The sequence below is a fragment of the Streptomyces sp. NPDC048291 genome, assembly GCF_043201715.1.
In the GTDB taxonomy this organism is placed as follows: Bacteria; Actinomycetota; Actinomycetes; order Streptomycetales; family Streptomycetaceae; genus Streptomyces.
Map to the genome: position 1 here is coordinate 169635 of NZ_JBICZC010000016.1, position 56946 is coordinate 226580.

Here is a 56946-nt window from a genome sequence, read left to right on the forward strand (position 1 = left end):
CATTACCGCGCCGCTGCGGGACCGGGCCGCCGCATTACCGCGCCGCTGCGGGACCGGGCCGCCGCATTACCGCGCCGCTGCGGGACCGGGCCGCCGTATTACCGCTCGGTGGCGTCACGGGTCACCGTGGCGCCCGGTGCGGGGGAGGTTGCCGTGCGTACCGTGCGGCAGGTGTGGGAGGTTCGGAGGGCGTCGGCGATCTTGGTGGCCGTCTCCGGGTCTCGGGCGAGGAAGGCCGTGGTGGGGCCGGAGCCGGAGACGAGGGCGGTGAGTGCTCCGGCTTCGCGCCCCGCGGCCAGGGTGTCGGCGAGCTCCGGGAAGAGGGAGAGGGCCGCGGGCTGGAGGTCGTTGGAGACGGCGGCGGCGAGCGCGTCCGGATCGCCCTTCGCCAGGGCCTGGAGCAGTTCCGCCGAGGCCACCGGTTCCGGGATGTCCCGCCCCTGCGCCAGCCGGTCGAACTCGCGGAAGACGGCCGGCGTCGACAGCCCCCGCTCGGCCATCGCGAACACCCAGTGGAAGGTGCCGCCGGTCTCCAGCACGGTCAGCTGCTCGCCCCGCCCGACGCCGAGGGCGGCCCCGCCGACCAGACTGAACGGCACGTCGCTGCCCAGCTCGGCGCAGATCGCGAGGAGTTCGGCGCGGGAGGCGCCCGCGCGCCAGAGCTCGTTGCAGGCGAGCAGCGCGCCCGCCCCGTCCGCGCTCCCCCCGGCCATGCCGCCGGCGACGGGGATGTCCTTGGCGATGTGGATGTGCACGGCGGGTTCGATGCCCCGGCGCCCGGCGAGCGCGAGCGCGGCGCGCGCCGCGAGGTTCGTGCGGTCCAGGGGGACCTCGGCGGCGTCCGGGCCCTCGCAGGTGACGGTCAGCTCGTCGGCGGGCGTGACCGTGACCTCGTCGTAGAGGCCGACGGCGAGGAAGACGTTGGCCAGGTCGTGGAAGCCGTCGGGGCGGGCGGCGCCCACCGCGAGCTGGACGTTGACCTTGGCCGGGACGCGTACCGTGACGCTCACTTACCGGACTCCTTGTGCTCGGCGTGCTCGGCGTGCTCGGCGTGCTCGGCGTGCTCGGCGATCCTGGCGAACTCCTCCACCGTCAGCGCCTCGCCGCGGGCCTGCGGGGAGACCCCGGCCGCGACCAGCGCCGCCTCGGCGGCCGCCGCGGACCCGGCCCAGCCGGCGAGCGCCGCCCGCAGGGTCTTGCGGCGCTGCGCGAACGCCGCGTCGACGACCGCGAAGACCTCGCGCTTCGACGCCGTCGTCTTCAGCGGTTCCGCACGCCGGACGAGGGAGACGAGCCCGCTGTCGACGTTGGGCGCGGGCCAGAAGACGTTGCGCCCGATGGCGCCGGCGCGCTTGACCTCGGCGTACCAGTTGGCCTTGACGGACGGCACGCCGTACACCTTGTTGCCGGGTCCGGCGGCGAGCCGGTCGGCGACCTCGGACTGCACCATCACCAGCGTCCGCTCGATGCTCGGGAAGGTGTCGAGCATGTGGAGGAGGACGGGGACGGCGACGTTGTAGGGGAGGTTCGCGACGAGGGCGGTCGGAGGCGGTCCCGGCAGCTCGGTGACGTGCATCGCGTCGGAGTGGACCAGCGCGAACCGGTCCGCGCGCGCCGGCATGCGCGCCGCGATCGTCGCGGGCAGGGCGCCGGCCAGCACGTCGTCGATCTCGACGGCGGTGACCCGGTCCGCGACCTCCAGGAGCGCGAGGGTGAGGGACCCGAGCCCCGGGCCGACCTCCACGACGACGTCGTCCGGGCGGACCTCGGCGGTGCGGACGATACGGCGGACCGTGTTGGCGTCGATCACGAAGTTCTGGCCGCGCTGCTTGGTCGGACGGACACCGAGCGCTGCCGCCAGCTCACGGATGTCGGCGGGGCCGAGGAGGGCGTCGGGGGTGGGGCTGCTCACGGGACAAGGGTACGGGCCGCCGGGGACGCCGCCGGCCGGTCACCTGTACGACCGCCTCCCGCCGGCCACCCGCGCGGCCGCTTCCCCCGGTCACTCGTCCTCTGTCACTCGTCCTCTGTCACTCGTCCTCTGTCACTCGTCCCCGGTCACTTGTGCAGCCGCGCCCCGCAGTGCGGCCAGGGCGTGGAGCCGCGGCTCACGTAGAGCTTCTTCGCGCGGAACGTCTGCTCCTCCGCCGAGGCGTCCTGCGGGCGCCCGCTGCCGCCGAGGCCGTGCCAGGTGTGGGCGTCGAACTGGTACAGCCCGCCGTACGTCCCGGAGGGGTCCACCGCGTGCGCCCGGCCGCCGGACTCGCAGACGGCGAGACCGTGCCAGTTCAGGCCGTCGGCGCCGGTCACGGAGTCGGGGTGCGGTTTGGTCCCCACCTTGACCAGCTGGGTGCGCGCCTCCCGGACCACCTCGGCCGTCTCGCGGTGCGGCTTCTGCCGGACTCCGTTGACGGAGCGCAAGTAATATGTCACACGGCGCAGCCCCGGCCGCCCGGCCCGCTCCACCACCTCGGTCCCCTTGAACAGCGTCGGGTCCGCCGTCCGCCGCACCTGGAACGGGATGGTCTCCTCGCGCACCTCCTTGCTGCCGGTGACGCGCAGCACGGTCACCGTCTGCCCGTCGCGCGGGAAGCCGGACCGGGACACGGAGGTGGTGTCCTGGCCGTGCAGGGTGATCCCGGCCTCCTCGACGGCCTCGCCGACGGTCGCGGCGTTGGTGCGGATGGTCCGGGTCCGGCCGTCCGCCAGGATGGTGACCGTGCGTTCGGTGCGTACGTCGAGCGCGAGCCCGGCGCGTCCGATGTTCTGGGAGCGCGAGGCCGACAGGTACGCGCCCTCGGCGCGTACCCCGAGCTGTCTGAGCGCCCCGTCCACCGTGCGCGCCGTCGTCCACACCTCGTGCCGTTCGCCGTCCAGCGTGAGTCGTACCGGGCGGCCGTAGCGGACCGCGACCTCGTCGCCGCTGGCCAGGACCGAACCGGGGGCGGGCGCGACCACGTCGTGCGCCCCGACCGGCACGCCCTCCTCGGCCAGCAGGCCGGTGACGTCGTCGGCGAACGTGTGCAGGGTGCGCGGCCTGCCGTCCACGGTCAGCTCGATGGCCTTGTCCTTGGCGAGGAACGCGGTGGTACCGCCCGCGAGGAACGCGACGACGAGCGCCTGCGGCAGCAGACGGCGCACGGCGGACTCGGGGCGCCGGGTGTACCGCGCCTTGCGCCGGCGCGCGGCGCGCCGCCCTGCCACGGCGCGCGCATCCGCCTCCTGCGCCTCCTCCTCCGCCCCGCCGTCGCCCTGCCGCGGCAGCTCCTGCCCGGCGACCTGCGACTGCGCGGCACGAGCGGCCTGCGCGGCCTGCGCCGTCTGTGCCGCGACCTCGTACGCCGGCTGGTAGGTGTCACCCCCGTACGCCGTGCCGTAGCCCAGCGTCTCGGCGTCGTGCGCGCCGTGCACGCCGGGCGCGCCGTAGGGGTCGTACGCCCCAGACGTCTCGTACTGCGATGTGCTCACGCCGACACGCTCCAGAGGGCCAGAGGGGTCCGGATCGGGCCCCCAGAACCTAGCGGAGCACTCGTCACTCTCCAAAGCGGCACGACTACGCACGGTCGCGAGCAGACCAAAGGTGCGCCCCCGTGAACGTTATGCGCCAGTTACGATCGATGCACCCTCAGTAGTCGAAGGCGCGGGCGGTGTTCGCGCCCAGGGCCGTCGCCAGCGCGTCCTCGTCGATGCCGCGCACGGCGGCCAGCGCGCGCACCGTGACCGGAATGAGATACGGGGCGTTGGGCCGTCCGCGGTACGGCGCCGGGGTCAGGAAGGGCGCGTCGGTCTCCACGAGGAGCAGTTCCAGGGGGGCCACCGCCACCGCGTCCCGCAGGTTCTGGGCGTTCTTGAAGGTGACGTTGCCTGCGAAGGACATGAAGTAGCCCTCGCGGGCGCACTCCTCGGCCATCACCGCGTCCCCGGAGTAGCAGTGGAACACGGTCCGCTCGGGGGCGCCCTCCTCCTTGAGGACGCGCAGGACGTCGGCGTGGGCGTCGCGGTCGTGGATGACGAGGGCCTTGCCGTGCCGCTTGGCGATCTCGATGTGGGCGCGGAAGGAGCGCTCCTGGGCGGCCTTGCCCTCGGGTCCGGTGCGGAAGTAGTCAAGGCCGGTCTCGCCGACGCCTCTCACCTGGGGCAGCCCGGCCAGCCGGTCGATCTCGGCGAGCGCCTCGTCGAGCGCGGCGTCCCCGCCTCCCGCCCGCGCCCCCTGCCGGGACCAGCCTCCCCCAGCCCCAGGGGGCTGGGAGGTGCCCCCAGGGTCGCCGTGGACGATCCGCGGGGCCTCGTTGGGGTGCAGGGCGACGGTCGCGTGCACGCTCGCGTGCGCTGCGGCGGTGTCGGCCGCCCATCGCGAGCCCTTGAGGTCGCAGCCGACCTGGACGACGGTCGTCACACCCACCGACGCGGCCTTCGCGAGGCCCTCCTCGACCGTGCCGGACTGCATGTCGAGGTGGGTGTGGGAGTCGGCGACGGGCACCCGGAGGGGTTCCGGGAGCGGCGGCGCCGCGTTCTTGTCGGCCGTACGGGAGGCCGTACCGGGGGCGTTCGAAGGCATGCCCCGATCCTACGAAAGGGGCATGCCCGCCGGACCGGCGGCCGGGTCAGCTCGCCTTGCGCTGGAAGGGGTGCAGGAGGTCCGACAGGTGCCAGTGGTGCGGCTGCCCGATCTCCGCGGGCGCCTCCGTCGCCTCGGCCGGCCCGCTCTCCGCAGCGGCCTGCCCGGCGGGACGGTCCTGCGCCGGTGACCGGTGCGACCGCTGCGCGGCGTTGCGCACCGACGAGACCTGGCCCGCACGCATGATCCGCAGGACCTGGCCGTCGCAGTTCTGGCACGAGGGCCGGCTCAGCGGCGACGGGACGACCCGGCCGTTCGCCACGTACTTGACGAACTCGTGGTTGTCGGCATCGGTGTGGTGCTCTATCTCGTACGACTGCTCCCAGCCGTGCCCGCATCGCATGCAGGCGAAGGAATACGACTCGTGGACGACGGCTGTGGCCGCACCGCGGAGGCCGGTGGTCTGCCCTGCGATCTCACTCATGCCAGCTCCTCTTGTCCGCTTGGACAAGCACGCACCCCCGGCGCGGGGATTCCCCCCGGAATCCCATGGGGGTGAGGGACGGGTGCGTCCCTGCTGACCAGTGGACGCCTTCACCGGCGCGAATGCGACAGGCCTGCCGAGTGTTGGAGGCGATTTGGATTCGGCTTGCCAAATCCGCCTCGCCGAAGAGGGCTGGGCTTTGCGTTTCCCTCCCCTGCTTTACCGTCCCGTGGGACGCGCGCTCAGAGGAGTGAGACCCCGCTCAGAGGACACATCACCGCAGGTCAGGGGCGCACGCTCAGCCGAGGAGCGGCTCGCTCAGAGATCAAGGTGCGCCCCCTGGGGACGCCGCCGCGGCAGCGCCCCTTCAGAGGCGCGGGGAACTGCGCGACCAGCCGTCCAGGACCCGCGGACCGCTGCACAGGAGCAACCACCGCGGCGCCCCCGGAAAACTCGGCGCCTACTCGGCGGAGCGTTTCGCGGCCACCACGGCGTCGAACACCACCCGCTTCGGAATCCCCGCCTGCACCGCCACCGCCGCGATCGCCTCCTTGCGGCGCTCCCCCGCCTCCTCCCGCACCCGCACCCGCCGCACCAGCTCCGCCGCGTCGAGTTCCTCCGGCCCGCGCTCCGGCGCGCCCGCCACGACGACGGTGATCTCGCCGCGCACCCCCTCGGCGGCCCACACCGCCAGCTCGGCCAGCGGGCCGCGCCGCACCTCCTCGTACGTCTTGGTCAGCTCGCGGCAGACCGCGGCCCGCCGCTCGGCGCCGAAGACCTCGGCCATCGCGGCGAGGGTGTCGTCGAGGCGGTGCGGGGCCTCGAAGTAGACGAGGGTGCGGCGCTCCTCGGCGGCCTCCTGGAGCCGCGAGCGGCGCTCGCCCGCCTTGCGCGGCAGGAATCCCTCGAAGCAGAACCGGTCGACGGGCAGCCCGGACAGCGCGAGCGCGGTGAGCACGGCGGACGGCCCCGGTACGGCCGTGACCCGGATCTCCTTCTCCACGGCCGCCGCGACCAGCCGGTAGCCGGGGTCGGAGACGGACGGCATCCCCGCGTCGGTCACGAGCAGCACGCGCGCGCCGCCGACGAGTTCCTCGACCAGTTCGGGCGTGCGGGCGGCCTCGTTGCCCTCGAAGTACGACACCACGCGTCCCTTGGGCGTCACGCCCAGCGCCTGGGTGAGCCAGCGCAGCCGCCGCGTGTCCTCGGCCGCGATCACGTCGGCGCCGGTCAGCTCCGCGGCGAGCCGGGGCGGCGCGTCCGCGACGTCGCCGATGGGGGTGCCTGCGAGGACAAGGGTTCCAGTCACGCCTCCATCCTCGCAGCCGCCACCGACAGCGCCGTCCCCCGCCGACGCCCGGGGCGGTGAACGCAAAGGAACCCACCGCGAAGCCGCATTGCACGGGACTCACACAGAACGGTTCCCTACGATGGCGCGGTGACCAGTACCGCGTCCTCCACGGACACCCGGCAGGGCCAGGCAGCGCTCGACGAGCGGCCGACGTGGCAGCAGCGGCTGCGCCGGTTCGGCTACACGGCGAGCCCGGCGCACACCACCGGTGACAGAGGCACCGCGGGCTCGGGTGCGCGGGCCGGCGTCGTCGACCGCCTGGTGCCGCCGTACACCGAGCCGAACCCCCGGCTGTGGCTGGCCCTGGGGGTGCCTCCGGTGCTCGCCGGGCGGATCACGCGCTGGTCGGGCTGGGGCGGTCCGCTCCTGGTGACGCTGATGGCGGGCGTGCTGCGGTTCTGGAACCTGGGCAGCCCGAAGGCGGTGATATTCGACGAGACGTACTACGCGAAGGACGCGTGGGCGCTCGTCCACCGCGGTTTCGAGGTCAACTGGGACAAGAACGCCAACGACCTGATCCTGCAGAAGGCCGGTCACGTCGGCATCCCGGTGGACGCGGCGTATGTCGTGCACCCGCCGGTCGGCAAGTACGTGATCGGGCTCGGGGAGCTGATCTTCGGCTTCAACCCGTTCGGCTGGCGGTTCATGACCGCGCTGCTGGGCACACTGAGCGTGCTGCTGCTGTGCCGGATCGGGCGCCGGATGTTCCGGTCGACGTTCCTGGGCTGCCTGGCGGGCGCGCTGATGGCGGTGGACGGTCTGCACTTCGTGATGAGCCGCACCTCGCTGCTCGACGGGGTGCTGATGTTCTTCGTGCTGGCGGCGTTCGGCTGCCTGGTCGTCGACCGGGACCGGTCGCGGGCGAAGCTGGCCGCCGCGCTGCCGCCGGACGCGGACGGCCGGGTCCGCCCGGACGCGGCCGTGGCCGACGGTTTCCGCTTCGGGTGGCGGCCCTGGCGCTGGGCCGCGGGCGTGCTGCTGGGCCTCGCGATCGGCACCAAGTGGAACGGTCTCTACATCCTGGCCGCGTTCTGCGTGATGGCGCTGCTGTGGGACGTCGGCGCCCGCAGGGTGGCCGGTGCCCGGCACCCGTACAAGGCGGTCCTGGCGCACGACACGGGGATCACGTTCCTCGCGACGGTCCCGGTGGCGGTCGCCGTCTACCTGACGTCCTGGATCGGCTGGATCCTGTCCCCCACCGACGGCACCGGCGGCTACTTCCGCAACTGGGCGGCCACCGACGGCAAGGGCGGGAACTGGACGTTCCTGCCGGACTGGCTGCGCGGCCTGTGGCACTACGAGCACGAGGTGTACCTGTTCCACGTCGGCCTGTCGTCGCCGCACACGTACATGTCGAACCCGTGGTCCTGGCTGGTGCTGGGCCGCCCGGTGTCGTACTACTACGAGTCGCCGTCCCCGGGCGTGGACGGCTGCCCGTCGGACGCCGGCGAGAAGTGCGCCCGTGAGGTGCTCGCGATCGGCACCCCGCTGCTGTGGTGGGCGGCCTGCTTCGCGATCGCCTACATCCTGTGGCGGTGGGCGTTCCGCCGCGACTGGCGGGCCGGTGCCATCGCGTGCGGCATCGCGGCCGGCTACCTGCCCTGGTTCATGTACCAGGAGCGCACGATCTTCCTCTTCTACGCCGTCGTCTTCGTGCCGTTCCTCTGTCTCGCGGTGGCGATGATGATCGGCGCGATCATCGGCCCCCCGGGCTCCAGCGACACCCGCCGCCTGCTCGGCGCATCGAGCGCGGGCGTCCTGGTCCTCCTGATCGCCTGGAACTTCATCTACTTCTGGCCCCTGTACACGGGCACCGCGATCCCCATCGACTCCTGGCGTTCACGGATGTGGCTGGACACCTGGGTCTAGCTGGGCAGACACACCACGAGGGCGCGGCAGACTGCCGCGCCCTCGTGGTCGTTGTTGGTCGTTGGCGGTCGTTGCTGGCCACCCTCGGACGGCCCGGAGACGGCCCACAGCGGATTGGTAGTCCACCCATGTCGACGCGAGCATTCTCAGCCTGACCAGTGGAAACAAGTCTTCCTCACTCAAGAGCAACACTTGCGTCCACGCCTCGTCCACGACAAGCGACGAGGGCCTCTGGCAGAACTCATCACAGCGCAGGAACGTGAAGGTAACGGGATCGGGCGACTCCGGTCGCAAGACCGGACAACTTGGCTACGATCGGTTCACCGATCAAGGAGGAGGGGGGATCGGCCATCTTGACCTGCTTGCCTGATCTTGACCCGACGACGGGCCTGCTGCCGCCCGGCCGTTACGCAGTGTCCCTGGACGAGTTGTACACAGCGCTTGTGGAATCCACAGGCTCCGATGTTCGACGTGAAATCTGGGAAGAATGGACTCGGCATCAGGCAGCAATCGAGGCATTCACAGGAGAGATCAGCCGTATGTGGGTCGGAGGAAGCTTCGTCAGCAGAAAGCCTGATCCCAGCGACGTAGACGTGACGTACCTGGTGAGTGCGCGGGCCTACGACCGCCTCGATCGGGAGACTCTGGCTGACCTGGCCGACCTGACGCTTCGGGGATGGTGCGTAGAACAGGGGATGCGCGTCGATGCTCACCTTGTGCGGCTCCCCGAAAGACTTCCCGTCTCACAGATGTTGCCCAGCCTCCTCAGCCAAGAGGAGAGAGAGTCGTTCAGGGACCTAGGCCTCTACGATGAGGTATGGCAATGCATCAAGCCAGAGTCTGCCCAGTCCGTTCCTGATGTGCTGCGTCGAGGGTACGTGGAGGTGCTGCTGTGACGCCAACACCGAACGCACCCATGCCCGATCCATCAGACAAGGAAGCACTCCGTCAGTGGATGAGGCATATCCGAAACAGCCGAGTGCATGGCTCGCGCGAGGAACCGAGCACCCCAGCCGAATTCGCCGCAATTCAACGAGGCCGGCTACTCAAGTCTGTAGACGTAACGACCGAGCGTGGACGGCGACGCCTTGAGGTTGCATTGACTGGGGCGGCAACCGCTGAACACATCGTTCCTGTGTCTACCCTTGGCGCATTCCTGACCAACCTTCAAGAGTCGGTTTCCGCCGTCGCTCAAGCCCTCACGGGACGACCCACAAGCTCCGCATCGATCCCGCGCGATATTCGTGAAGCTACAGCCTTGAGCGCCGCCGCAACATTCCCTTCATCTTTCGGTGTAGCAATGTACGGACCGACCACTGAAACCGGTCAAGAAAATCTATTTGGCGATTTGATCGGCGACCTACGAACTACCCTTGATGAAGCCGTAGACAAGGTGCTTGACATCGCCGACCTTTCGGAGGGTGCAGGATCAACCGACGAACTATTGGCTGAGCAACTTGCCCCCCTGGGGCAACGGTCGCTGAAACATCTCGGCCTGCTCACTGCGGGTCTTTACGATGCCGGGGTCGGAGTTCGCGTCGACTGGTACGGACAAAGCAGCCGAGCTCGACGCAGCAATTGGACCCCTTCCGGCGTTCAAAGAGTTCGCATCTTGTGTGAGCAGAGCGATTTCACCAACGTCGAAACCATGACCGTGACGGGATGGCTTGGGACGGCGAGTTCATTCCAAGGGAAGGTTGAAATTCGGACCGACGGTGGCGAGCTGATCAAAGCGAGCACTGACGACGAAATGACTGCTCACCTGGACAGGTATTTCAACAAACGCGTAACAGCCGAAGTAGAGGTTACTACCGTCCTATTTGCTGGCGGTCGTGAGCGTAAAATCTATTCCATCCTCAACCTACAGACAGTCTCCGGGTAGCAAGTCCAAACAGTAGGGCAAGCTCTGGGCGTCACATCAAGCGCAGACAGAGGTAATGACCTGCGACTCGGCGCGCTGGCTCACGATGGAAGAACAACGGAGGATGCTCAGAGGATGGGACCGAAGACGACCAAGGTCTACGAGACGCTCCGCGATCGGCTCGCCTCAGGCCGGTACGCCCCCGGCGACAAGTTCCCTTCTGAACGAACACTGACGGAGGAACTGAGCATCGGCCGGACGGCGCTTCGGCAAGTCCTTGCGCGTCTCGTGGCAGAGGGCGCACTGGAAGTTCACGGTAGGAGTTCGTACCGAGTACCGGGCACAGTGAGCGTCAAGACTCCGAACAACGTGGAGCCGTGGCAGATCCACGGCGAACGTGACATCTACGACAACCAATGGGTCAAACTCCAAGTCTGGGACGTAGAACCGCCCGGCGTGGAACGATTTGAGCATCATGTAGTGAAGCTGCATCGCGTCGCGGTTACGGCGGTTATCGACAATCAAGACCGCGTGCTCATGATGTGGCGGTATCGGTTCGTTCCTCAGCGATTCGGTTGGGAACTTCCTGGCGGGATTGTTGATGAGGGCGAGGAAGCCTCAGATACCGCGCTTCGAGAAGTCATGGAAGAGACGGGGTGGCGTCCGAATTCCGTTGAGCACGTGGTCACCTACCAACCAATGGTTGGCATGGTTGACTCCCCTCATGAAATCTTCGTCGCCTATGGCGCCGAAAAAGTCGGTTCCCCAACAGACCTCGAAGAATCGGGGCACATTGAATGGGTGCCGTTGGCCGACATTCCGGGGCTCATGGCACGCGGTGAGCTAATGGGGTCTGGCACCCTTGTCGCCCTGCTGCATATCCTTGCCACCCGGCGCAAGTAGCGGGTTACAGCCGCTCAGTGAGCAGGTCGATGCGACGGCGCTGCCGCACGGAACCCGTGCGGCTCGCCAGTAGCCGCGCCTGCCTGAGGTGAGTCTGCGCATCGTCGTACTCAGCTCGCGCTAAATGCGCCTGCGCCAAATCCGCGTGCGTTCCGGCCCTCGCCCGCACAAAGGTGGGGTCCATCACCCTCAAGGCGCCGTAGAGGCTGGTTACGGCGCTATCGTCTCCGAGTAAGGCGAGGACGTTCCCCTGCCACCGAGCAAGATGTGAACTATTAAGGAAGATGCTCAGCATGTCGGGGTCTCGGTCTTCGAGTCCTCCAGGAATGCACTCCGCAGCCTTTTCCAAGGCACGATGACAGTCATCAACCATTCCGGCGTGCGCGCACAATTCCGCCTCGGTTGCATGAAGCCACGCCCAGAGTCGGGGTGATCCGTCCCTTCCAAGGGTCCGTTGTGCGTCGCGAACCAATTCGACGCCCAGCGCGGGCCGTCCAGCCTCGCAAAGCACGTACGCCTGCTCACCCATGGCGTGCGCGAGATACATCGGAGCCTCAGCATCGCGCGCGGCCCGTTTCGCAAGTTCGTAATGCCGCCACGCCCGCTCCACCGCTCCGGAGTCGACGGCCTGCCACGCGGCAAGGGTCGACGCCCCCGCGAGTGCAAGCGCCACCGGTCGGCGCGCAGAGGGCAGTACGGCGAAGTTCAGCGCCTCTTCGAGGGCGCCAAGGTGACCGGTCATCTGGTCCACAAGGCCGGCTGCCCCCATTTGGCGATCCATGGTGCGGAGCAACTCCGTCTGCGCATTGAAAGCGCTGACCATGGATTCGCTAACGCTACTGGCTGAATCGATCCTGCCAAGTAGGTCGTCGTACCCGTCAGTGGTCGGCACCGCCTGAGCGGTCACGACCCCTCTCAACTCCGCATCAGTGGCGCCGAGAAGCTTCCGCAGGATGCCCGCGTACCGGTCTGAGATCGTGCGCTTGCCGTTCTCCCACTCAGACACGTACACCCGCAAACTCGCGGTTGAGGCGACGTCGGTGAGGTTCTGTCGGGCGTGCTGCTCGATCTCGCGAACCAGCCGCTCTTGCGACCAGCCGCGCGCAGTCCGCGCGCTCCGAAGTCCTGAACTCACAGGCCACCGCCCGGCGTTAGTTCCGATCATTGGCCCCTCCATGGTGCCTCACATCACCGCAGGTCAACAGGGGTTAACAGGACTGAAGTTAAGCCCTGTTGACTACCGGCACCCATGCCTCAGCGGGTCTTCTAGAGATGCGCCAAGGCGGGCAATCGCCGCTCGATTCAGCGAACACCCTTGACCCTGGTGCGCACCAGATGCTTCTCTACTGGTGCGCACCAGATAGTGATTGGTCGTCGTGACGGTGCACGACAACTCCACAGCGTGATCCAGAGCAGTACGACAGCCGTGACCACTCCGGCTGGGGCGACTGGAGACCAGTCGGTCATCTCCCGTCAGGGACACGTGCCGACTCAAAAGAACGGATCTGCCCAAGGGCACGGACGCCGCGCGAAGAGACCGAGATGCGATTCCTCGGGAGAGCGGGACTGAGGCACAGATCCATATCGCGCAATACGGGCCGTCACCTCCCGCAAAAGGTATCCGGCGCGGCTCAGGCCCGCGCATCTCTGACCTTCGCCGCATCTGTGCGGCGGCCGGTTGCCTCCGCTGCGCGTCTCGTACGTGCAGCGCTGAGGGGAGCCGGATCACCCGACTTCAACGGCGTGCGGCCCCGGTGTTCGAGCACCGGGGCCGCTGTTCGGGCCGTTCCTCTCTGGAAGGAACCAGACCCTATGAACCCCATCGTGACTGTTCAGGACGCTGTTACCGCGTTCGCCGACTGGATCGAACCGACGGACGCGGAACTGGACGCGATTGAGCAGGAGATCCCGCTGATCCTGGCGGACGTCGACCTGCTGGACGCGCAGATCATCACCCTGGACCGCACCCCCACCGACCTGGACACCCGCCGCATCCGGCGGGCCCGCCGCCGGGCGCTCGCCGCCCGACTGGCCCTGGTCAACCGCACGGCCGGCGCGCTGCTGCCCGGCGGTGTTGCGTGAGCACCCCGACCGCACAGACCCTGACCGCCGCGCACGCGGAGGTGAAGGCGGAGATCGCGCGAACCGACAGCAAGACCGCGCTGTTGCTGGCGTTCGTCGGTGCGGTGCTGGCTGGCGCCTGGACGATCGGCAGTGCCCTCCCGCTCAACGTCCCGGCCGGAGTGGTCGGGGTGCTGGGGATGGTGTTGCTGGTCGGTGCGGCGAGTGTGCTGCTGACGTCGGTGCGCCCGAACCTGAACGGCGGTCACGGGTTCCCCCTGTGGGCGACCCTGACCCCCGAGGAGATCACCGCGAGCCTGTCGACGGACCTCGCCGCCGACATCGCCGGACTCTCCCGCCTCGCCGTCGTCAAGTTCACCTGCCTGCGTCGCGCGGTCGACCTTACCCGCGCCGGCGGCGCCCTCCTGATCCTCGCCGTGGCGATCGCGATCGGGGGTGCGGTGTGAAGGCCAAGACCGTACTGCCGGCTGTCGCGATGACGGCCGTGTCCATGGTGCTCACCCTGGCCGTGGTCGTGATGTGGCTGGGTACGGCGATGCCGTGGCTGGTCGCCCTGGTCGTCGGTCTGGGTATCGACGGCGGATGGCTGGCCACGCTCGCCTATGAGCGCCGGTTGGCCGCGCAGGGCGACCACAGCACCCCGGTGACCGCCGTCGGCTGGTCCTTCGGCGCGATCGCCTCCGGCGTCCTAGTCACCCACGCCGTGACGGCCGAAGCGTCCACGGGGGCGTGGCTGGCCGTGGCGTGGCTGCCGCTCGCCGCCAAGGCTCTGTGGCTGGTGCACGGGCTGTGGGAGCGGACCGCTCTCACGTCGGCGGCGCTGGACATGATCCGGGGCATTCAGCAGGAAGCCCGCGATGACGCGGCAGTTGCCCGTGCCCGACTGCGGGCCGAAGCGTCCACCGAGGAGACGCGGCTGACGGCCGTGACGGAGGCTGGCGCCCGCGTCGCACGCGTCCAGGCCAAGACCGCCGAAACCCTTGCCGGGGCGTGGTCGACGCTGGAGACGGCCCGTAAGGGCGAGAGCACCGGACGGGCCCTGACCAGCGTGACGAGTCGCGTCACACCCGACGTCACACCCTCATGGGAACTGCCCGTCTGGGGCCCCAGCGAGCCGGTTGCGGCGCTGGAGCCGGCCCCCGCGCTCAGTGACGCGGTGCTGGACACGTTGGTCGATGAGATCCGCCTGAGCGAGGACCCCGCCCTGTCGTACCGGGAGATGGCCGTTCGCTTCCGCGCGGCCGGCCACTCCGCCTCCGAAGTTCGCCTGCGGGCCGCCTGGAAGCGGGTTGTGGCGTGACTGCCCGCAGTACGCGTAAGCGGCCGGTCGGGGACATGTTCCCCGGCATGGCCGATCGCATCGTCGGTCGCCCTCCCAAAGCGGAGGAAGAGCCCGAAGCGATGACCCTGGACGAAGCGATCGCCCGTTCGTTCGCCATCGTTGACCGCGTCCTGGCCGCCTTCCCCGTGGTGGCCACGGTCGGCTTGTTCTCCGGCGGCAACGACTCCGTCATCGTCAACCACCTCTTCCGCCGTCGTGTCGACGCGATCGCCCACGTCAACACCGGTACCGGCATCCAAGAGACCACCCACCACGTCCGTGACGTGGTCGACGCGTGGCGCCTGCCCCTGCATGAGCTGCACCCCCGGCACTCCTACCGGGATCTCGTGCTCGGCAACGTGCTGTCCACCCGCGGCAAGAACATCGGCCGGCAGGTATGGAAGGGCTTCCCCGGCCCAGCCGGCCACTCCGTGATGTACCGGCGGCTGAAAGATGAGCCGCTGCAACGCCTGCGGGGGCAGATCATCGGCCGGCAGGGGCGTAGTCGCAACGTCGTCTACCTGGGCGGGATGCGGTGGGCGGAGACCGACCGCAGGTTCCGTAACGCCGAAGAGGTCGACCGCGAGGGCTCCCTGATCTGGGTCTCCCCGATCGTGCACTGGACCGACGCCCACATGCGCGAGTACCGCGACCGGCACCGCTGCACCCTCCCGCACAAGCACACCCACCACATGCTGTGCACCCCCGACGCCCTGCCGTTGAACGAGGTCACGGTGCATCTGCACATGTCCGGGGAGTGCCTGTGCGGGGCGTTCGCCAAGCCGAACGAACTCGATGAGATCGAGTTCTTCTACCCCCACGCGGCCAAGCCGCTGCGGGAGTTGGAGCGCGAGGCCGAAGCGGCCGGACTGTCCGCCTGCAAGTGGGGCCAGCGTCCGCCCGGCTCGCGTCGGCGCCGCCCGGCCGGGCGGCTGTGCGCCAAGTGCGACGGCATCGAGGGACAAGCCGATCTGCTCGCCGAATGGCGTGACACCGGGCTGATCACCCCCAACCAGTTCGACACCTTCACCCGCCAAACAGCCGCCTAGGAGCCGCTGACCATGGGCAACTCCGAGATCCGCCGTATCGACCGCGAGATCGGCAAGATTCAGAAGAAGCTGGAAGCCGTCCAGCGGGGCGAGTGGTGGCCGCTGACCAGCCGCGAACGCCTCGCCATGACCCGCGCCCTGGCCGGCGGCGCCCGCAACGTCCACCGGGGACGGAGCACGAACGGTGCCGAGGACCGGATGGACTCCATCGGGTCCGCCGCCGAGAGGCGGCTGAACGCCGAACTGACCGCCCTGTACGGCGAGCGTCAGCGCCTGATCACCGAGCAGGCACGCGCCAAGGCCGCCACGAAGAAGTCGTGGTGGTGAGCATGGACCGCCGTTGCCCCGCCGCGCACCCCGACGACCCGACCCCGTGCGTCGGCACGGTCGTGGTGACCGTGCTGGACGCCTTCAACGCCGGCGCGGACGGGTGCGAGCACCATGGCGCCCGCCTCCTGGCCAGCCTGGAGCGGGCCCGCGTCTACGCCCTGCCCGACGCCCCGGCCGGTGCCGCGATCCGCGTCTTCACCGCCGCCGACACCCTGCGCCCGTTCTGCTGGGTCGACGGCCCCCGCACCGAGGCGTCCCAGCTCAGCCGTGCCGAGAACCGCGCGCGCTCCCGTGACCTCCCCTCTCTCGCCTCCCGTACTGGAGACCTCCCGTCATGACCGAGAACGTCATCAACCTCCACAAGCCCACCGACCCGCCGGCCGGCGAGAACGCCCCGACCGTGCTCACGGTCGTCCCCGACCCGGCACCCGCCCCGCGGCTGCCGCTTTGGGTGCGCTCCGGCCGCGCCATCAAGACCGCCGCCACCGACGAGAACACCAAGACCGTGGTCCGGGCGGTCGCCCGGCACGGCCTGTACACGTTCAACGGTGGCCGGATCGTGGCCCGCCGCACCTGGGACGGCCGCACCGGCGCCCGCTACGAGCGCATGATCCGGGCCGCCGAAGCCACCGGGAACATCGAGGTTGCCGAAGAGTGGGAAGAGCGTCTCCAGCGCTTCCGGCAGGCCCGCCACCACCGCCGCATGGACCTCTTGCACTCCCCGGTGGAGGTGGCCAGGGGTGCCGCCGTCGGGACCGGTATGGGTATCGCCGGGCTGCTCGCGCTCGGGGTCGTCATGGCCATCAACACCAAGCACCCGGCCGACGTCATCACCCCGCTCGCGGCCACCATCGACTTCATCGCCACCCTGATCCGGATCGCTCAGATCGTCTGGGGCCCGGCGCTCACGATCGCCCCGTTCCTGGCCCTGCTCGCGCTCTGGTCGGTCGGCGCGCACCAGAAGGCCGCCCCGGCATGGTCGATGCCTGAGCACCAGCGATCAAGCGACGGCGAGCCCATCACCCCCTCGATCGTGGTCAAGGCCCTGCGCGACCTCGGCGTGCCCGCGCTGCGCAACGCCATCAAGGACATGGGCGACGTGGGCGCGTCGATGCTCGGTCCGATCCGGATCGCCGGATGCGGGGTCGAGGTGGACGTCACGCTGCCGTCGGGGGTGTCCACGATCGAGGTGCAGCAGCGCCGCCGCAAGCTCGCGGAGAACCTGACCCGGCACGAGCACGAAGTGTTCATCACGATCCCCGAAGCCGCCCGCACGGTCCGCCTCTGGGTCGCCGACTCCGGCGCCCTGGACCAGCCGATCGGCCCGTCGCCGCTGGTCACCGACGAGACCATGACCGCCGACTACAAGAAGGGCCGCGCCCCCTGGGGCCAGGACCTGCGCGGCGACGCGGCGGCCCTGAGCCTGTACCAGCGCCACCTTCTGATCACGGGTCTGTCGAACCAGGGCAAGACCGCCTCCCTGCGATCGCTCGCCCTGTGGGCCGTGCTCGACAAGACCATCGAGTTCCGGATCGCCGACCTCAAGGGCGGTGACTGGGTCATGTTCGACGGCCTGGCCACGGTGCTCATCCAGGGTCCGACCGACGAGCACGTCATCAAGGCCACGAAGATGGTCGAAGGTGTGGTCGATGAGATGAACGAGCGGATCGAGGCCCGCCAGTTCGACCCGAACATGGAGTTCCCGCCGCTGATCTGCATCGTGGACGAAGCGCAGGTCGCGTTCATGTGCCCGGTCAAGGACGACCTTGGGCAGCAGTACGGCGGGTCCAAGGCCACCTCCCGGTACTTCATGGCCGTCCGCAAGATCCACAACCAGGGCCGTGCGGTCAACGTGCTGATGTGGCAGGGCACCCAGGACCCCACCGACCAGAACCTTCCCAAGCTGGTCCGCGAGGGCGCCCACACCCGCGCCTCCCTCGCGCTCGGCACCGAGTCCCAGGCCCGCATGGCGCTCGGGGACAAGGCGGTTGACGGCGGGGCGGCCCCGAACCTGCTGCGTCCGGGCCTGGACCAGGGAACCCTGGTCGTCGCCTCCAGCGGGATCGACATCCCCAAGGGCCAGTCCTCCATCACCGTGCGCACGCACTTCATCGGCCACGACGACGCAACCGCCATCGCAGAGCGCGCCAAGGCCCTGCGCGACGGGGTCACGACGCTGCGCGCCGTCGAGAAGGGCGAGAAGCGCGACGCGCTCGCGGACATCGCCTCCGTGCTCGGCACCGACACCCGGGTGAGCACGCAGGACGTTCTCAAGCGGCTCGCCGTGCTCGCGCCGGACGCCTATGGCAAGTGGTCGTTCATCGACCTCAAGCGCGTGCTGGATGGCACCGCGGGCGAGTCCTACAAGTCCGACGGCCGCATGGTCGTCGCCGCCGACCGCGTCGCCCGCGCGCTCGCCGACCGCGACAACCAGGGTTCCGCTTCCGCTTCCCAGTGACAGGGAGCCGACCCCCGGCGGGTCAGGGAGACAGGGAGAACTCCCTGACCCCCTCCCTGACCCGCCTCCCTGGCCCTGACCTGCGTAATTGATCGTCAGGGAGACAGGGAGGCACCGCAGGTCAGACCCCCGAAACCCCCCTCTCAGCACCCCCGGCAGGGGGTGTCTCCGCCTCCCTGAACCGTGACCGGAAGGGATTCCGCATGCACCCCGAGACCACCCCCGAGACGCCCCTGTCGGGCGTCCGGATGAGCGACGACGTCGCCGCCGCCGAAGCGCGCCGGATCATCGCCGACGCCTACAAGCCCACCCCCGACACCCCGACCGCCTACCGCGACGACAGCCCCCTCCCGCGCTTCGGCGACACGCCCCCGGTCATGCAGCCGGACCGGCGGATCGTGCCCGCGTGGGCCGCCGGGACCGCCGTCGCCGGCATCGGCGTCGGAGCCGCCTTCGTCGGCATCGGCTGCGGACTCTGGCTCGCCTGCCAGGGATTCGCCGCCGTCTCCCTCACCAGCGTCCTGTTCGTCACCCTGCCCATCGCCGCCGTGGGCGGTGTCGTCGCCGCGATCGGGACCGCCCTGCGCTCCCTCAAGGGCGTCCACACCGAGACCCACCACCACTACCGGGGCCCGGTCCGGCAGGAGAACACCACCACCAAGACCTACGGCGTGATCGCCCGCACCCGCAACGAACACCACGGCTGACAGGAGAAACCCCACATGAGCGCCATCCTGATCCCCATCGCGGCGCGCATCGCCGCCGCGCTGAACAGCGCCAACGGCACCGGCGAACACGAGGCGGCCATGCGGCTGATGAAGGTCGCCGAAGAAGCGGGCGAGGCATCAGCCGCGTACATCGGCATGACCGGCCAGAACCCCCGCAAGGGCATCAGTCACACCACCGCCGACGTCGCCAACGAACTGTGCGACGTCATCATCGCCGCGACTGTCGCCCTGTACTCCTTCACCACCACCCCGGCCGCCGACCTCACCGCCAAGCTCGACACCGTCGCCCGCCGCCTGGACACCCGACCGGAGGCGTCGTGATCGAGATCCGCGTCATCTGCGACCCCGACGAGGCCGGCCCCATCACCGCCGCGCTGAACAAGGCCTTCAACCTCGGCCCCGTCCGCCACTACCCCGCCCGCGACGGCGGCAAGCGGCGCCTGTACGCCACCGCCGACCACCTCAGCCCCAGCCCCGACCTGGTCGAACACGAGCGCGCCCGCACCCACCCCGCCTACACCAACGCCCCCGCCCAGGCCGACGAAATGGACTGGCTCATCCAGCAAGCCAACGAGGGGAAGCGGGACCGGGAATGGTGGCTGCGCCGCGCCGCCCTCACCGACCGCTTCCACCCCGACCACCAGGCCGAATACATCGCCCGCGCCCTGATCGCCCTGGACCGTGCCGACGTGACCGGCAACCCCCGCGACTACGTCCGCGAGCAGTACGCCGCATGGCACGAGCAGACGGCGCGGCAGGAACGCACCACCAACGCCTAGCTACGCCAAGGGCGGCCCCCCTCTCGCCAAAGACCGGGGCCGCCCTTGCCAACCAGTCACCTACCAAGGAACTGGAGACATCCAGCATGACCCATGCCCCCCGAACCGCGCTGCTCCATGCAGCCCTAGACGCGGCCGGACGCGGCTGGCACGTCTTCCCCTTGCGCCCCGGCCGCAAGTGGCCGCCGGCCCTGCACGGCGAGACGACGTGCCCCCACACCGGCGAGTGCGAGAGCGGGCACCGCAAGTGGGAGCAGCGCGCCACCACCGACCCCGACCGCATCCGCGCCGCCTGGTCTCAGGCCCCGTACAACATCGGGATCGCCACCGGCCCCTCCGGCGTGGTGGTTGTCGACCTGGACCTACCCAAGAACAAGGGCAGTTCGGACGCGCCTGGCGGCGCGGCGACCTTCGCAGCGCTCTGCGAGCGCGCCGGCCACCCCGTCCCCGACACCTACCGGGTGCGGACCGCGAGCGGCGGTGGGCACCTGTACTTCACCGCCCCGGCCGGCGTCCGCCTCACCAACACCGCAGGGACGATAGGGAAGTTGGTCGACACGCGGGCGTGGGGCGGGTACGTGGTCGCCGCCGGCAGCACCACCCCCACCGGAGCGTACGAAGCCCTGTGCGCCCCCGTGGCGGCCCCTGTGCCGCTCTGGCTCCAAACCATCCTGCAACCCGCCCCCAAGCCCGCACAGACCCCCTCAGGGCCCGTAGTGGGGCAATCACGCCGATATGCGGATGTAGCGCTCGTCAGCGAGAGCCGGAACGTGGCCACGGCCCAACCGGGTTCGCGGGAAGGGGCGTTGTTCCGGGCGGCGCGCGCTCTGGGGCGGTTCGTCGCGTGGGGCGACCTCCCCCGGCACGTGGTGGAGCAGGCTCTTCAGGAGGCGGGGCAGGGGGCCGGACTGTCCGCCGCCGAGTGCCGCTCGACGCTCCGCAGCGCACTGGACTGGTCCATCACCCACAACTCCCCTCGCAGGGCGACGGCATGAGCCCCCGATCCCGCCCCCTCCTGAAGAGCACCACCACGACCCCGACCGGCCCGCACGCCGCGCGATCGGCCGGCCCCGTGGCGGCCGTGGGCGAGCCGAAGGACGTCGCCCGTCAGGGCGTCCGAACTGCCCTTCGCCCTGACCCGCAGGCACCGGACGGGCGTTACCCCGTCGCGTGGTTGAACGTCCGGGCCCCGTACGGAGCCACCCCGAGTGCCACGTCGACGTGCCTGTGCGGCCGGCACGAGACCGCGTTCGGCAAGCGGCGAGTGCTCGCCCTGATCACCGACCACGACGACCACCGATACCTGTGCCCGCTCCGTAATCCGCAGGAAGGCGGGGCCGTCTCATGACCGAGCAGGAAGAACTTCCCCCGCCCGGCAACCCGCTCGCCGTCGCCCGCCGGCTTCTGCCCGACTGGCAGAGCCCGGAGGGACACCTGGTGTGCCGGCGCTGGCGCGGCTCGTGGATGCGCTGGACCGGAACGTGCTGGCGTGAGCTGGACGAAGCGCAGGTACGCGCCGGCATGTACACCCGTCTTGAGCACGCCATCCACCTCGCCCCTGGCAAGGACGGCGAGCCCGAAGAACGGGACTGGGCACCCACGAAGCAGAAGATCAGCAACCTGCTCGACGCCCTGGGAGCCATCACCCTGCTGCCCACCGACACCGACGCCCCCGCGTGGCTGGACGGCGACCGTGCGGGCGAGGCGGACGGCGGGCCGATCGTGGCGTGTGGCAACGGCCTGCTCCGCATCCGAGACCGCGCCCTGCTCCCGCACACCCCCACGTTCTTCAACCACGTCTCCGTGCCGTTCGCCTACGACCCCACCGCGACCGCCCCCAGCTGGGAACGCTTCCTCGCCCAGCTCTGGCCCAACGACCCCGACGCCATCCAGGCCGTACAGGAGTGGTTCGGCTACGTCCTCTCCGGCCGCACCGACATGCAAAAGATCCTGCTCATGGTCGGCCCGACCCGATCCGGCAAAGGCACCATCGCCCGCGTCCTCAAAGAGCTGGTCGGCAAAGAGAACCTCGCCGGCCCGACCCTGGCCGGACTGGGCACGAACTTCGGCCTGGCCACCCTGATCGGCAAGCCGCTCGCGGTCATCTCCGACGCCCGTCTGTCCGGCAACGACAACAGCCAAGTCATCGAGCGGCTGTTGACGATCTCCGGTGAGGACACCATCGACATCGACCGCAAGTACCGCGAGGCATGGACCGGTCGCCTGCCTACCCGGTTGATGATCCTGTCCAACGAACTCCCGCACTTCGGCGACTCATCCGGCGTCATCGCCCGCCGTTTCGTCATCCTCAACATGACCGTCTCCTGGCTCGGCAAGGAAGACACCACCCTCACCGACCGCCTCGCCGCCGAAATGCCCGGCATCCTCAACTGGGCCCTGGACGGACTCACCCGCCTCGGGGCCACGGGTCGGATCACTGAACCGGCATGCAGCCGCGAAGCGGTCACCACCATGCAGGACACCGCCTCACCCACCAGCGCATTCATCCGCGAACGCTGCACCACCGGACCAACAAGCAGCGTCCCCGTAGAGACACTGTGGAACGTCTGGCGGGACTGGGCCGAGGACAACGGCGTCAAGCCCGGTACGAAGCAGGTGTTCGGCCGCAACCTGCTCTCCGTCATCCCCCAGCTTCAGCGCACCCGCCCCCGCGACGCTTACGGCCAGCAGGTGGCCACCTACACCGGGATCACGCTGAACGCGTCAGAACCACATCTGTCTGAGTCGTGACTCATCGCGACTCAAGCCCCCACCAACCCGCTCTGAGTCGCGATGAGTCACGACTCAGAGCAATGTGATTCCAACCTGCGGAGGACACAGTGAGCGCACCCGCCACCGTCCGGGCCGATCCCCGCGCCACCCTCCGGGGAGGCCTCCCAGACCGCTACCTCACCCCGGACGACATTGCCGCGATGTTCGAGGTACCGGTCGAAACCGTCTATCAGTGGCGCAAGAAGCGGACCGGCCCGCCCGGATTCCGCATCGGCAAGCACGTCCGCTACGACCCGGCCGACGTGCGCGCCTACGTCACCGAACGAAAGAGCGCCGACCAAGCCGCCGCTTGACGCGGCCACAACCGCACAGCCCAACATCCCAGGGAGGGCCACACCGTGGCCCTCCCTGTCTATGCCCGGAAGGGAACGCCACCTCATGGCAGGCCACATCCAAGACCGCTGGTACAAGACCGAAACGACCGCAGACGGCAAGACCGTCCGCACCAAGACCGACCGCCACGGAACCGGCCTGCGCTACCGGGCCCGCTACATCGGCCCCGACGGCACCGAGAAAAGCAAGTCGTTCCGGGACAAGGAAATGCGGCTTGCCAAGCAGTGGCTCACGCAGATCGAGGCGGACATGTCGCGCGGGCAGTACATCGACCCCCGCGCCGGAAGGACGACCTTTCGTCAGTACGCGGAAACGTGGGTCAAGACACACACCGGGGAGATCAACAGTCGCGAGGCCGCAGAACGACGTCTTCGGCTGCACGCCTATCCTCACCTCGGCTCGCGTCCCCTCGGTTCGTTCAAGCCCGAGCACATCCGAGAGTGGATCGCCAGCCTGGAAGCCACGGTGCCGGCGGAGTCGCACCGACGCATCATCGTCGGTACCGTCTCAGCCGCGCTGAGTGCAGCAGTCGAGGACGGCCTGTTGAGCAAGAACCCTTGCCGGGCCCGCACGGTGAAGCTCCCGAAGCCGGGGAAGCCGCGCGTCGAGCCGTGGACGGCCGCGCAGGTCTTCGCTGTACGCGCCGCCCTCCCCCGCTGCTACCGGGCCACTGTCGACGTCGGCGCGGGTTGCGGACTTCGACAGGGCGAGATCTTCGGCCTGGCCCTGGAAGATCTCGACTTCGAGGGCGGTTGGCTGACTGTCAGCCACCAGCTCAAGCGCATTCGGGGCAAGTACGTCTTCGCGTTGCCGAAGGGTGGCAAGGTTCGGGATGTGCCTCTGCCCAAGGCCGTAGCCACTGTCCTCCGGGACCACTCGAAGGAGTTCGAACCGATCGATGTGACGCTCCCGTGGCGGACACCCGATGGGCTCCCCGTAACGAAGCGGCTCATCTTCCGTGGGGTCGAGGGGCGGCATGTCCGGGTGAGCACCTTCAACACCTACCAGTGGAAGGCCGCTCTGGCTGCTGCTGGCGTCATTCCGGCGCGGGAGACGGGCGAACGGTACGCCTCGGCCCCCGAGGACGGCATGCACGCGCTCAGGCACTTCTACGCGTCAGTTCTGCTGGACGCGGGAGAGAGCATACGGGCTCTGAGTTCCTACCTCGGTCACGCCGATCCGGGGTTCACCCTCCGGACCTACACGCACCTCATGCCGAGCAGCGAGGGACGCACCCGGAAGGCGGTGGACAGCCTCTATTTGGCGTCGACTCCTCAAGATCACGGCCCAGAGACGGCCCAAGCCGCCTGAGACGGCCCCGGCCAGGAGCTAACATCCTGGTCGGGGCCCTGCGGGGCCGGATCACGCAGACTTCATCTACTTCTGGCCCCTGTACACGGGCACGGCGATCCCCATCGACTCCTGGCGATCGCGGATGTGGCTCGACACCTGGGTCTAGCCGCGGATTTGCCGTGACCCAACTCCCGGCCAGCAGAACGTCCCGCCGGCCGGCAGCCTGCGGGACGTTTCCGCGCCCGACCGTCAAAAGGCCGGGCAACCTGCCTACTTCGTGGAAACTACCTGAAATTCACGGTCACGGGGCCGCCCGCAGGTTTCGTGACCTGGAACGTCTTCGAGTACGAATGCGTCTCCTGCTGATCGTCCACACAGGCGATCTGGGCGGTGGCCAGCGTGCCGGACTTCGGAATGCCTGTGAGCTTGACCGAGTACGACTCGGCCACTTCCTCGCCCGGCAGCTCGTCCCCGCCCTGAACGCCCTTGCTGGGCGTTATCGTCACCTTGTCCGGTGTCGAGTCTCCGTACCTCGCACAGCTCACCGTTCCCGAGACCACGACCCTCACCCCGGAAGCGTGTGCCGTGCCGGTCGCTACCAACGGAGCGGCGAGAGCCAGCGAGGCCACGGCCGCGACAGTGCCGATTTTCTTCCTTGTATTGCTGCTGAAATTCTTCATTTCAGCCTCCCACGTTCAGACGACTTTACCGAGGACATCGGGTTTCCTGGACGCAAGCCACGACGCCGACCCGCGTATGTGGCGTATCGCCATGTGAGTTTGCGCCTACCACATGGGCGCTGGATGGCGCTGAACGCCACTTGAGAGCCGGCTGACTCCGGCTTCGGACGCCAACTCCCTTGCGGCTGAGTACTCCTACAGGTGTGACGCCTCTTTCGACCGTAGCGAGCAGCGGGCACTGCCGCCACTTTTCGCCCAGAAGCACGCGATTAACCTTTCAACCGCTACGCAGATGCCGCAATGACCTGCAAAATATCGGAGTTCGAAAGCCGGTGCCTACGGCAATCAAAAAGCGAGGCGCGCGGCGATGAGCCTGTAGGGGTACAGCGCCGTTTCGGGATGTCCGACTGATGCGGTTGTCGCACCCCTCCCGTGGATATGCGTACGACAGGGCGCTCTTGGCCGGTTCGGACGACCAACAGTTCGGCCAACAATCGGTCAACCCCTGTCACAGGATCCCCACAACGACCTACAGTGCGAGTCACGGTCAGCTTTTGAACGCGTTCACAAAATGCGGCAAAAGGTCACGGGGAGGGATTTTCGCACTATGCGCAAGGGGGTCAAGGGAGCCCTGATCGGCGGCGTCTGCGCGGCCGTGCTGGGCGGGGGCGGGTACGCGGCCTACAACGTCCTTTCGACGTTGCACGGTGACAGCACACCGGCCGTGCGGACCGGGCCGCCGACGAAGGACGAGGTCGCGGACACCACGCGGAAGTTCTTCGCGGCCTGGGAGAACGGCCGGTCGGCGACCGCGGCGTCGCTCACGAACGACTCGGCCGACGCCGAGCCCGTGCTCACCTCCTTCAGTGACGTGGCGCACATCAAGGACGTGCACATCACGCCCGGCAAGGTCACCGGCGCCACCGTGCCGTACAGCGTGAAGGCGACCGTGTCCTACGGCGGGAAGTCGAAGCCGCTCGCCTACAAGAGCCGGCTGACGGTCGTGCGCGGCGAGACCACCCACCGTGCGCTCGTCGACTGGGACCCGTCCGTGGTCCACCCGGAGCTGAAGCGGGGCGACACGCTGTCCACCGGCGAGGCGGCGAGCCCGCCGATCGAGGCCGTGGACCGCAACGGCAAGGTGCTCACCAAGGACGCGTACCCGTCCCTGGGCCCGATCCTGGACGAGCTGCGCAGCCGCTACGGCGACAAGGCCGGCGGCACCCCTGGCGTGGAGCTGGTCATCCAGCACGCGTCCGACGAGTCCGCCGACACCACGCTGCTGACCCTCACCGAGGGCAAGGCGGGCAAGCTGCGGACGACGCTCGACGCGCGCGTGCAGGCCGCCGCCGAGACCGCGGTGACCAAGTACGCCGAGTCGTCGGTGGTGGCCGTCAAGCCCAGCACCGGGGAGGTGCTGGCGGTCGCCAACCACCGCGAGGACGGCTTCAACGCGGCCTTCCTCGGCGAGCTGGCGCCCGGCTCCACCATGAAGATCATCAGCGCCGCCACCCTCATCGACACGGGGCTGACGACGGCGAACGGCCCGGCCCCCTGTCCGCCGACCGCGACCTGGCAGAGCCAGACCTTCAGCAACCTCAAGGGACTTGCGCCGGACGAGAAGGCCACCCTCTCGGACAGCTTCGCGCGCTCCTGCAACACGGCGTTCGTGAAGTACGCGGACTCGGTCCAGGTCGACTCGCTGACCAAGGAGGCCGAGGACCGGTTCGGGCTCGGGAAGAACAACTGGAAGGTGGGCATCCCGAGTTTCGACGGCCGGGTCCCCGCCTCCGGCGGCCCGGACACCGCGGCCAACCTGATCGGCCAGGGCCAGGTGCAGATGTCGCCGCTGAACATGGCGTCGGTGGCGGCGACCGCGCTGACCGGGACCTTCCGGCAGCCGGTGCTGGTCCCGCAGAAGCTGGACGGCCGTGAACTGGCCGGCGCGAAGGGCCTGTCGGCCACCACGGTCGCCCAGCTGCGCGCCATGATGAACCGCACCGCGACCAGCGGCACCGCGGCCGGGGTCATGCGCGGGCTGAGCGGCAGCATCGGCGCCAAGACGGGTTCGGCGGAGGTCGACGGCCAGTCCAAGTCGAACAGCTGGTTCGCCGGCTACCGCGACGACGTCGCGGCGGCGGCCATGACCCAGGACGGCGGCCACGGCATCGACGCGGCCGGTCCGATTGTCGCGAGTGTGCTACGGATCGGTGGCTGACGTCACTCCCACAGGCCGGGACTCTAGGCTTGGTGTCGTCGTTGGGGAGCGTGAGGGCTACGGGGCGACGGGGACCCCGGGGGAAGTGCGCGGAGGAACTGAGCTGTGGGCAAGAGAAGGCGCGTCGTCGAGCGACGGAAGAAAAGACCCGCCGTCATCGGCGGAGTGATCGCCGTGGTCGTCGGCGGCGCCGGCTTCGGCCTCTACGCGCTGTACGGCGGCGGGGCGGCCGACGCGGCGTCGTCGGCGCAGTCGGCCGGCCACAAGCCCGTCAAGACCGGTCCGCTGTCGGCCACCGAGGTGCAGACGACGGCGCGCACCTTCCTGTCGTCCTGGCAGCAGGGCAAGGTCACCCGGGCCGCCGCCGTCACGGACGACAGCAAGGCCTGCATCAAGCTCCTCACCGGTTACACCAAGGACGCCCACGTCACGGGCGTCACCCTCACCGAGGGCACCCGCACCGGCGACAAGGTCCCGTTCTCCGTGAAGGCGACGGTGTCGTACAAGGGCGTCAGCAAGCCCCTGTCGTACGACTCGGCGTTCACCGTGATCCGCCGGACCAGCGACGGCAAGCCGGTGGTGAACTGGCACGCCGCGGTCGTCCAGCCGGACCTCGCGGACGGCGACACCCTGGTCACCGGCGAGTCCGGCACCCCGCCGATCAAGGCCCTGGACCGGGACGGCGGGGAGATCACCACCGCCAAGTACCCGTCGCTGGGGACGGTGCTCGACGGGCTGCGGGAGAAGTTCGGCAAAAAGGCCGGCGGCAAGGCCGGCGTCGAACTGCGCGTGGTGCGCGGCGCCGCGTCCGAGAAGGCGAAGCTCTCCGACAAGACGCTGCTCGAACTCAGCAAGGGCACGCCGGGCACCGTGAAGACCACGCTCAGCCCGACCCTCCAGGCGGCGGCCGAGAAACAGGTCTCCACGCAGAAGAACGCCTCGGTCGTGATGATGCGCCCGTCGACCGGCGAGGTCCTCGCCGTCGCCAACTCCAGCCACGGCTTCAACGTGGCCTTCCAGGGCTCCCTGGCGCCCGGGTCCACGATGAAGATCGTCACGTCGACGATGCTGTTCGAGAAGGGGCTGATCACCCCGGACGCCTCGCACCCCTGCCCGAAGACGTACAAGCTCGCCGGGTGGACGTTCCACAACGACGACGACTCCGAGATCAAGCAGGGCACGTTCAAGCTGAGCTTCGGCGCCTCCTGCAACAACGCCTTCATCAACTTCGCGCCCAAGCTCTCCAACAGCGACCTGACCACCGAGGCCCAGCAGGTCTACGGCCTCGGCATGAACAACTGGGCCATCGGCGTCCCCACCTTCGACGGCTCCGTGCCGGTGCAGAGCGGCGCGCAGATGGGCGCCTCGCTGATCGGGCAGGGCGGGGTGCGCATGAACCCGCTGAACATGGCGTCGGTGTCGGCCACGGTGGACACCGGCTCCTTCCACCAGCCGTACCTGGTCGCGCCGAGCGTCGACAACCGGACGATCGCGAAGGCCTCGCGCACGATGTCGTCGAAGACGCAGGCGGAGCTGAAGGAGGTCATGCAGTACACCGCGGCGTACGGCACGGCGGCCAAGGCGATGTCGGGGCTGAGTTCGAGCTGCGGCGCCAAGACCGGCTCGGCCGAGGTCGACGGCCAGAAGAAGCCCAACGGCTGGTTCACCGCGTACTGCGGGGACTTCGCCGCGGCGGGCGTGGTCCAGGCGGGCGGGCACGGCGGCGACACCGCCGGACCGATCGTGGCGGCACTGCTGAAGCTCGGCGCGTCCCTCTAGGCGGGCCCCGAAGAGGCGCGTCAACCGGCCACGGGGGTCGCCATGTAGGTGCGCCTGAGGAACCGCAGCAGCGCCTTCGACTCGAACTGCACCACCGACGTGCCGTGGTCGGAGTGGAACTCGACCACGGCCTGGACCCGCCCCAGCGGCCAGACCCGGACGTCACCGCTCTCCGCGGGCGCCCTGAGGCCCTGCTCCAGCAGCGAGCGCGAGAACGTCCACTCGTCCGTGCCGGGCAGGCCGACGTGTACCGTCCGCGGATCGCCGTCGGGGTCGTAGCGCAGGACGACGGGCACCGCGCCGGGATCGTCCCGTGCGTCCTCGTCGGTGACGATGTGGGCTCGCGCATACTGCTCGACTACAGACATCGGACTGCCCTTTACGCTCCGTGATCTGTGCGAAAGCTGTGCATCCGCTTTCTTATCCAATGTCGCACATTTTCCTTAATGCGCTTGCGGAGACCGCCCTCGCCCGGCATGCGGATCCGCATGTGACGAGCTTCTGGCTCTTGCAAAAGCTTCGCAATAGGACCCTAAAATCGAACCGTGCATGTACCTGACGGATTCATCGACGCCCCCACCTCCGCGGTCACCGCCGTGGTCGCGGCCGGCGCCCTCGCGGTCAGCCTGCGCGGCGCCCGCCGTGAACTCGACGAGCGCACCGCGCCGCTGGCCGGCCTGGTGGCGGCGTTCATCTTCGCCGTGCAGATGCTCAACTTCCCCGTCGCGGCCGGAACAAGCGGCCATCTTCTGGGCGGGGCGCTCGCCGCGATCCTCGTCGGCCCGTACACGGGCGTCCTGTGCGTGTCCGTGGTCCTCCTCATGCAGGGCATCCTGTTCGCGGACGGCGGGCTGACCGCGCTCGGCGTCAACATCAGCGACATGGCGATCGTGACCACCGTGGTGGCGTACGCCGTCTTCCGCGGCCTGCTGAAGGTGCTGCCCGGCGGCCGGCGCTCGGTGACCGGCGCCGCCTTCGTCGCCGCCCTGCTCTCCGTGCCCGCCGCGGCCGTCGCCTTCACCCTCCTCTACGCGGTCGGCGGCACCACCGACGTCGCCATCGGCAAGGTGGCCGGCGCGATGATCGGCGTGCACGTCCTCATCGGCGTCGGCGAGGCCGCGATCACCGCGCTCACGGTCGGCGCGGTGATCGCCGTACGCCCCGACCTGGTGCACGGGGCGCGCGGCCTGCGGCAGGGGCTCAAGCTGCGCGTGAACGGCGAACTGGTGGACGCGCCGGAGCCGACCGCGCCCGTGGCGGCGCGCACCTCCCACCGCGCGCTGTGGATCAGCGGCCTGGCGACCTCCCTGGTGCTCGCCGGGTTCGTCAGCTACTACGCCTCCGCCAGCCCCGACGGCCTGGAGAAGGTCGCCCACGACCACGGCATCGACGCGAAGACGAAGGAGCACGCCTCGGCCGGCTCCCCGCTCGCCGACTACGGCGTCGAGGACGTCTCCGACGCCCGGCTCTCCGGCGGCCTCGCGGGCGTCATCGGGGTCGGGACGACCGTGGTCGCGGGCAGCGCGGTGTTCCTGGCGGTGCGCAGGCGCCGTCCCGGCACCCCTTCGGAGGTGCGCTGACGTGGGTGCGGGGCACGCACACCGGCTCTACCGGCACGCGCACTCGCGCGTGCACGCGCTGCCGCCGCACACCAAGCTCGCCGCCGCCCTCGGCTTCGTGGTCGTCGTGGTCTCGACCCCGCGCACGGCGATGTGGGCGTTCGCGCTGTACGCCGCGCTGCTCGCGGCCGTCGCGCGGCACGCGCGCGTGCCCGCCGGTTTCCTGCTGAGGCGGCTGCTGATCGAGGTGCCGTTCGTCGCCTTCGCGGTGCTGATGCCGTTCGTCGCGGAGGGCGGGCGGACCGACGTGCTGGGCCTCTCGCTCAGCGTGAACGGCCTCTGGGGCGCCTGGAACGTTCTGGTGAAAGGCACCCTGGGCGTCGCGACCTCCGTCCTCCTGGCGGCCACCACGGAGCTGCGCGAGCTGCTCCTCGGCCTGGAGCGGCTGAGGCTGCCGCCGCTGCTCGTCCAGATCGCCTCCTTCATGATCCGCTACGGCGACGTCATCACCGACGAGATGCGCCGGATGCGGATCGCCCGCCAGTCGCGCGGCTTCGAGGCGCGGGGCGTGCGCCACTGGGGCGTGCTCGCGAAGTCCGCGGGCGCGCTGTTCATCCGCTCCTACGAACGCGGGGAGCGCGTCCACCTGGCCATGGTGAGCCGGGGGTACACCGGTTCGATGCCGGTCGTCGACGAGGTGACCGCGTCCCGGGCCCAGTGGTCGTACGCCCTCGCGCTGCCGCTGTCGGCCCTCGTCGTCTGCCTGTTGGGATGGACTCTGTGACCGCTGTTCCCGCTGTTCCCGCCTCCGCTCCCGCTTCCCTGGAGGTCTCCGGCCTCGCGTTCGCCTACCCCGACGGGCACCAGGCCCTGTTCGGCGTGGACTTCCGCGTCGCGCGCGGCGAACGGGTCGCGCTGCTCGGGCCGAACGGCGCCGGGAAGACCACCCTCGTGCTGCACCTCAACGGCATCCTGAGCGGCGGCACGGGCTCGGTGACGGTGGCCGGACTGCCCGTCGGCAAGCGGCACATGGCGGAGATCAGGCGCCGGGTCGGCATCGTCTTCCAGGACCCGGACGACCAGCTGTTCATGCCGACGGTCCGCGAGGACGTGGCGTTCGGACCGGCGGCGGCCGGCCTGAAGGGCGCGGAGCTGGAGGCACGCGTGCGTGCCGCCCTCGACCGGGTCGGCATGGGCGACTTCGCCGGACGCCCGCCGCACCACCTGTCCTTCGGGCAGCGCCGCCGGGTGGCGGTGGCGACCGTCCTCGCCATGGAGCCGGAGATCCTCGTCCTGGACGAGCCCTCCTCCAACCTCGACCCGGCCTCCCGGCGCGAACTCGCCGACATCCTGCGCTCCCTGGACGTGACGGTCCTGATGGTCACCCACGACCTGCCCTACGCCCTGGAGCTGTGCCCGCGCTCCCTGGTGCTCAGCGACGGCACGATCACCGCCGACGGGCCCACCGCCGAACTCCTCGGCGACGACGCCCTGATGCGCGCCAACCGGCTGGAACTGCCCTTCGGATTCGCCCCGCGTCCGTGACAATGGGCCCGTGACGCATCAAGAGGACGCCCGGCCGGGCGCAGGGCCGGTCGCAGCGCCGGGCGCGGCGTCGGCCGCCGGGCCGCCGCGGCTGGACGAGCAGCTGTGCTTCGCGCTGTACGCCGCGCAGCGCGCCGTGACCGCCGCCTACCGCCCGCTCCTCGACGAACTCGGGCTCACCTACCCGCAGTACCTCGTGCTGCTCGTCCTGTGGGAGCGGGGCGAGACCACGGTGAAGGAGCTGGCGGAGGCGCTCCGGCTCGACTACGGCACGGTGTCGCCGCTGCTGAAGCGGCTGGAGGGGGCGGGGCTGGTGCGCAGGGAGCGCTCGGAGCGGGACGAGCGCTCGGTGCTCGTCGCGTGCACCGGGCGCGCGGAGGAACTGCGGGAGCGCGCGGCGCGCATCCCGGACGCCCTGCTCACCACGACCGGGCTCGACGGGGCCGACGTGGCCCGGCTGCGCGAGGAGTTGCGGGAGCTCGCGGAGCGGGCGGGCAGGGCGGCGGCCCCGCGGCCCGCGTAGCCCTCTGCTGTTACCCGCGGTTTCCACCCCCCTCCCCCTCCCGGGGCTTCCTACCGGTCGGTACCTTGTGCACGATGTGCTTGCACACTTCTGTGTTGCCCACCACTGTTTCCGCCCTGGGGGAGGTCCCGCCGTGATCGAAGGCGCCACCGTCGACTCGCGTCCGACGAAGATCATGTATGTCGCCGAGGCGACCGCGCACGGCGGCCGGGACGGGTATGTCAACAGCCAGGACGGCCAGATCGACCTCAAGGTCGCGATGCCGCCGGAGCTGGGCGGAGACGGCAACGGCACCAACCCGGAGCAGCTGTTCGCGGCCGGCTACAGCGCCTGCTTCCACAACGCGCTGATCCTCGTCGGCAACCGCGCGGGCTACGACCTGACCGGCTCCACGGTCGCCGCGAAGGTCGGCATCGGCCCCAACAAGCAGCGCGGCTACGGCCTCGCGGTCGCCCTCAGCGTCTCGCTCCCGGTGCTGGACGCGGACATCGCGGCGAAGCTGGTGGACGCCGCCCACGAGGTGTGCCCGTACTCGAACGCCACGCGCGGCAACATCGAGGTGACGATCGTGCTCGGCTGACCCCGGGCACGTGCCGCAGACCACGTCGTGGCGAGGAATCCGAGGCCCCCGCGGCCGTGTTTCACCCACTGTCACCGGTGGGCGGGAAGGCGGAGGGATCCGGACGTGGACGTGCAGGGCACTGTGGCGGCGGGCTTCGAGCCGGTCAGGGACGCGTTCGCGAGCAACTTCGAGCTGCTCGGGGACCGGGGCGCGGCGGTGGCCGTGTACCGGGACGGGCACCGGGTCGTCGACCTGTGGGGCGGCGCACGGGACTTCGACGCGGACGCCGGCGGCCCACCGTGGGAGCACGGCACCGCCCAGGTCGTGCGCTCGGCGACCAAGGGCGTCGCCGCCGCCGTCCTGCTCCTCCTGCACCAGCGCGGCGAGCTGGACCTGGACGCGCCGGTGGGCGACCTCTGGCCGGAGTACAAGGCGGCCGGCAAGGAGCGGACGCTGGTACGGCACCTGCTCGCGCACCGCGCCGGCGTCCCGGTGCTGGACCGGCCGCTCACGCCCGCGGAGGCCGCCGACCCCGACCTCGGCGCGGCGGCCGTGGCGGCGCAGGCGCCGGTGTGGGAGCCGGGCACCGACCACGGCTACCACGCACAGACGTACAGCTGGCTGACCGGCGAGCTGGTGCGGCGGGTGACCGGGCGGAGCATCGGCGAGTGGATCGCGGACGAGATCGCCGGGCCGCTCGGCGCCGGGCTGTGGCTCGGGCTGCCGGAGGCGGAGCAGGCGCGCGTGGGGCGCGTCGGGCCCGTGCCGGCACCGGAGAGCGCGGGCGCGCTGCGGACCCGGCCCAAGCGGGCCGTCTCCGAGGCGTACGCCGACCCCGACTCGCTGACCCGCCGGGCGTTCGGCGCGATCAGCCCGCTCCCGGACGAGAACGACCCCGGCTACCGCGCGGCGGCCCTCCCCGCCTCCAACGGCATCGCCACCGCCGACGGCCTGGCCCGCTGCTACGCCGCCCTGATCGGCGAGGTCGACGGCGGCAGGCGGCTCTTCACCCCGGAGACCGTCGAGCTGGCCCGCGGCGAGCAGTCCGCGGGCGCCGACCGGGTCCTGGTGGTCTCCACCCGCTTCGGGCTCGGCTACATGCTGCACGGCAGCGCGTCCCCGCTGCTCTCCCCCGCCTCCTTCGGCCACCCGGGCCGCGGCGGCGCGCTCGCCTTCGCGGACCCCGAGTCGGGCATCGCGTTCGGCTATGTCACCAACGGCTTCCGCAAGAGCGTGACGGCGGACCCGCGGGCGCAGGCGCTGGTACGCGCGGTGCGCACGGCGCTGTCGTAACCGCTCCGCGCGCCCCCGCGTACGCCCGCGCTCCCTCGTTCCTCACACGTTGATCGGGTGCGAGTGCCGCCCCGACAGCGCGTCGATCTCGCCGTGCGCCTTGGACAGCAGCTGCATGGCCAGTTCGTTCAGGGCGCGGGCGCCGGCGATCTCCTCGCCGACTCTGGGCTGGTTGCTGTCGGACTCGTGCCGGCTCGCGTGGCCGTGCGCCCGTACCTCGGTGCCGTCGGGCAGGCGTACCAGGGCCACCGCGCGCGTGTGCGTGTCGTCCTCCAGGAACTCCATCTCGACATGCCATCCCACAGCGGTTTTCATCATGTTCATCACGGGACCACCTCCGGAATCGCTGCTTCCAGGGTGCTCCTCCGAGGCCCGGACCGTCACGTCGGCCCAGGCCCCGCGGTCCGCCGTCTACGACCCGGGCTGCCCGTCCTCGAAGCTGGCGAAGTACGCGGCGGCCATGTCCTCGTCGGCGTGCCCCTGGGCGGCGGCGCGGGCGAAACGTTCGGCCGCCGCCTCGGCGACGTCCAGGCGCACGCCGTGGCTCGCGCCGGCCGCGACGATCAGCCGGGCGTCCTTCCCCGCGGTGTCCACCGCGAACGACGGCGGGGTCAGCCCGCCGTCCAGGATCAGCCCGGCCTTGGCCCGCAGGTAGCCCATGTCGAGGGGCCCGCCCGCGATCAGGTCGAAGAAGCGCTGCGGGTCCACGCCGAGCCCCTGGGCCAGGGCGACCACCTCGCCGGTCGCCGCGGTGGCCGCGAGGACCCAGCTGTTGGCGACCAGCTTGAGCCGGGTCGCGGCGGCCGTCGACCCGTCGTCGCCGGTCCACACCGTGCGGGCGCCGACCGCGTCGAAGACGGGCGCGACCTTCTCCCGGCCCTGCTCGGGCCCCGCGGCCAGGACGGTGAGCTGTCCGGCCTCGGCCGGCTGGCGGGTGCCGAGGACCGGGGCGTCGTAGAAGACCAGGCCGTGCTCGGCGGCGAACGCGGCCAGGGCGGGGATCTGGTCGAGGCCTGCCGTGGTCGACTGCACCCAGGCGGCCCCGGGACGCAGTGATCCGGCCGCCTCGCGCAGGGTCTCCAGGGCGGTCGCGCCGTCGTACAGCATGGTCAGGACGACGTCGGCGCCCTCGACGGCCTCGGCCGGGCTGTCGGTGACCTGGGCGCCGTCGGCCGCGAGGGGCTCGGCCTTGGCGCGGGTGCGGTTCCACGCGCGGACGGTGTGCCCGGCCTTCAGGAGGTTGCGGGCCATCGCGGCGCCCATGATGCCGGTACCCAGCATGCCCACGGTCGGCTTGTCGGTCATGACGTCTCCCTGTCCTCGTACGTTCCGCAGACAGCTTGGCGTACCGGGCGGCGCCCGGCGTGCGGCATCGCGCGGGAAAGCGCGAGGGACCCCGGCGCGGGGCCGGGGTCCCTCGGTCTGCGCGGGCCGGATCAGCCGTCGTTCTCCGACGACGGGAGGTACGCGCCGGGCACGTCGTTCGGCGCGTAGACCTTCTTGTCACCGGGGTACGGCTTGGTCCAGTTGTGGGTCTGGTACCAGGTGTAGCGGTTCATCTGGGTGGGGTTCGCGTAGTCCGGCACCGCGTTCTTGCCGGTCAGCCGCTGGTGCGAGGCCCACGTCCGCCACTGCGCCGCGACCTCGGCCTCCGCCGCCGGGACGGCGACCGACGTCGGCGCGGCCGCCGCCTGCGCGTCCTGGGCCGCCGGGGTGTCCGAGCCGCAGGTCGGCTGCGGGCTCACGCCGAGGGTCAGCGAGGTCCGGTTCGGGACCGCCGTGAACGGCGTGTCGTCCGCCTTGCCGGTGAACGCCCCGTACATCGGGGTGGCCGCGCTGTCGAGCTGGTTCATCGGGTGCACGCCGAGGATCTGCTCGATGGTGCGGACCATGGTGATCTGCGAGTAGTAGTGGTCGTCGACCGTGCCGTGCTGCGCGTACGGGCTGATGACCTGGACCGGGGCGCGGTGGCCGTCGACGTGGTCGAGGCCGGCCTGGGAGTCGTCCTCGACGACGAAGATCGCCGAGTCCTTCCAGTACTTGCTGTGGGTGATCTCGTCGACCATCCGGCCGACCGCGAGGTCGTTGTCGGCGACCTCGGCGGCGGCGTTGGCCGGACCGCCGGTGTGGTCGTTGGAGAACCAGAACATGTTCAGGTTCGCCGGACCGTTCTTCTCGAAGTCCTGCTTCCAGATCTGCTCTTTGTAGATGTCCGGGACGTTGAGGTCGAACAGCGGGAAGCCCTGCACCGACACGTCGTTGAGCGAGGGGATCGCCGAACCCGTCTTGATCGGGTACTGGGTCTGGGCCCCGGTCGCGGCCATGTTCTTGCTGTCGCAGTACAGGTTCTGCCAGGTCGCCCCGGCAGGCTTGCTCTCGTACGACTGGAACTCGCCGAAGTCCTTCACGGACTTGCCGGCCGCCTGCGCGCCGGTCCAGATGAACCCGGTCTTCTGGTGGCCGAGGACGTCGTCCTCGGTGTCGTAGCTGCGGGTGTACTCGCCGGCCGACGACTCGGTGTACTCCGGGTTGTCCGACTGCATCAGCCAGTTGTGGCCCTCGGCGGAGTTGGTGCCGATGTCGTAGAAGTTGTCGTACAGGCCGAACTGCTCGGCCAGCGCGTGCTGGTTCGGCGTGACGTTCTCGCCGAACTGGGTGAGCGAGGAGTTGCCGTTGCCCTGCGGGAGGTCGCCGAAGACCTGGTCGTAGGTGCGGTTCTCCTTGACGAGCAGGAAGACGTGCTTGATCGTCGACGGGTCGCCGATCCGCCTCGGGACCGGGACGGCCTTCTTGTGGCTGTTGCTCTTGGCCGTCCTGACCGAGTTCGACGTCCAGCCGTTCTGCTTGAACACCTTGGCCGTCTCGGACCTGACGACCTGGTCGCTCGGCATGGTGAACCGGGTGAGGCTCGACGTGGTGTCGTGCGTGTTGTGTCCGGCGGCGTCGGGACGGAGCGCGTCGATGCCGCGGGTGTTGGCGACGACGATCTTCTTGCCGAGGGCGGTGACCCCGGACGGGTAGTAGTCGGTGGGCAGCAGGCCGACGTAGCGGGCCGGCTGCTGCGGGGAGCTGTACCGGTAGACGGCGACGGCGTTGGCGCGGCCGAGGGTCACCAGGAGGCGGCCGTCGTCGGTGAGGGTGACCGCGTTCGGCTCGTAGCCGACGGAGGCCTCGGGCCACGGCTGGGTGGAGATCGTCTGGACGACCTTGTCCTTGCGGCTGTCGATGACCGAGACACTGTTGTCTGCGGTGTTGGTGACGAACACCGCGCCCTTGCTCGCGTACACGGCGGTCGGGTGCAGGCCCACGTCGACGGTGGAGACGGCGGCGGACGGGTCCGCGGTGTCGATGACGCTGACCGTGCCGGTGGTGCTGGCGCCGGTCTTCGGGTTCGCCACGACATTGGTGCCGTAGGAGTTGATGGTGGTGTCGCCGGCCTTGGCCGGGCGCCCGCCCTCGTTGCTGACGTAGAGCTTGCCGCCGACCAGGGCGAGACCGCGCGGGGCGTTGCCGACCGCCCAGGTCTGCGTGACGGTCCCGGTGGCCGCGTCGATGGCGACCACCTTGTTCTGGCCGTTGACCGCGGAGTACACGGTGGAGCCGTCGGCGGAGAACACGGCCGCGCCCACCAGCGCCTGCTTGGAGCCGTCGGCCGCGATGTTGACGGCCGTCGGGTTGGCGAGGGTGCCGTCGGCGTTGACGGTGAACCTGGTGTACCCGTTGGCCTGGCCCAGCCACAGCTGCTTGCCGTCGGGCGAGTAGGTCGGGCCCTCCTGGCCGACCGCGCCGCTGCTGATGCGCAGGTCGTCGGCGGCGTTGGTGCCGACCTTCTGCTTGACCTGACCGGTCGCCAGGTCCACGACGACGAGCGACGCGTCGCCGTCGGCGACCGAGGCGGCGAGGTGGGTGCCGTCCGGGCTGACGACCGACGACATGATCTTGCCGTCGTTGATGACGCTGCGGGTGCCGTAGGGGTTGATGTACTGGTCGGCGGAGACCACCTGGCCGTTGGCGGTGGTCTGGCCGACCTGCTGGGTGCCGAACTGGTACGTCGAGGCGACCGCGGTGCCCGTGACGCCGAGGGCGACCGCGATACCGGCCGTCACCATCATGGCGCGGCGGCCGACGCGGCGGCCGAAGAGGTTGACCTGTCTTTTCTCGCTGATCCGGCGCTGGCGGGTTACCTGCACGGAACTGTTCCCTTCAGTGGGTGTCGAGCAGGTCGACGTTGCCGTCGAACTGCCACAGCGGATTCGGGGCGTCGCCGGTCGGGGTCCGCACCAGGAAGTAGCCGTTGACTTCCTTGGGACCGTCGCCGTCTGCCACGAACCGCCCGTCCGAGGTGATGTCGAGCTGGTAGATCGCCGTCCCCGTGACCGCGGTGACGCCGGGGAGGTGCCAGCTGACCACGCAACGCCAGTCGTTGCCCGCGCCCTCCTGGGCGGCCTGGCCGTCGCTCTTGGTGCATGCCGCCGTGGCGCCCAACTGGGCTTCGGTGACGGCGGGTCGATGGAGTTCCCGCGTCTGCAGGCGGTAGAGGTGGCCGAAGACCGTGGCGAGGGACTTCTGCACCTTGTCCTGCTTGATCCCGGAGCCGGTCGACGGGGTGGTCACGGCGACCGCGCCCACGGTGACGGCGGTCAGCGCGGCCAGCGGCAGCACGCCGAGGGTGAGCGCGCGGCGCCCGGAGCCGTCGTAGGCCGGGTTGGTGAAGTCCCGCCGTACGAACAGCACATACGCGAGGACCGTGGCGAGCACCGCCCAGGCGAGGCTCACCGCGACGGCGACGAGGAGCGGGGCGAGCTGGGCGGGGCTGGTGAACAGGCCGTTCCAGGAGATGAAGGCGTAGCCGGGCAGGGCGAGGCGGACGGCGACGGGCAGCGGCAGCATCTGGGCGACCGACATCGCGAGCGCCACGATCGGGGGCAGCAGCAGGCCCATCGGGGAGCGGCCGAGGGCGACCGAGCCGAGCAGTCCGATCGCGGCGAGGGAGAGGGTCGGGGCGAGGGCCACGAGCCAGGCGAGCAGGACCCGGCCGGCCGCGTCGCCGGGCGACAGCAGGTGGCCGTCAAGGCCGACCAGCGGCTGGTCGCCGACCGACGCAAGGCCGCCGAGCGTGCTGGAGGCGGCCAGTCCGGCCACCAGCAGCAGGATCACGGTGAGGCTGGCCAGGGACTTCGCCACGAAGATCCGCGCGGGTGAGCGGACCGCGACCAGCAGGTGGCGCCAGGTGCCGAGCCGGTCCTCGGCGGCGAACACGTCACCGGCGACCACCGACGTCAACAGCGGCAGCGCCCAGGTGCCCGCGAAGCCGAGCATCACCAGCGGCCCGGCCCAGCCGGTCGCGTGCATCCAGCGCCCGAAGAGCGTGTCGGCGGGCAGTGTGCTCTGCTGGCTGACCCCCGCGACGAACAGGCCGGGCGCGATCCAGCAGGCGAGCACCAGCAGCCGGATCCGCCACTGGGAGACCAGCTTCACCAGCTCGAAGCGGTACCCGCGGGAGACCGGGACGCGGCGGGCGGCGGCGGGTTCGGTGGCGGCGGGCGCGGGAGCGGGGGCTGCGGTCGCGGTCATCGGCCGGTCTCCTGGTGCTCGGTGAGGGCGAGGAAGGCGGCTTCGAGGGGCGATACGACGGGGGCGAGTTCGCGCACCGCGACACCCGACCGCACCACCTCCGTGACGAGTTCGTCGAGGGCGGGCACCAGAGCGCGTACGACGAGCACGTCGGGGTCCTTGCGCAGGCCGAGGCCGGTGTCGTCGACGATCCGGACGCCGGCCACGTCCGCGGCGAGCCGGCGCGCGGCCTCGGCGTCGGAGGTGCGCAGCCGGTAGTCGAGTTCGCGGTTCTCGGCGGCGAGCTTGGTCAGCGGGCCGGAGAAGACGACGCGGCCGGTGGCGAGGATGGTGACCTCGGAGCAGAGTGCCTCCAGGTCGTCCATCCGGTGGCTGGAGAGCACCACGGCGGTGCCGTCGGCGGCGAGCCGGGTGAGGACGCCGTGCACGTGCCGCTTGCCGGCCGGGTCGAGGCCGTTGGACGGTTCGTCGAGGACGAGCAGCCGGGGCCGGGTGAGCAGGGCGGCGGCGAGCCCGAGCCGCTGGCGCATGCCGAGGGAGAACCCGCGGGTCTTGTCGTCGGCGACGGCGGTGAGCCCGACCTCGGCGAGCACGTCGTCGATGCCGGTCCTCCCCGAGGAACCCGCGGTACCCGCCGTCCCGGTGTCGAGACCGCGCAGCCTGGCCAGCGCGGCGAGGTTCTGCCGGGCGGTGAGCGAGGGGTAGAGACCGGGCGCGTCCACGAAGCCGGCGACGCCGTCGGGGGCGGCGAGCGCCCGGTCGACCGGCGTCCCGAGGATCTCCAGCCGCCCGCCGTCGGCGACGGCCAGCCCCAGCAGCAGGCCGAGCAGCGTCGTCTTGCCGGCGCCGTTCGGCCCGACCAGACCGTGGATCTGACCTTGCGTCACGTCCAGGTCCACGGCGTCCAGCGCGACGATGTCCCCGAAGCACTTGGTGATCCCGCGGGCCCGGACCGCGTGAGGTGTGTCCATGAGTCCCGTGCGTCCCTTCTTCCGCAATCCGCAGGGACTTTATGGAGAACACACATCCCAGGCACAGGCGGTCGGCTGAACGCCCGGGGAACGGTTCGTCAAGGCAACGGCAAGTCCGGCGGACGGGCGTCCGGCTCAAGTCCCTTACCGGCCAAGGTGGGGAATCCCCGCACCACGACGCTTGCCGAAGGTGAAGCCGTGAACGGACCGGCCCCGTACCGAGGAGGCCGCCGCACGGCTACCCGGCGTGCAGCATCAGCCCGATCCCGACCACCAGCAGCCCGGCCGCCGCGATCCTGGGCGCTCCGAACCGCTCCTTGAAGAAGACCGCCCCGATGGCGGCGCCGACGATGATCGATGTCATGCCAGGCTCATACAGTGTTTCCATGAGTCGATCCAAGTTAGGCAAGGTCACCATCACGCCGGGCGAGCCCGCAGCGATCTACTGCCGCATCTCGCATACCAGGGACGAGGACCAGACCGGGGTGGACCGGCAGGAACGCATCTGTCGGGAGATCGCCGAGCGGCTGCAACTCCGTGTCGAGTCGACGCACGTCTACGTGGACAACAACCGGTCGGCGTGGCAGCGCAACCGGAAGCGGCCGGGGTGGGAAGCGATGCTGAAGACGATGGGGGAAGGGGAGATCCGGCACGTCATCGTCTACCACCCCGACCGGCTCATGCGGCAGCCCAAAGACCTTGAAGAGTTGCTCTCCATAGCCGACGACAAGCGCGTCTTGCTGCACGGCGAGGCGAATCGGCGCGATCTGTCAGACCCCGATGACCGGTTCATCCTGCGTATCGAAGTCGCCCACGCGTGTCGATCGTCGGACGACACATCACGACGCCTCAAGGACGCCTTGAAGGACCACGCCCGTGAAGGCCGGCCGCACGTGGGAAACAGGCCGTACGGCTACACCGGCGACGGAACCGCGATCGTCGAGAAGGAAGCCGAGATCGTCCGTGAGGTCTACCGCCGTTACCTGGACGGCGAGTCACCGAACCTCATAGCGCAGGATCTCGCCGCACGCGGCATCCCCACGTCCAAGGGCAAGGTATGGAACCCGGAGAACGTCCGCCATCTGCTGTCGTCCCGCTTCGTGGCCGGGCTGCGGTTCCACCTGGGCGAGGAAGTGGCCGTCGGGACGTGGCCCGCCATCATAGACCGGGGGCAGTGGGACGAGGTGCAGCGACTCAAGGAGTACCGCGCCCAACAGCACTGGGACACGAGGAAGCGACCTCTCCGCAACTACATCCTGCGCGGAGTCGTGACGTGCGCATGTGGGTCACGGATGGGCGGAACGAACAGCGTCCGGTACCCCTACTACCGATGCAACCGCTCCGACAACACCGACCAGCAGAAGTGCAACCGTTCCGTCTCGGCCGAGCCGCTGGAAGCCTTCGTTCGGGACGTGGCGATCAAGGTGCTGACCAAGCTGGACACCTCGGGCTACGAGCCCGCCACGACCACACGCCCTGAGGCCGACGTCATCGCCGACGACAAGGACCGCGAGAAGCTGACTGAGCTGAAAGAGCTGTGGCTCAACGACGACGACTTCACGACCGCCGACTTCCAGGCCATGCGCGCGCCGATCATCAAGCGGATGAAGGAACGGCAGCGCAAGACCGTCAAACGACCGGTCGCCGTACTGGAGGGGATCGCCGGGCCGGACGCCGAAGCCAACTGGGAGAGGCTGGAGAAGGCGGAGGACTACGCGCGCATGAACGCGATCTACCGGTTCCTGTTCGCCGCCGTGATCGTTCGGCCGCCGACGCGGAAGGGGAGGGGATTCGACACGGATCGGGTGGAGATCGAGCCGAACCCGCTCGACTGAGCAGTCTCCGAAAGTGGTCAAACACCCGCTCAGCAGGGAAGCCCTCGCCATGTCGGTGAGGGCTTCCCAGGTCAAACCGTCGAGGTCTCGTCCATTTCCTCCGAGACCGGTGCGGTGGGCAACTTGCTGGACTTGTCCGTCAGCTCCTCACGAACCTTGCGGAACGCGCGAATGACACGGATCAGGTCCCTGCTAGCACCGACCAACTGATTGCAGAAATACCGGAAGACTAGAAAGACACCACCTACGACGGCGGTGACGACTGAAACCCAGCCTACGGTGACCATGGAGGCCCACTCTCAACCCCCCGGTGGCTGTCGGCCGATGCCGACGATCAGGCCACCCCGAGACTCCGCTATCGGAGCCCGACCTTCACAGGGATATGACTACGCGCAAAGGAGCACAGAGCGGAATGGACTTGGCGCAGTAACGTCGGTGGTTCACCGCACCCTCCTCGTCAACGACTGTACCGATCTTCACCCGTGTGGGCTATGGCCGACCAAGGTAGAGCTCGGGTGCGCACCTTGTCCAATGTGGCTGATAACAGGGGGTCCCAGCATGGGCAGGAGGCCTACTCCTTGCGTCCAGGACCGAGAAGCCGCGCGAGCCTCGCAGCGCTTTTCGGCCCTATCTGCGTGGGGAACTTGGCCGCTTGCCGCTCAACCGCCCGAGCCCACTGCTCGCTGTGGTGGCGTCTCGTCACCAGGGCACCTCCCGCTGTCCCCGCGCTATCTCCCGGTTCGCGGCGATGTCTTCGGCGACGCCGACGGCGATGAGTGCCGCGCCGGGGGTGTGGCCGGAGCCGACGTAGCGCCATTGCCGTTCGGTGACCGTCTCGGGAGTCTCGGTGTGGCCCATGTGGTGGGCGCGTTCGGCGCGGAGCGCTGCGTAGGTGGTGGAGTAGGCGCGGGATTTGGTGAGGATGTGGCCCCGGTAGCCGAGGGTGTGCGTCCAGTTCCGGAGGTGGAGGGGTTTGTATTCGGGGAGGCCGCCGAGGCGCCAGCAGGCCCGCATGAGGGTGCGCACGTGCTGGCTCACGGGCGCCGACTCGATGTCTTCCCAGGTGGTGACCGGGTGGTCGACGCCGGCGCCCGTCTCGCTCGCGCCTTTGGTGACGTACTTGGCGACGTACGCGGCCACGGCATCATCGTCGGGGCCGTCGCCGTTCGTGCGCAGGGGCCGGACGTCGACCTGGGCGCCCCAGCGCAATGCCAGCCCACCCACGGCCGGGCTGTACGGGGTGTGGACGAGGACCCGCCCGGCGGAGGCGCGCAGCGCGTCGATGAGCAGTTCTGCCGTGGCCCAGGCCGGGGGTTCGGCGTCGGCTCCGCCCGAACCGTCGAGGCGGACGACCGCGTGTACGTGGACGGCTGCGCGTTTCTGGTATTCGGCGACGCGGGCGAAGGACAGCCGGGCGTGCCGTGCGAACTGGGACTGTACGAGACCAACGGAGGAGGCTAGGCGTCGGCGGACGTCGATGACGAACCGGTCCCACAGCTTGGAGGCGTGCGCGTGCCACAGCACATGGGCGGTGTAGTCGTAGCAGTCAGGACAGAGAGGTTGACCGACAACGCCAGCCTCGGGGGCGTGGATGGCGCCGCAGCCGAGGGGCCGCCCGTGCTCGCAGGTCCCACCGTCGCGGCGAGGACGGCACACATCCCCGGTCCGGTGGACGGGGCCGAAGGATGGAGCGGTCAGGGTGACGAAGAGCCGGGGCCGGTGTCGGACCGTGGCGGGGACGTTCTTGCCGCCGAGGAAGCCCGCGCGGACGAGGTGGTAGGTGTCTCCCGCGTGGAGGCGGGAGCAGGCGGGGCAGATGGTCGCCCGACGGTTGCGGCAGCGGACGAGGAGGCGTTCACCCGGTTCGCTACGGGTGTCGTAGTGGTGGAGGATCTCGCCGGTCGTGCCATCCAGGGTGGTGGTGGAGCCGGAGAGGTGGACGGGGTGGGCGCATCCACCGGTCGCGGTGATCTGCGCGAGCCAGCGGGAGAAGTTCGGGTCTTGGGCGAGGCGGATGGCGTCACGGTCGGTTTCGGGGAGCTGACGCAGGCGCGCCGCGCGGTCGAGGGCGGCGCGCCTGTCAGCCGGGGTGGACTCCGGGGTGATGGTGGTGGCCTTCCGGGGTGGGCCGCCGAAGCGGCACGGTGGGTGGGTAGTGGTGCGCCGTGAGTCATGGGGATCACTTCCTTGCGGGTGTCGGGGGGTGGGGGTTCAGCGGATGGTGCCGGTGCCCCGGCAGATGCGGCAGCGCCGCAGCCGTCCGGTCCACGTCTTCCGTGCTCCGTCGCCCTTGCAGTACGGGCACCTCACGCGAGGCATGGGCATGGTGGTGGTCCCTTCTGCTCAGGTGTGGGAGAAGCCGCTGATGAACCAGGTCACGAGTTCATGCACGGTCAGGCCCACGGGGGTCTGGCCGAGGTAGAGGCCGAAGAGGCCGACGCAGACGGCTTCCCACGGGCGGACATCGCGGGAGCGGACGAGGAGGACGGTGATGATCCCGAAGATCACCGCGAACCCGTAGGCCGTGCCTTCGCTGATCACTTGTCGTCTCCTTCCGGCACCGTGAGGGTGCGGACCAGGGCGGGCAGGTGCGGGGTCAGCGCGCTGTACTTCCGGGTCGTCGACACGGCCTCTTCGGTGGGGGTGAGGTGGGAGCGGGCGCGGCTCCAGCCGCCGTCCGGGCCCGTGCACACGGCCACCCCGCGTTCCTGGGCGGTGATGGACTGGGCGACGGCCACGGCGTCTTTGTTGAGGTCGCCGAGGGTCATTTCTGCGGTGCCGGGGTCGTTGACGCGGTGGCAGATGCGGCCGCCGAGCTGGGCGCGCAGGGCGGTGACGCCGGGGCCGAGGTCGGAGCCGACGCGTTGTCCGGCGACGACCAGGTGCAGGCCGAGCGCTGCCCCGAGTTGGGCCAGGCGCAGGAGGAGCGTGGAGCACTGCTCCGCCTCGGTCTTGCTCTCGCGGGTGCCGTCCGACAGGTACAGTTCGGCGATCTCGTCGACGATCACCACTATGGGCACCGGCCGGAGCTTTTCGGGGAGCTCCCAGATCGAGCGGACGCCGGCCGCCCGGCACGCACTCATCCGGTCTCTCATGTCGGCCGCCAGCGCGAACAGCACGGTGACCGCTTCTTTCCGACAGGTGGCCAGTGCGCTCAGCCGGTCGGCGAACAGCCCGAGTTCCATACCTCCCTTGCAGTCGATCCCGACCAGGGCGACCCGCTGCGGGGCGAGCTGTGTGATCAGCCGGGCGAGGAGCATGGACTTGCCGGAGCGGGTGGCCCCGGCGATCAGCCAGTGCGGCACCAGCCGCAGGTTCATCACCCAGGCACCGCCGGATTCCAGAACCCCGATGAGAGCCGACAGCAATTCGGTCGGAGCCGTGGCTAATCCGGGCCGCTCCAACGGATCCGTAGCCGTCGCCGTCAGCAGGACGAGCCCGCGTTCCGGCGAGGTGACGCGAACCGCGTGGACCCTCCACGCGTGCACCAGGGCATCCGCCGCCTTCATGTACGTCGCCGGAGTCTGCCCCGCATGCAGGCGCACGGTCACGGTCAGGCCCAGCCGGGTTGCCCGCGGGAACGAGGCCCGCGGGATGACCGGCCGCAGCGGGTCGCCCTTGACGACCAGGTCTCCGAGGAGCCCGCGGGGCGGTCGCCGGGACACAGACAGGTCGTTGAGCATCGCGACCTTGCGCCACGTCGCCACCACGCGGAAGGCGGTGACCGGGTAGCCGGCCAGGTACCAGGGCCAGACGGGACGGTGCCGTCGCACCAGGTCGCCGACCACGAGCATCCAGGCCAGTACGGCGAGGGCGAACGCGAGCAGGATGGGTCCCATCACGCGTCACCGCCCTTGGACTGCGCGGGGGTTCCGTGCACGGGGGTGATGGCGTCGGCGCGGAAGCTGACACCGTGTCGGTCGCCCATCGACCACATGAACGCGGTCAGCCCGGTGACCTTGACGATCTGGCCTTCCTCGATGCCTTTGGGCGGGCCGCTGACGGCGATCTCGATGACGGAGATCCGCCGCCCGTCCTGCCGCACGGTGACCGCGACGGTCCAGACCGGGTTACCGTCCCGGTCCCTCTTCACCTCCTGCGTGTCGGTGTTGGTGATCTTTGCTTCGGGCGCGATGGCGCACCGCAGTACGCCCAGCCGCGCCGTGTCCACGGGAATGGACTGCATTTCTTCGGCCTCCCTGGCCAGTCCAGACGCCAGACTTGCTCTGACGTCACTTGTCCTTACGAGTTATGACTATGAAGTCCTGTACGGCGAGAGCGCAAGTACTTATGCTGACGAGTGACGCCGCGCGTGCGACGTGCCTACGACCCCGACCCGCCGGAGATGCCTACATGTCGGAGATCCAGCGCCCCGGAGCCCTCTACCAGCAGGTGGCCGCCGCGATCCGCGAAGCGATCCTGTCGGGCGAGTTCGCCCCCGACTCCCTCTTGCCGTCCGAAGCCCAGCTCATGACCCGCTACGGCGTCTCCCGCCCCACCGTCCGCAACGCCATCGCCGCCCTGCGGGCGGAAGGCCTGATCGACGTACGCCACGGCAAGGGCAGCTTCGTGCGCTCCGACGGACAGCCGTCGATGACGATCGAGCGCCGGATCAGCCGCACGCCGGACGGCAAGTTCGTCATGCCCAACGGCGACGTCTGGCAGGAAGCCGAAGAGCCCAGCACCTACCGCACCCACACCACGAAGGCCACCGGCCGGCTCCTCCGACTCGGCGAGGAGGAAGCCCTGTTTGGCTGTGACCGGCTGCTCCTCGACCCGAGTACGGGGACGCGTGCGATGCACCGCACCCTGATCCCGTTCGCCGTAGCGGACATGGTTCCGGCACTCGCCGAGGACCCCTACAAGCGGTCGGGTGCCCTCTACCGGCAGCTCACCGAGGACGGCCACAAGCTCACCTGGTCCGAGACCGTACGCGCCCGCATGCCCCTGCCCGACGAGCGCACCACGCTCCAGCTCCCCGACGCGACCCCGATCCTGCACCTGGCCCGCATCACCCACGACACCGACGAGACGCCCCTGATCCTCGAAGAACTCCGCATCGGAGCCGACCGCGCCGAACTCGCCTACCGGATCACCGCCGACAAACAGCCCGCACCACGAACCCCCGGCTGAGCTGGGTCGAGGATCGGTCGAAACAGCCTTCACTTCCTCAAGGGCGCGCCTTCGGCGCGCCGGGGCGCCCGGCCGCCCCGGCCGGGCGTGCGGCGTGGCCGCCGGTCCCGTCCGGTCGGCAGGCGCCCCCTTACCAAGGAGGCCCGCGGAGTTGAGGCGTTGACTGGCCGTCGCAGGCCGGGGCCCAAGGGGCTGGGGGTCGCCGGCGGAGGGACCTCTCACGCCGCACCACCGTGGCCATCCGCACTCGCCTCCAGGAGGCGAGCTAGCCGCTCAACCGCACCAGGCCAGGCCGCCAGCCGCACGACCCCCTGCCCATCCTCGTTCGTCGAGGCGACGGCCCGCACAGCGGACAGCTCGAACCCCACGCTCAGGAGCGCACGGTTCAAGCGATCGGCCGACTCCTGCGCCTCACGCCACCCCGCCATGTAGTCGACGCCAGGCGCCCAGAATCCGAAGTCCTCGCCCGGCACTTCGAGTCCGTCACTCAGCCAACCCTCACCGGAGCTAGTCACCTTGCCCACCTCTGCCCTGATCTAGGTAACGGATCGTCAACTTCCTTACGCCAGGGCCGAAACGCAGCACGACGGCCCCGGTACCATCAGGCACCGGGAACCGTCGCGTTCCCAGCCGGGCCACCCTTCGCTTTCCAGGGCTGACGGGGTGGCCCGGCCTTATCTGGTTATGAAGCGCGATCCCTCCGGGAGGGGAGCCCCCGGGTTCTACAGAGACCGCGCTCCTTGGCCGGAGTGGTCAGACTCCGGCCGGTTTCCGGACCGCCGCCCACTCCCGATCGCGTGGGAGTGATGTGGGGGCGGCGAGCCGGAGATCATCAGTACGGCCTGTCCTCCGCATTGCCATCCAGGTCGAATCGGCACCAGACCGTCTTGCCTCCGCCCTCCTTCGGCGTCCACCACACGGCAGCCGCCATCCGCTGCGTGATCATCAGCCCCCGGCCGCTGTCAGCCAGGACCGCCTCCGAGAACTCCGTCACCAACTCCGGCGAGTAGAAGTCACCCATGGGCAGGAGCGGGGGTGTCGAGTCCTCGTCCGCGACCCCGACGAAGAGCCACTTGGGGAACAACTTGTAGATCACGTCGATGCGCCGGCAGGCACCCGGACTGGAGTGGTGGCGGTCCGGAACCGCATGGTTCACCACGTTCCCGACCAGCTCTGAGACGGCGAGTTGGGCGTCGTACACGAGGTCACGCGGGACCGCTCCCCGCAGGAACACGGTGGCCGTGTCGCGCGCGATGCGTCCGGTGTCGCAGAACTCGGCGAAGAGCGTCACCGTCATGTAGTGACCGCCGTAGGACGGATTCGGCGCCACGAACCAGTGAGCATATGCATCCAGCTCACCCATCACATGCTTGGCTTTCCCCTCGTTCATCGTGTCCCTCCGGCAGCTCTCATGTCTCCGCTTGCTTCACGCAACTCAGTACACGGCGCAGGGGACGCGAACGGGAGCGTTCATTGGGGGGTCCACCTGAGCACTTGCAAAGCGAAGGGGGGTTCAGGAATGAACCCCCCAGCCGGATAGCGCTGTGACAAGATGAACACTCGCCGTCATTCTCGGGTTGGCAGGGGAGCATGAGCCGAGAGCCCAACGCGCAGCTGATCGCCGTCATGAGCGAAGGCAAGATCTCGAACAAGGGCCTTGCGAAGCGCATGACGGACGAGGCCGACCGACGAGGCATGGAACTGGGAACGACTCACGTCTCCGTACAGCGTTGGCGCAACGGCTCAAGCATCAGGCCGCAGACAGCCGCGATCATGGCGGATGTCTTCTCGGCCAAGCTGGGCCGCCGTATCACGGTCGGCGATCTCGGATTCTTCGGCGACACCAAGCCCACTACGCCGGAACCGATCGGCTACCCCGGCACCGTCCCCGATGTCCTGTCGATGCTTGATGGACTCGCCCAGGAGCGCGCCGACGCCCCCGTTTCGAACCAACTGATCATCGCGGAGGCCGATCTCAGCTCCGCCGTCCTGACATGGATGATCGCGCGCCCCGACGGCATCCAGGCAGACAGGCCAGCTCTCCAACGAGTGGGCATGCGTGACGTCCGAGCGATCAGGGATGCCGCCGGGACATTCATGGCTCTCGACTTCAAGTACGGCGGAGGGCACGGCCACAAGGCACTACGTCACTACTTCCGGCACGAGGTGCTGCCGCTCCTGAGCGTGAGCTACAGCGAGAAGGTGGGCACCGCGTTATTCAGCGCTGCCGCCGAGGTGTCCCAGTTGCTGGCGTGGACCGCCTACGACGCCGGAAACCACCGGCTCGCCCACCGCTACCTAACGTCAACCCTGCGCCTATCCCAGGTCATTGACGACCGCATGTTCGGCGCCCGCATCCTGGGCAACCTCAGCCATCAGGCCAACTACCTTGGCAATCACGCCCAGGCCATCCAGCTAGCCCGTGCAGCCGTTGAAGGCGCCAAGGGGCAGGCCACTCCACGTGCCATGGCCTTGAGTTCGGCGATGGAGGCTCGCGCTCTGTCCAACGCAGGCGACGGCATCGCGGCTGCTCGCGCGATGAAGGAAGCAGAGCGCCATCTCGATCGCGCGCACAGCGCCGACGGCCCGGCATGGCTCAGCTACTTCGACGAAGCGGAACTCATGGGCGAACTCTGCCACTGCTTCCGGGACCTCAAGATGCGTCGCGAAGCAGTCGAGCAGGCCCAGCGAGCGGTGGACAGCACCGACCCGAAGTACGCGCGCACTCTTGGATTCTGCCGCATGGTGCTTGCCCAGAGCCAGCTACTGAACGGCGAGTTGGAAGCCGCCGTCACCACCGCGAGCCTCGCAGTCGACGGCGGCGACTCCCTCCAGTCCACGCGGTTCCAGCGCTACGTGACCGACTTCCAGAGCGAGGTCAGTGTGCACGCGACGAACCCCGCTGTGGCCGCCTTCAGCGACAAGGTGCGCGATGCGCTCACCCGCTTGGACGAGGACGACGAGTAGGAGTTACCAGGGCCGCCAGTCCCGAGGCGCATCGTCGTTCCGTAGCCCTGCAATGCGCCGGCGGTACTCAGCCGCAGTCTACTCGTCCTCCTGAACGTTCTGCATGAGCCACGTCGTCATGCCGAACTCTTGGATCCCGCGCAGCGTCTCGTAGCCGGGCCAGTCGTACAGGTCACGCCCATACGCGGCTACGAAGTCGGCGTACTGTTCGTCAGTCTGCCACCCAAGGCTGTGGTGCTCCACAGCTGTGACCATGAGATCCCACTCAGGGTGGTCATAGCAGAACATCTCGAAGTCGATCAGGATCACGCGACCTTGGTCGTCCACCATGAGGTTCTGCACGTGGGCATCTCCGTGCACCGGCCCCTTGGCCGACTCGAACCGCAGCTCGGCGTACCTGTCGCGCAGTTCGTGCCAGCGCTTCCGCAAGAACACCTTGTCATCGTCCGGGATAACCGCCCGATCAAGCCTCAGAGCCTGCTTGTCGAAGGGGTCGTACGACGGCAGTACAAGCCCGTCCGGCACGGCCATGGAGTGGAGCTCCCGCAGGACACCGCCCAGTTCCCCGTACGTCGCTTTGCGGTCCCCCTCAACGATCAGATGCCAGAACGTCACCGGGTGGCCATCGATCAAGAGGGGCTGTTCCAGATCCTCAACGATGCGAGCAGCCGGAAACCCTTCCTTTCCGAGCCACCGTGACACGCCCACTTCCACGCGCGCCTTGGGTAGATACTCCTTCCCCCGCGCCACACGCACGATGACCGGCACCGAAGCCAGCCTGAACAGCGCGTTCTCACCGAGACGGATCAGCTCTGCGTTTCTGTCATCGAGCCCTGCAGCCTGGCACGCGGCAGCCATCACCCGCGTAGCCGTCGCCGACGTGAACCCCTCTTCCGTGCGAGCAGCGTCAAGCGCCATGCCCGTACCAGCTCCCCTAGTCGCGCGCGATCAACCAGCGCACGCCTATGGGTGACCAACCCGACATGCGCAGGACACGACTCTGACCGTACCCGCACCCAGTCGTTATTAGTGATCAGCGGCGTAGGGAGAATCCAAGTGCCCCATGAAGACGCACAGAGTGCTGCCGCGCACCGGCATCCAGGGTCCGATGGGAGCGAGCAGAGCGCTTGGTAACCGAACGGAAGCGGAACTCACGACCGAGGTCTGGGCACGCTCCGCAACATTACGACTGTACATCTTCGTACAAGTCGACTACGAAGCAGGACAGGATGCCCTACGCTGATTGGCAGTCAGACGGGGGTGCGATGACGACATCGGAAGACAGGCCGGAAATAGAGGTCGTACGCAAAGAGTTCGCCATGGAGCGGTATCGGTACATACTACAGCAGATTCATGCTGTCAATGAGAACGGGTACCGCTTCCTCGCAATTTATCAGACGCTGGCCACTACACTTGTCGGCGCGTCGCTCGCGCTCTTCGTTGGGTACCGGCGGTGGGGGGTTGATCCTGCTACAGCTCGGGGCGGAGTTATCGGGCTACTAGCGCTCACTACAGTAGTTGCTGCATTCACCATGACGCAGATTGTTGTAGGCGCCTTTGCCTGGCTTGATTACCGTAATGAGGAATGCGACATAACCGATGAGATGGTTGCACCAGGATTTCGTAAGCGACCTCACCCCGGTAACCTCTTTAGATGGTACGAGACTTACGTTCTGTTGTTCATTATCATATCGATGATCGTTATGTGGTCACTTGCCGGCTTCTTCGTTCTGCCCAGGATTAGATGAAATCCCTGCCCTGCCGGTTGCAGGATTCCGGCATGGCATCCCAGTTGAGGCCAAACTACGATCACGCCCCTGACGCTGATTGAGTGGAACTCCTCATCTGTAGCCCGTCTTGCTTCCTGTCAAACATAAGCGCACCCGCTACATGGAGGATTCATGAGTTCTCTGTCTTCGCTCGCCGAACGAATGGCCGAGAAAGCCTCGAACTATGCGGCTTTTGGTGGATTTAGCCTACGCCAGACAAAGCAAGATCTTGAAGAGCTCCTCGGGAGGATTGGCCAACTTGGGTTCTTTGATCAGTACACCAAGCACGATATCTCGCACATCGATGTGATGCTTGAGAAGCTGGATTGGCTTATTCCTGACGAAACGAAGGATCGCCTCACTCCGGCCGACTGGCTCCTAATTGTCCTTTCTGCCTATTTTCACGATCTGGGAATGTTGGTTACCAGGGAGGAGTATGAGAAACGTAACGAGTCTGGATTCGAGAAATTTCGCGCCGACGTGCTACTGACGGACGATGCCGAAGGACGAGACTATGCAGCCCGCCTAACCCGGCTAGGCGATGACGAGCGAGAGAGGTTTCTCTATCAAGAATTTGTGCGCGAAAATCATGCTCTAAGGGTCAAGAATTGGATTCTGGGTAACGATTATCCTGCCGCAGGCATCAGCACCGTTATGATGCATGAAGTTCAACGCATCCTAGCTCCTCTGGAGCCCGTATTTCGGGATGACCTTTCGCAAGTATGCGAGAGCCACCATCTGGAAGACCTGTACGACACCGACATTTACCCGGTGCAGCAGTACTATGGAAATGGTGACGAAGAGTCAGCGAACGTTCAGTATGCAGCTGTTTTGTTGCGCACCATTGATTTGCTTCACATCACGCGGGATAGAACTCCATCCATCGCGTTCAGGGTACTTAATCCCAGCGACCCAATAAGTCAGGTCGAATGGGCCAAGCAAATGGCAGTTCGAGCGGTCAAGCCAGTTTGGGGACTGGACGCTGACGGCAATAGGAGCGAGGTCGCACCACGAGACACTATTGCCGTATACGCTAAGTTTACCGATGGAGACGGATTTTTCGGCCTGACATCATACCTCAGGTATGCCGCTGTCCAACTGCGGAAAAGCCACGATTGGATCCAGCGTAGCAACACAGCAAACGGGCTCAACTTTCAATTTCCGTGGAAGTACATCGACACGTCCAAGATCGAAGCAAAGGGCTTCCTGACTCAAACCTTTCAATTCTCTCTTGACCAGACCAAGGTACTTAATCTACTAACCGGCCACACCCTGTACAACGACTCCAACGTTGTGCTGCGTGAGCTGATGCAGAACTCGATCGATGCCGTTCGGCTTCAGCATGGAAACGAATCCTCCTCATGCGGTACGGTCCGGGTCAGGTGGGATTCTAAATCGAGAACTCTTGAGGTCCGCGATAATGGATCTGGAATGACGCAGGCCATCATCGAGAACAATCTTCTGAAAGCTGGATCGAGTCGCTACCAGGAGGACGAGTTTCGCAAAAAGAATCCCCACTTCAACCCTATTAGCCGATTCGGTATCGGGGTGCTTTCCACTTTCATGGTGGCCGACGAGGTGGAGATTCTCACCTGCCATCCAGATGAGAACGAAGCTCGTCAACTGTCTTTGAGGTCCGTACACGGCGAGTACCTAGTCAGGACAATCAACAAGACTGACATCGACAGGGATCTTTTCCCACACGGAACTTCCGTAAGACTCAAGATTCGCCCCAGCGCCGACGTAGGAGACGTCCTCAGAATCGCACAGAAGTGGATCGTCCTTCCCGAATGCGAGGTGACCGTTGGTGTGGATTCAGGGGAGGCGGTCAAAGTCGGTTATGAATCTGTCGGTCACGCATTGCGAGATGCTATTTCTCGGCACGGTGCTGATTTCTATGAACGACTCGACGAGGAAAAGATCAAAATCGTTGAGAAGGATCTAGAAGGCCTGTCAATCGCCTATGCTGTCAGATGGAATGAATACTTCAACGAGTGGATGTTTCTTCCCTTCTCGGCTCCAGTGCGAGAAGCCGATATTCTCGTTGGTACCTGCGTTGGTGGTATCCGGGTAGAAAGCTACCCCCCAGGGTTTCGTCGAGCACACGGCGTTTGGGCACTTGCTAACGCCGAGGGCCCGCATGCGCCTCGCACCAACGTAGCTCGATCTGCCATTGACTCCACGCCAGAGTTTACACGGGTTGTTGAGCAGATTTACTCTGCCTACTGTGATCATATCCGGGAGGAAGTGGAGCAGCTCCAGTCGGCTCGATCTCATTCCATGACCTGGGCAACAGGTGAAGCTGCGGTTATTTCCCGTGTATTTTCGACTAGTGATGCCGTTCCTGTCTCGCGCACTTCTCTGAGGCAAAGCCTGAGTAAGGTACCTCTGTTCCTGCTTGAACAAGGTGGAAGTCGCAGGCCTGCCTCAGCTGAAGATTTGCTCGACTTCGATGCGCTCCGTATGACCGAGAGCGCAGTGATGGAGCACATCGAATATCTTCTCCGTGAGCTACCAGGTGGATCGAGGGCATCTGTGATGAAAGTACTCGCGGATGCGGAGGATCAATGGGAGGAATCTGAGCCGGTTATCTGTACCCATTTGGGGCGCGACGGCCACGTCGATGAATTCTTCCTTTCGGCATGGCAAATTTCCGAGATAAAGGCCGATAAGTCGGAACGGCGCTGTGATTTCAGATGGATCAAGAAGGACGGGAATTCTCTCTGGTCTTCGGCGGACCTTGCGGATGCTGGCCTCGAGCGGCTTTCTACGGACCAAGACCCCCGATGGGGACGGACACGAAATCAACTGGTCCATATTCCCATTGGAGATGTCTCAGTCAGTGGGTTCACAGATGAAGAAGTGGGCGTACGCGTAGGTAATGAGTTGTACTTGATTCCAGGTCATCCGTGGGCGGGCATGGTGCACGACATGAAGAAGAAGCCGGATTGGCAAGGGTCAGACGATGAAAGACTCATTTGCTTGTCCTGGGTGATTGGTTCTGTTGTATCAGTCGCAGCCAGAGATTTCGCGCGCCCTATGCTTCCACTCAGTGAAGTTTTGGAGGATCTGCGACTCCGTGTGCGCAGGTTTGAAATTTCTCACCTTCTGGATTGGGACGCTTTCGCTGCTGCAGCCCTCTCGGGGGGATTGGAATTTTTTGACACGCGCAGGTGGCAACGGTCAAGTCTGCACATTTGGTAACAGTAGTTCTTTGCACCTAGCGTGATTCTCGCCGAATCTGAATCGGCCAGGTGTACGGATTGACCAAGCGGACGTGTCTTTTCTTATCGGAGAGGCCTCCAGAATGGTTTGTGCCATCCGGCAAGGAGCTATAAACGACGTTTCCCACAAGGGATCACATTTGCGGGACATCGCCCACAGTCGATGTGGGAGAAACCGGGTGCTCACCATGCACCAAAACGCGCCGACTGGACGCTTGGGATACATCTAGCGAACCGTTGACTCCAGCGGTTAAGGCCCCACCACTCAGGGCGCACGGTGCCTCAGGACATGCGGGAGGACCTCACCCAACCGTCACCAGCGAGGTTATTACCGCCTCAGCAAGACTTGACTGATGTGACGTAGAGGGCAGCCGAGGCTACGTGCCTGCGATGAGCAGGCGGTATCCGTAGTCCATGTCCTGCTGACCCAGCAGGTCGGCGTGGCGGCGGTGCCAGGCGCCGGAGTCGAGGTCGGCGCGGAGTCGGGCGATCGCCGGCTCCACCACGGAGGGCGGCAGTTGGGCGAAGGTGGAACTGGCTCGCCGGATCACCGGATCGAGGTAGAACTCCGGTCGGCTCCAGTAGGCGCACTGGAAGCCGTCGGTGAAGTCGTGCGGGATCGGGAAAGGCGTCACGGTGTGCGCGTCGAGCGCGTCGGCGACCTCGTCGACAGGGGCGAAACGGGCGTGGTCCAACTCGCGGATTTCCGGCAGGTACTCCTTCAGCAGCCAGAGCTCCGGCCGGTGCGTCGGATCCCAGGTGAAGACGACCTGCCTGCGGGCCACGCGGCGCATCTCGCCGAGTCCCCGGTTCAGGTCCGCCCAGTGATGGACGGTCAAAATGGCCATGGCAACGTCAAAGGAACCGTCAGGGAACGGCAGGGCTTCGGCCCCGGCCCTCACCTTCTTCGTCCCAGGATGCTGGTCGAGCATGACCTGAGAGGGATCGACAGCTGTCACGTCGGCGCCCTCTGGCTCATAGGAACCGGCGCCGGCGCCGACGTTGACAACGGTACGGGCGCCTTGCAGGGCCTGGCCGATCAAGGCGTTCAGTCGGGGATCAGGACGTCGGATCTCGCTGTATCCCCTGCCGATGCGGTCGTAGGTCGCCGACGGACGGTCG

The 56946-nt window shown here is 68.4% G+C and carries 53 protein-coding genes and 2 pseudogenes (1 of these 55 cut by a window edge); 31 read left to right on the plus strand and 24 right to left on the minus strand.

Annotated features, from left to right (window positions below; translation table 11 throughout):
* Positions 1–98: 98 nt before the first annotated feature.
* The 6 genes from ACGF5O_RS38635 to rsmI all read right to left on the minus strand — a co-directional run bounded on the left by ACGF5O_RS38635 (position 99) and on the right by rsmI (position 6351).
* Positions 99–1010, minus strand: coding sequence for a 4-(cytidine 5'-diphospho)-2-C-methyl-D-erythritol kinase (locus tag ACGF5O_RS38635; protein ID WP_393814593.1), 912 nt, complete (start codon positions 1008–1010; stop codon positions 99–101).
* Positions 1007–1912, minus strand: coding sequence for a 16S rRNA (adenine(1518)-N(6)/adenine(1519)-N(6))-dimethyltransferase RsmA (gene rsmA, locus ACGF5O_RS38640; protein ID WP_393814594.1), 906 nt, complete (start codon positions 1910–1912; stop codon positions 1007–1009). The genes ACGF5O_RS38635 and rsmA overlap by 4 nt, the downstream gene beginning before the upstream one ends.
* A 146-nt stretch (positions 1913–2058) precedes the next feature.
* On the minus strand, positions 2059–3468 hold the full coding sequence (locus ACGF5O_RS38645; RefSeq protein WP_393814595.1) for a ubiquitin-like domain-containing protein: 1410 nt from the start codon (positions 3466–3468) through the stop codon (positions 2059–2061).
* A 157-nt stretch (positions 3469–3625) separates the two neighbouring features.
* Complete coding sequence (locus ACGF5O_RS38650; RefSeq protein WP_393814596.1) at positions 3626–4558, minus strand: TatD family hydrolase; 933 nt, start codon at positions 4556–4558, stop codon at positions 3626–3628.
* A 46-nt stretch (positions 4559–4604) separates the two neighbouring features.
* Entirely contained in the window at positions 4605–5042 is a 438-nt protein-coding gene (locus tag ACGF5O_RS38655) for a hypothetical protein (protein WP_393814597.1), read from the minus strand.
* 460 nt (positions 5043–5502) lie between these two features.
* Positions 5503–6351, minus strand: coding sequence for a 16S rRNA (cytidine(1402)-2'-O)-methyltransferase (gene rsmI / locus ACGF5O_RS38660; RefSeq protein ID WP_393814598.1), 849 nt, complete (start codon positions 6349–6351; stop codon positions 5503–5505).
* A 129-nt stretch (positions 6352–6480) separates the two neighbouring features.
* On the opposite strand from rsmI, the gene ACGF5O_RS38665 reads away from it, so the two are divergent.
* The 4 genes from ACGF5O_RS38665 to ACGF5O_RS38680 all read left to right on the plus strand — a co-directional run bounded on the left by ACGF5O_RS38665 (position 6481) and on the right by ACGF5O_RS38680 (position 11026).
* Positions 6481–8262 carry a dolichyl-phosphate-mannose--protein mannosyltransferase gene (locus ACGF5O_RS38665; protein ID WP_393814599.1) on the plus strand — a complete coding sequence of 594 codons (1782 nt, stop codon included), beginning with the start codon at positions 6481–6483 and terminating at the stop codon, positions 8260–8262.
* A gap of 362 nt (positions 8263–8624) precedes the next feature.
* Complete coding sequence (locus ACGF5O_RS38670; protein ID WP_393814600.1) at positions 8625–9158, plus strand: DUF6932 family protein; 534 nt, start codon at positions 8625–8627, stop codon at positions 9156–9158.
* Positions 9155–10144, plus strand: coding sequence for a hypothetical protein (locus tag ACGF5O_RS38675; protein ID WP_393814601.1), 990 nt, complete (start codon positions 9155–9157; stop codon positions 10142–10144). The genes ACGF5O_RS38670 and ACGF5O_RS38675 overlap by 4 nt, the downstream gene beginning before the upstream one ends.
* A gap of 114 nt (positions 10145–10258) precedes the next feature.
* The gene (locus ACGF5O_RS38680) at positions 10259–11026 is read left to right on the plus strand and encodes an NUDIX domain-containing protein (protein ID WP_393814602.1); all 768 of its coding nucleotides are present in this window, start codon (positions 10259–10261) and stop codon (positions 11024–11026) included.
* 4 nt (positions 11027–11030) lie between these two features.
* On the opposite strand, the gene ACGF5O_RS38685 is transcribed toward ACGF5O_RS38680, so the two are convergent.
* Complete coding sequence (locus ACGF5O_RS38685) at positions 11031–12038, minus strand: XRE family transcriptional regulator (protein ID WP_393814722.1); 1008 nt, start codon at positions 12036–12038, stop codon at positions 11031–11033.
* Between the two features lie 800 nt (positions 12039–12838).
* Between ACGF5O_RS38685 and ACGF5O_RS38690 the strand changes: the two genes are divergently transcribed.
* The 14 genes from ACGF5O_RS38690 to ACGF5O_RS38755 all read left to right on the plus strand — a co-directional run bounded on the left by ACGF5O_RS38690 (position 12839) and on the right by ACGF5O_RS38755 (position 24210).
* Positions 12839–13108 (plus strand): DUF6284 family protein, encoded by a 270-nt coding sequence (locus ACGF5O_RS38690; RefSeq protein WP_393814603.1) that lies wholly within the window; start codon positions 12839–12841, stop codon positions 13106–13108.
* The gene (locus ACGF5O_RS38695) at positions 13105–13554 is read left to right on the plus strand and encodes a Pycsar system effector family protein (RefSeq protein ID WP_393814604.1); all 450 of its coding nucleotides are present in this window, start codon (positions 13105–13107) and stop codon (positions 13552–13554) included. The genes ACGF5O_RS38690 and ACGF5O_RS38695 overlap by 4 nt, the downstream gene beginning before the upstream one ends.
* Positions 13551–14408 carry a protein spdB gene (locus ACGF5O_RS38700; protein WP_393814605.1) on the plus strand — a complete coding sequence of 286 codons (858 nt, stop codon included), beginning with the start codon at positions 13551–13553 and terminating at the stop codon, positions 14406–14408. Before ACGF5O_RS38695 ends, ACGF5O_RS38700 begins: the two co-directional genes overlap by 4 nt.
* A 101-nt stretch (positions 14409–14509) precedes the next feature.
* Entirely contained in the window at positions 14510–15478 is a 969-nt protein-coding gene (locus ACGF5O_RS38705) for a phosphoadenosine phosphosulfate reductase family protein (protein ID WP_393814606.1), read from the plus strand.
* 12 nt (positions 15479–15490) lie between these two features.
* Positions 15491–15805: a hypothetical protein gene (locus tag ACGF5O_RS38710; protein WP_393814607.1), complete on the plus strand. Its 315-nt coding sequence runs from the start codon at positions 15491–15493 to the stop codon at positions 15803–15805.
* A 2-nt stretch (positions 15806–15807) separates the two neighbouring features.
* Positions 15808–16146, plus strand: a complete 339-nt coding sequence (locus ACGF5O_RS38715) for a hypothetical protein (protein WP_393814608.1) — start codon at positions 15808–15810, stop codon at positions 16144–16146.
* A complete protein-coding gene (locus tag ACGF5O_RS38720) occupies positions 16143–18266 on the plus strand; it encodes an ATP-binding protein (RefSeq protein WP_393814609.1) in 2124 nt (707 codons plus the stop codon). The genes ACGF5O_RS38715 and ACGF5O_RS38720 overlap by 4 nt, the downstream gene beginning before the upstream one ends.
* A gap of 203 nt (positions 18267–18469) precedes the next feature.
* Complete coding sequence (locus ACGF5O_RS38725) at positions 18470–18973, plus strand: hypothetical protein (protein WP_393814610.1); 504 nt, start codon at positions 18470–18472, stop codon at positions 18971–18973.
* Positions 18974–18988: 15 nt separating this feature from the next.
* Entirely contained in the window at positions 18989–19315 is a 327-nt protein-coding gene (locus ACGF5O_RS38730) for a hypothetical protein (protein WP_393814611.1), read from the plus strand.
* The gene (locus ACGF5O_RS38735) at positions 19312–19773 is read left to right on the plus strand and encodes a hypothetical protein (RefSeq protein WP_393814612.1); all 462 of its coding nucleotides are present in this window, start codon (positions 19312–19314) and stop codon (positions 19771–19773) included. Before ACGF5O_RS38730 ends, ACGF5O_RS38735 begins: the two co-directional genes overlap by 4 nt.
* A gap of 86 nt (positions 19774–19859) precedes the next feature.
* On the plus strand, positions 19860–20768 hold the full coding sequence (locus tag ACGF5O_RS38740; RefSeq protein WP_393814613.1) for a bifunctional DNA primase/polymerase: 909 nt from the start codon (positions 19860–19862) through the stop codon (positions 20766–20768).
* Positions 20769–21117: 349 nt separating this feature from the next.
* Positions 21118–22524, plus strand: a complete 1407-nt coding sequence (locus tag ACGF5O_RS38745; protein ID WP_393814614.1) for a phage/plasmid primase, P4 family — start codon at positions 21118–21120, stop codon at positions 22522–22524.
* A gap of 89 nt (positions 22525–22613) precedes the next feature.
* Entirely contained in the window at positions 22614–22859 is a 246-nt protein-coding gene (locus tag ACGF5O_RS38750; protein ID WP_393814615.1) for a helix-turn-helix transcriptional regulator, read from the plus strand.
* Between the two features lie 85 nt (positions 22860–22944).
* Complete coding sequence (locus ACGF5O_RS38755; RefSeq protein WP_393814616.1) at positions 22945–24210, plus strand: tyrosine-type recombinase/integrase; 1266 nt, start codon at positions 22945–22947, stop codon at positions 24208–24210.
* A 266-nt stretch (positions 24211–24476) separates the two neighbouring features.
* Here the strand turns inward: ACGF5O_RS38755 and ACGF5O_RS38760 are convergent, their stop codons facing one another.
* Positions 24477–24872 (minus strand): hypothetical protein, encoded by a 396-nt coding sequence (locus ACGF5O_RS38760; protein WP_393814617.1) that lies wholly within the window; start codon positions 24870–24872, stop codon positions 24477–24479.
* Positions 24873–25479: 607 nt separating this feature from the next.
* Between ACGF5O_RS38760 and ACGF5O_RS38765 the strand changes: the two genes are divergently transcribed.
* Together ACGF5O_RS38765 and ACGF5O_RS38770 are read left to right on the plus strand one after the other, a co-directional pair.
* Entirely contained in the window at positions 25480–27090 is a 1611-nt protein-coding gene (locus ACGF5O_RS38765) for a penicillin-binding transpeptidase domain-containing protein (protein ID WP_393814618.1), read from the plus strand.
* A 105-nt stretch (positions 27091–27195) separates the two neighbouring features.
* Positions 27196–28869: a penicillin-binding transpeptidase domain-containing protein gene (locus tag ACGF5O_RS38770; RefSeq protein WP_393814619.1), complete on the plus strand. Its 1674-nt coding sequence runs from the start codon at positions 27196–27198 to the stop codon at positions 28867–28869.
* A gap of 20 nt (positions 28870–28889) precedes the next feature.
* Here ACGF5O_RS38770 and ACGF5O_RS38775 read toward each other — a convergent pair whose 3' ends face one another.
* Positions 28890–29237 (minus strand): SsgA family sporulation/cell division regulator, encoded by a 348-nt coding sequence (locus tag ACGF5O_RS38775; protein WP_393814620.1) that lies wholly within the window; start codon positions 29235–29237, stop codon positions 28890–28892.
* A gap of 177 nt (positions 29238–29414) precedes the next feature.
* Between ACGF5O_RS38775 and ACGF5O_RS38780 the strand changes: the two genes are divergently transcribed.
* From ACGF5O_RS38780 to ACGF5O_RS38805, 6 genes are all read left to right on the plus strand, one after another.
* Entirely contained in the window at positions 29415–30449 is a 1035-nt protein-coding gene (locus ACGF5O_RS38780) for an energy-coupling factor ABC transporter permease (protein WP_393814621.1), read from the plus strand.
* A gap of 1 nt (position 30450) precedes the next feature.
* Positions 30451–31212: a cobalt ECF transporter T component CbiQ gene (gene cbiQ, locus ACGF5O_RS38785; RefSeq protein ID WP_393814622.1), complete on the plus strand. Its 762-nt coding sequence runs from the start codon at positions 30451–30453 to the stop codon at positions 31210–31212.
* The gene (locus ACGF5O_RS38790; protein WP_393814623.1) at positions 31200–31973 is read left to right on the plus strand and encodes an energy-coupling factor ABC transporter ATP-binding protein; all 774 of its coding nucleotides are present in this window, start codon (positions 31200–31202) and stop codon (positions 31971–31973) included. Before cbiQ ends, ACGF5O_RS38790 begins: the two co-directional genes overlap by 13 nt.
* Positions 31974–31983: 10 nt before the next feature.
* Positions 31984–32496: a MarR family winged helix-turn-helix transcriptional regulator gene (locus tag ACGF5O_RS38795; RefSeq protein ID WP_393814624.1), complete on the plus strand. Its 513-nt coding sequence runs from the start codon at positions 31984–31986 to the stop codon at positions 32494–32496.
* Positions 32497–32671: 175 nt separating this feature from the next.
* Positions 32672–33076 carry an organic hydroperoxide resistance protein gene (locus ACGF5O_RS38800; protein ID WP_393814723.1) on the plus strand — a complete coding sequence of 135 codons (405 nt, stop codon included), beginning with the start codon at positions 32672–32674 and terminating at the stop codon, positions 33074–33076.
* 105 nt (positions 33077–33181) lie between these two features.
* Positions 33182–34351, plus strand: coding sequence for a serine hydrolase domain-containing protein (locus ACGF5O_RS38805; RefSeq protein WP_393814625.1), 1170 nt, complete (start codon positions 33182–33184; stop codon positions 34349–34351).
* 42 nt (positions 34352–34393) lie between these two features.
* Here the strand turns inward: ACGF5O_RS38805 and ACGF5O_RS38810 are convergent, their stop codons facing one another.
* The 6 genes and pseudogenes from ACGF5O_RS38810 to ACGF5O_RS38835 all read right to left on the minus strand — a co-directional run.
* Entirely contained in the window at positions 34394–34669 is a 276-nt protein-coding gene (locus ACGF5O_RS38810) for a DUF1876 domain-containing protein (RefSeq protein WP_089102439.1), read from the minus strand.
* Positions 34670–34762: 93 nt separating this feature from the next.
* On the minus strand, positions 34763–35656 hold the full coding sequence (locus ACGF5O_RS38815; protein WP_393814626.1) for an NAD(P)-dependent oxidoreductase: 894 nt from the start codon (positions 35654–35656) through the stop codon (positions 34763–34765).
* A 131-nt stretch (positions 35657–35787) separates the two neighbouring features.
* Positions 35788–38541: an alkaline phosphatase family protein gene (locus tag ACGF5O_RS38820; protein ID WP_393814627.1), complete on the minus strand. Its 2754-nt coding sequence runs from the start codon at positions 38539–38541 to the stop codon at positions 35788–35790.
* A 13-nt stretch (positions 38542–38554) separates the two neighbouring features.
* A complete protein-coding gene (locus ACGF5O_RS38825; RefSeq protein ID WP_393814628.1) occupies positions 38555–39925 on the minus strand; it encodes an ABC transporter permease in 1371 nt (456 codons plus the stop codon).
* A complete protein-coding gene (locus tag ACGF5O_RS38830) occupies positions 39922–40896 on the minus strand; it encodes an ABC transporter ATP-binding protein (RefSeq protein WP_393814629.1) in 975 nt (324 codons plus the stop codon). The genes ACGF5O_RS38825 and ACGF5O_RS38830 overlap by 4 nt, the downstream gene beginning before the upstream one ends.
* Positions 40897–41134: 238 nt before the next feature.
* Positions 41135–41257 (minus strand): annotated as a pseudogene (locus ACGF5O_RS38835) (EamA family transporter); the annotation flags it as partial.
* 25 nt (positions 41258–41282) lie between these two features.
* On the opposite strand from ACGF5O_RS38835, the gene ACGF5O_RS38840 reads away from it, so the two are divergent.
* A complete protein-coding gene (locus ACGF5O_RS38840) occupies positions 41283–42731 on the plus strand; it encodes a recombinase family protein (RefSeq protein WP_393814630.1) in 1449 nt (482 codons plus the stop codon).
* Between the two features lie 71 nt (positions 42732–42802).
* Here the strand turns inward: ACGF5O_RS38840 and ACGF5O_RS38845 are convergent, their stop codons facing one another.
* The 5 genes from ACGF5O_RS38845 to ACGF5O_RS38865 all read right to left on the minus strand — a co-directional run bounded on the left by ACGF5O_RS38845 (position 42803) and on the right by ACGF5O_RS38865 (position 46917).
* A complete protein-coding gene (locus tag ACGF5O_RS38845) occupies positions 42803–43018 on the minus strand; it encodes a hypothetical protein (protein ID WP_393814631.1) in 216 nt (71 codons plus the stop codon).
* A 412-nt stretch (positions 43019–43430) separates the two neighbouring features.
* Positions 43431–44780 (minus strand): replication initiator, encoded by a 1350-nt coding sequence (locus tag ACGF5O_RS38850; RefSeq protein ID WP_393814724.1) that lies wholly within the window; start codon positions 44778–44780, stop codon positions 43431–43433.
* 294 nt (positions 44781–45074) lie between these two features.
* Positions 45075–45272, minus strand: a complete 198-nt coding sequence (locus ACGF5O_RS38855; RefSeq protein WP_393814632.1) for a hypothetical protein — start codon at positions 45270–45272, stop codon at positions 45075–45077.
* Positions 45269–46570 carry an FtsK/SpoIIIE domain-containing protein gene (locus ACGF5O_RS38860; protein WP_393814633.1) on the minus strand — a complete coding sequence of 434 codons (1302 nt, stop codon included), beginning with the start codon at positions 46568–46570 and terminating at the stop codon, positions 45269–45271. The genes ACGF5O_RS38855 and ACGF5O_RS38860 overlap by 4 nt, the downstream gene beginning before the upstream one ends.
* On the minus strand, positions 46570–46917 hold the full coding sequence (locus ACGF5O_RS38865; RefSeq protein WP_393814634.1) for a hypothetical protein: 348 nt from the start codon (positions 46915–46917) through the stop codon (positions 46570–46572). Before ACGF5O_RS38865 ends, ACGF5O_RS38860 begins: the two co-directional genes overlap by 1 nt.
* Before the next feature lie 167 nt (positions 46918–47084).
* Between ACGF5O_RS38865 and ACGF5O_RS38870 the strand changes: the two genes are divergently transcribed.
* Positions 47085–47864 carry a GntR family transcriptional regulator gene (locus ACGF5O_RS38870; RefSeq protein WP_393814635.1) on the plus strand — a complete coding sequence of 260 codons (780 nt, stop codon included), beginning with the start codon at positions 47085–47087 and terminating at the stop codon, positions 47862–47864.
* A gap of 218 nt (positions 47865–48082) precedes the next feature.
* On the opposite strand, the gene ACGF5O_RS38875 is transcribed toward ACGF5O_RS38870, so the two are convergent.
* Both ACGF5O_RS38875 and ACGF5O_RS38880 read right to left on the minus strand, forming a co-directional pair.
* The gene (locus ACGF5O_RS38875; RefSeq protein WP_393814636.1) at positions 48083–48379 is read right to left on the minus strand and encodes a hypothetical protein; all 297 of its coding nucleotides are present in this window, start codon (positions 48377–48379) and stop codon (positions 48083–48085) included.
* Positions 48380–48696: 317 nt separating this feature from the next.
* Positions 48697–49254, minus strand: coding sequence for an ATP-binding protein (locus ACGF5O_RS38880; protein WP_393814637.1), 558 nt, complete (start codon positions 49252–49254; stop codon positions 48697–48699).
* Between the two features lie 200 nt (positions 49255–49454).
* Between ACGF5O_RS38880 and ACGF5O_RS38885 the strand changes: the two genes are divergently transcribed.
* Positions 49455–50831 carry a sporulation protein gene (locus ACGF5O_RS38885; RefSeq protein WP_393814638.1) on the plus strand — a complete coding sequence of 459 codons (1377 nt, stop codon included), beginning with the start codon at positions 49455–49457 and terminating at the stop codon, positions 50829–50831.
* A 3-nt stretch (positions 50832–50834) separates the two neighbouring features.
* On the opposite strand, the pseudogene ACGF5O_RS38890 reads toward ACGF5O_RS38885, so the two are convergent.
* Positions 50835–51749, minus strand: a pseudogene (locus ACGF5O_RS38890) (aminoglycoside phosphotransferase family protein).
* Positions 51750–52096: 347 nt separating this feature from the next.
* Here ACGF5O_RS38890 and ACGF5O_RS38895 point away from each other — a divergent pair.
* Positions 52097–52579 (plus strand): hypothetical protein, encoded by a 483-nt coding sequence (locus ACGF5O_RS38895; protein WP_393814639.1) that lies wholly within the window; start codon positions 52097–52099, stop codon positions 52577–52579.
* A 153-nt stretch (positions 52580–52732) separates the two neighbouring features.
* Positions 52733–55804 carry an ATP-binding protein gene (locus ACGF5O_RS38900; RefSeq protein WP_393814640.1) on the plus strand — a complete coding sequence of 1024 codons (3072 nt, stop codon included), beginning with the start codon at positions 52733–52735 and terminating at the stop codon, positions 55802–55804.
* Between the two features lie 397 nt (positions 55805–56201).
* Here the strand turns inward: ACGF5O_RS38900 and ACGF5O_RS38905 are convergent, their stop codons facing one another.
* Positions 56202–56946, minus strand: the 3' portion of a protein-coding gene (locus ACGF5O_RS38905) for a class I SAM-dependent methyltransferase (protein ID WP_393814641.1). The gene runs 17 nt beyond the window's last position; the window shows 745 of its 762 coding nt (coding positions 18–762); the start codon falls outside the window, past its right edge; its stop codon occupies positions 56202–56204.

Coding starts and splice junctions, on each gene's coding strand:
- ACGF5O_RS38840 (WP_393814630.1), top strand. CDS start 41,283: ATGAGTCGATCCAAGTTAGGCAAGGTCACCATCACGCCGGGCGAGCCC.
- ACGF5O_RS38775 (WP_393814620.1), bottom strand. CDS start 29,237: ATGTCTGTAGTCGAGCAGTATGCGCGAGCCCACATCGTCACCGACGAG.
- ACGF5O_RS38655 (WP_393814597.1), bottom strand. CDS start 5,042: ATGAGTGAGATCGCAGGGCAGACCACCGGCCTCCGCGGTGCGGCCACA.
- ACGF5O_RS38720 (WP_393814609.1), top strand. CDS start 16,143: ATGACCGAGAACGTCATCAACCTCCACAAGCCCACCGACCCGCCGGCC.
- ACGF5O_RS38845 (WP_393814631.1), bottom strand. CDS start 43,018: ATGGTCACCGTAGGCTGGGTTTCAGTCGTCACCGCCGTCGTAGGTGGT.
- ACGF5O_RS38895 (WP_393814639.1), top strand. CDS start 52,097: ATGACGACATCGGAAGACAGGCCGGAAATAGAGGTCGTACGCAAAGAG.
- ACGF5O_RS38705 (WP_393814606.1), top strand. CDS start 14,510: ATGACCCTGGACGAAGCGATCGCCCGTTCGTTCGCCATCGTTGACCGC.
- ACGF5O_RS38760 (WP_393814617.1), bottom strand. CDS start 24,872: ATGAAGAATTTCAGCAGCAATACAAGGAAGAAAATCGGCACTGTCGCG.
- ACGF5O_RS38765 (WP_393814618.1), top strand. CDS start 25,480: ATGCGCAAGGGGGTCAAGGGAGCCCTGATCGGCGGCGTCTGCGCGGCC.
- ACGF5O_RS38880 (WP_393814637.1), bottom strand. CDS start 49,254: ATGAACGAGGGGAAAGCCAAGCATGTGATGGGTGAGCTGGATGCATAT.
- ACGF5O_RS38725 (WP_393814610.1), top strand. CDS start 18,470: ATGCACCCCGAGACCACCCCCGAGACGCCCCTGTCGGGCGTCCGGATG.
- ACGF5O_RS38650 (WP_393814596.1), bottom strand. CDS start 4,558: ATGCCTTCGAACGCCCCCGGTACGGCCTCCCGTACGGCCGACAAGAAC.
- ACGF5O_RS38900 (WP_393814640.1), top strand. CDS start 52,733: ATGAGTTCTCTGTCTTCGCTCGCCGAACGAATGGCCGAGAAAGCCTCG.
- ACGF5O_RS38865 (WP_393814634.1), bottom strand. CDS start 46,917: ATGCAGTCCATTCCCGTGGACACGGCGCGGCTGGGCGTACTGCGGTGC.
- ACGF5O_RS38710 (WP_393814607.1), top strand. CDS start 15,491: ATGGGCAACTCCGAGATCCGCCGTATCGACCGCGAGATCGGCAAGATT.
- ACGF5O_RS38870 (WP_393814635.1), top strand. CDS start 47,085: ATGTCGGAGATCCAGCGCCCCGGAGCCCTCTACCAGCAGGTGGCCGCC.
- ACGF5O_RS38680 (WP_393814602.1), top strand. CDS start 10,259: ATGGGACCGAAGACGACCAAGGTCTACGAGACGCTCCGCGATCGGCTC.
- ACGF5O_RS38825 (WP_393814628.1), bottom strand. CDS start 39,925: ATGACCGCGACCGCAGCCCCCGCTCCCGCGCCCGCCGCCACCGAACCC.
- ACGF5O_RS38860 (WP_393814633.1), bottom strand. CDS start 46,570: ATGGGACCCATCCTGCTCGCGTTCGCCCTCGCCGTACTGGCCTGGATG.
- ACGF5O_RS38755 (WP_393814616.1), top strand. CDS start 22,945: ATGGCAGGCCACATCCAAGACCGCTGGTACAAGACCGAAACGACCGCA.
- ACGF5O_RS38715 (WP_393814608.1), top strand. CDS start 15,808: ATGGACCGCCGTTGCCCCGCCGCGCACCCCGACGACCCGACCCCGTGC.
- ACGF5O_RS38790 (WP_393814623.1), top strand. CDS start 31,200: ATGGACTCTGTGACCGCTGTTCCCGCTGTTCCCGCCTCCGCTCCCGCT.
- ACGF5O_RS38800 (WP_393814723.1), top strand. CDS start 32,672: ATGTATGTCGCCGAGGCGACCGCGCACGGCGGCCGGGACGGGTATGTC.
- ACGF5O_RS38740 (WP_393814613.1), top strand. CDS start 19,860: ATGACCCATGCCCCCCGAACCGCGCTGCTCCATGCAGCCCTAGACGCG.
- ACGF5O_RS38745 (WP_393814614.1), top strand. CDS start 21,118: ATGACCGAGCAGGAAGAACTTCCCCCGCCCGGCAACCCGCTCGCCGTC.
- ACGF5O_RS38815 (WP_393814626.1), bottom strand. CDS start 35,656: ATGACCGACAAGCCGACCGTGGGCATGCTGGGTACCGGCATCATGGGC.
- ACGF5O_RS38810 (WP_089102439.1), bottom strand. CDS start 34,669: ATGATGAAAACCGCTGTGGGATGGCATGTCGAGATGGAGTTCCTGGAG.
- ACGF5O_RS38830 (WP_393814629.1), bottom strand. CDS start 40,896: ATGGACACACCTCACGCGGTCCGGGCCCGCGGGATCACCAAGTGCTTC.
- ACGF5O_RS38885 (WP_393814638.1), top strand. CDS start 49,455: ATGAGCCGAGAGCCCAACGCGCAGCTGATCGCCGTCATGAGCGAAGGC.
- ACGF5O_RS38690 (WP_393814603.1), top strand. CDS start 12,839: ATGAACCCCATCGTGACTGTTCAGGACGCTGTTACCGCGTTCGCCGAC.
- ACGF5O_RS38730 (WP_393814611.1), top strand. CDS start 18,989: ATGAGCGCCATCCTGATCCCCATCGCGGCGCGCATCGCCGCCGCGCTG.